General features: G+C 45.6%; 52 protein-coding genes (1 of these 52 only partly in view). 30 read left to right on the top strand and 22 right to left on the bottom strand.

Annotation, left to right across the window (positions count from 1 at the left end; translation table 11 throughout):
- The first annotated feature begins 204 nt into the window (after positions 1-204).
- From QZW47_RS14030 to QZW47_RS14015, 4 genes are all read left to right on the top strand, one after another.
- A complete protein-coding gene (locus tag QZW47_RS14030; RefSeq protein ID WP_293128055.1) occupies positions 205-1,551 on the top strand; it encodes an FGGY-family carbohydrate kinase in 1,347 nt (448 codons plus the stop codon).
- 96 nt (positions 1,552-1,647) lie between these two features.
- On the top strand, positions 1,648-2,325 hold the full coding sequence (locus tag QZW47_RS14025) for a Uma2 family endonuclease (protein ID WP_293128120.1): 678 nt from the start codon (positions 1,648-1,650) through the stop codon (positions 2,323-2,325).
- Between the two features lie 373 nt (positions 2,326-2,698).
- Positions 2,699-3,043 (top strand): hypothetical protein, encoded by a 345-nt coding sequence (locus QZW47_RS14020; protein ID WP_293128054.1) that lies wholly within the window; start codon positions 2,699-2,701, stop codon positions 3,041-3,043.
- Positions 3,040-3,240: a hypothetical protein gene (locus tag QZW47_RS14015; RefSeq protein WP_293128053.1), complete on the top strand. Its 201-nt coding sequence runs from the start codon at positions 3,040-3,042 to the stop codon at positions 3,238-3,240. Before QZW47_RS14020 ends, QZW47_RS14015 begins: the two co-directional genes overlap by 4 nt.
- A gap of 338 nt (positions 3,241-3,578) precedes the next feature.
- Here QZW47_RS14015 and QZW47_RS14010 read toward each other — a convergent pair whose 3' ends face one another.
- The 3 genes from QZW47_RS14010 to QZW47_RS14000 form a co-directional block, all read right to left on the bottom strand.
- Positions 3,579-4,184 (bottom strand): hypothetical protein, encoded by a 606-nt coding sequence (locus QZW47_RS14010; protein ID WP_293128052.1) that lies wholly within the window; start codon positions 4,182-4,184, stop codon positions 3,579-3,581.
- A gap of 399 nt (positions 4,185-4,583) precedes the next feature.
- Positions 4,584-6,950, bottom strand: a complete 2,367-nt coding sequence (gene pcrA, locus QZW47_RS14005) for a DNA helicase PcrA (RefSeq protein ID WP_293128051.1) — start codon at positions 6,948-6,950, stop codon at positions 4,584-4,586.
- Between the two features lie 624 nt (positions 6,951-7,574).
- Positions 7,575-7,958: a YkvA family protein gene (locus tag QZW47_RS14000; RefSeq protein WP_293128050.1), complete on the bottom strand. Its 384-nt coding sequence runs from the start codon at positions 7,956-7,958 to the stop codon at positions 7,575-7,577.
- A gap of 192 nt (positions 7,959-8,150) precedes the next feature.
- Here QZW47_RS14000 and QZW47_RS13995 point away from each other — a divergent pair, with 192 nt between their 5' ends.
- A complete protein-coding gene (locus QZW47_RS13995; protein ID WP_293128049.1) occupies positions 8,151-8,885 on the top strand; it encodes an SIMPL domain-containing protein in 735 nt (244 codons plus the stop codon).
- A 700-nt stretch (positions 8,886-9,585) separates the two neighbouring features.
- On the opposite strand, the gene QZW47_RS13990 is transcribed toward QZW47_RS13995, so the two are convergent.
- The 3 genes from QZW47_RS13990 to QZW47_RS13980 form a co-directional block, all read right to left on the bottom strand.
- Entirely contained in the window at positions 9,586-10,857 is a 1,272-nt protein-coding gene (locus QZW47_RS13990) for a response regulator (RefSeq protein ID WP_293128048.1), read from the bottom strand.
- A 12-nt stretch (positions 10,858-10,869) separates the two neighbouring features.
- Positions 10,870-13,662: an ATP-binding protein gene (locus tag QZW47_RS13985; protein WP_293128047.1), complete on the bottom strand. Its 2,793-nt coding sequence runs from the start codon at positions 13,660-13,662 to the stop codon at positions 10,870-10,872.
- A gap of 438 nt (positions 13,663-14,100) precedes the next feature.
- Entirely contained in the window at positions 14,101-14,454 is a 354-nt protein-coding gene (locus QZW47_RS13980; RefSeq protein WP_293128046.1) for an SH3 domain-containing protein, read from the bottom strand.
- Between the two features lie 197 nt (positions 14,455-14,651).
- Here QZW47_RS13980 and QZW47_RS13975 point away from each other — a divergent pair, with 197 nt between their 5' ends.
- Positions 14,652-14,954 (top strand): DUF1778 domain-containing protein, encoded by a 303-nt coding sequence (locus QZW47_RS13975; protein ID WP_293128045.1) that lies wholly within the window; start codon positions 14,652-14,654, stop codon positions 14,952-14,954.
- Here QZW47_RS13975 and QZW47_RS13970 read toward each other — a convergent pair.
- Both QZW47_RS13970 and QZW47_RS13965 read right to left on the bottom strand, forming a co-directional pair.
- On the bottom strand, positions 14,942-15,259 hold the full coding sequence (locus QZW47_RS13970) for a DUF433 domain-containing protein (protein WP_293128044.1): 318 nt from the start codon (positions 15,257-15,259) through the stop codon (positions 14,942-14,944). The genes QZW47_RS13975 and QZW47_RS13970 overlap by 13 nt on opposite strands.
- A gap of 86 nt (positions 15,260-15,345) precedes the next feature.
- Positions 15,346-15,687 (bottom strand): XisI protein, encoded by a 342-nt coding sequence (locus QZW47_RS13965; RefSeq protein WP_293128043.1) that lies wholly within the window; start codon positions 15,685-15,687, stop codon positions 15,346-15,348.
- Positions 15,688-16,089: 402 nt separating this feature from the next.
- Between QZW47_RS13965 and QZW47_RS13960 the strand changes: the two genes are divergently transcribed.
- From QZW47_RS13960 to proB, 7 genes are all read left to right on the top strand, one after another.
- Positions 16,090-17,271 (top strand): F420-0:Gamma-glutamyl ligase, encoded by a 1,182-nt coding sequence (locus QZW47_RS13960; RefSeq protein ID WP_293128042.1) that lies wholly within the window; start codon positions 16,090-16,092, stop codon positions 17,269-17,271.
- A 381-nt stretch (positions 17,272-17,652) separates the two neighbouring features.
- On the top strand, positions 17,653-18,972 hold the full coding sequence (locus QZW47_RS13955) for a GNAT family N-acetyltransferase (RefSeq protein ID WP_293128041.1): 1,320 nt from the start codon (positions 17,653-17,655) through the stop codon (positions 18,970-18,972).
- 618 nt (positions 18,973-19,590) lie between these two features.
- Positions 19,591-20,052 carry a Holliday junction resolvase RuvX gene (gene ruvX, locus QZW47_RS13950; protein WP_293128040.1) on the top strand — a complete coding sequence of 154 codons (462 nt, stop codon included), beginning with the start codon at positions 19,591-19,593 and terminating at the stop codon, positions 20,050-20,052.
- 305 nt (positions 20,053-20,357) lie between these two features.
- Positions 20,358-20,933 carry a DUF3727 domain-containing protein gene (locus QZW47_RS13945; RefSeq protein WP_293128119.1) on the top strand — a complete coding sequence of 192 codons (576 nt, stop codon included), beginning with the start codon at positions 20,358-20,360 and terminating at the stop codon, positions 20,931-20,933.
- Positions 20,934-21,308: 375 nt separating this feature from the next.
- A complete protein-coding gene (gene mltG / locus QZW47_RS13940) occupies positions 21,309-22,433 on the top strand; it encodes an endolytic transglycosylase MltG (RefSeq protein ID WP_293128039.1) in 1,125 nt (374 codons plus the stop codon).
- Between the two features lie 157 nt (positions 22,434-22,590).
- A complete protein-coding gene (locus tag QZW47_RS13935) occupies positions 22,591-23,112 on the top strand; it encodes a YqeG family HAD IIIA-type phosphatase (RefSeq protein ID WP_293128038.1) in 522 nt (173 codons plus the stop codon).
- Between the two features lie 381 nt (positions 23,113-23,493).
- Positions 23,494-24,603, top strand: a complete 1,110-nt coding sequence (gene proB, locus QZW47_RS13930; protein WP_293128037.1) for a glutamate 5-kinase — start codon at positions 23,494-23,496, stop codon at positions 24,601-24,603.
- Between the two features lie 95 nt (positions 24,604-24,698).
- Here proB and QZW47_RS13925 read toward each other — a convergent pair whose 3' ends face one another.
- Positions 24,699-25,454, bottom strand: a complete 756-nt coding sequence (locus QZW47_RS13925; RefSeq protein WP_293128036.1) for a hypothetical protein — start codon at positions 25,452-25,454, stop codon at positions 24,699-24,701.
- A 366-nt stretch (positions 25,455-25,820) separates the two neighbouring features.
- Between QZW47_RS13925 and ndk the strand changes: the two genes are divergently transcribed.
- Complete coding sequence (ndk, locus tag QZW47_RS13920) at positions 25,821-26,270, top strand: nucleoside-diphosphate kinase (RefSeq protein ID WP_293128035.1); 450 nt, start codon at positions 25,821-25,823, stop codon at positions 26,268-26,270.
- A gap of 260 nt (positions 26,271-26,530) precedes the next feature.
- Here ndk and QZW47_RS13915 read toward each other — a convergent pair whose 3' ends face one another.
- Both QZW47_RS13915 and QZW47_RS13910 read right to left on the bottom strand, forming a co-directional pair.
- Positions 26,531-26,947 carry a hypothetical protein gene (locus QZW47_RS13915; protein ID WP_293128034.1) on the bottom strand — a complete coding sequence of 139 codons (417 nt, stop codon included), beginning with the start codon at positions 26,945-26,947 and terminating at the stop codon, positions 26,531-26,533.
- A 479-nt stretch (positions 26,948-27,426) separates the two neighbouring features.
- A complete protein-coding gene (locus tag QZW47_RS13910) occupies positions 27,427-28,500 on the bottom strand; it encodes a radical SAM protein (RefSeq protein WP_293128033.1) in 1,074 nt (357 codons plus the stop codon).
- Positions 28,501-28,963: 463 nt separating this feature from the next.
- Between QZW47_RS13910 and QZW47_RS13905 the strand changes: the two genes are divergently transcribed.
- The 3 genes from QZW47_RS13905 to QZW47_RS13895 all read left to right on the top strand — a co-directional run bounded on the left by QZW47_RS13905 (position 28,964) and on the right by QZW47_RS13895 (position 32,004).
- Positions 28,964-29,758, top strand: coding sequence for an ABC transporter permease (locus QZW47_RS13905; RefSeq protein ID WP_366930878.1), 795 nt, complete (start codon positions 28,964-28,966; stop codon positions 29,756-29,758).
- Positions 29,759-30,126: 368 nt separating this feature from the next.
- A complete protein-coding gene (locus tag QZW47_RS13900; protein ID WP_293128032.1) occupies positions 30,127-30,990 on the top strand; it encodes an aldo/keto reductase in 864 nt (287 codons plus the stop codon).
- A gap of 333 nt (positions 30,991-31,323) precedes the next feature.
- The gene (locus tag QZW47_RS13895; protein ID WP_293128031.1) at positions 31,324-32,004 is read left to right on the top strand and encodes a GIY-YIG nuclease family protein; all 681 of its coding nucleotides are present in this window, start codon (positions 31,324-31,326) and stop codon (positions 32,002-32,004) included.
- A gap of 343 nt (positions 32,005-32,347) precedes the next feature.
- On the opposite strand, the gene QZW47_RS13890 is transcribed toward QZW47_RS13895, so the two are convergent.
- Entirely contained in the window at positions 32,348-33,202 is an 855-nt protein-coding gene (locus tag QZW47_RS13890; RefSeq protein WP_293128030.1) for a DUF3598 family protein, read from the bottom strand.
- A gap of 18 nt (positions 33,203-33,220) precedes the next feature.
- On the opposite strand from QZW47_RS13890, the gene QZW47_RS13885 reads away from it, so the two are divergent.
- Entirely contained in the window at positions 33,221-34,042 is an 822-nt protein-coding gene (locus QZW47_RS13885; RefSeq protein ID WP_293128029.1) for an SAM-dependent chlorinase/fluorinase, read from the top strand.
- Between the two features lie 293 nt (positions 34,043-34,335).
- Here QZW47_RS13885 and QZW47_RS13880 read toward each other — a convergent pair whose 3' ends face one another.
- The 4 genes from QZW47_RS13880 to aat all read right to left on the bottom strand — a co-directional run bounded on the left by QZW47_RS13880 (position 34,336) and on the right by aat (position 40,112).
- Positions 34,336-35,241 (bottom strand): alpha/beta fold hydrolase, encoded by a 906-nt coding sequence (locus QZW47_RS13880; RefSeq protein WP_293128028.1) that lies wholly within the window; start codon positions 35,239-35,241, stop codon positions 34,336-34,338.
- A gap of 440 nt (positions 35,242-35,681) precedes the next feature.
- The gene (gene leuS / locus QZW47_RS13875; protein WP_293128027.1) at positions 35,682-38,252 is read right to left on the bottom strand and encodes a leucine--tRNA ligase; all 2,571 of its coding nucleotides are present in this window, start codon (positions 38,250-38,252) and stop codon (positions 35,682-35,684) included.
- Between the two features lie 521 nt (positions 38,253-38,773).
- On the bottom strand, positions 38,774-39,433 hold the full coding sequence (locus QZW47_RS13870) for a Uma2 family endonuclease (RefSeq protein WP_293128026.1): 660 nt from the start codon (positions 39,431-39,433) through the stop codon (positions 38,774-38,776).
- Positions 39,434-39,533: 100 nt separating this feature from the next.
- On the bottom strand, positions 39,534-40,112 hold the full coding sequence (gene aat / locus QZW47_RS13865) for a leucyl/phenylalanyl-tRNA--protein transferase (RefSeq protein ID WP_293128117.1): 579 nt from the start codon (positions 40,110-40,112) through the stop codon (positions 39,534-39,536).
- A gap of 64 nt (positions 40,113-40,176) precedes the next feature.
- Here aat and QZW47_RS13860 point away from each other — a divergent pair, with 64 nt between their 5' ends.
- On the top strand, positions 40,177-40,506 hold the full coding sequence (locus QZW47_RS13860) for a hypothetical protein (RefSeq protein ID WP_293128025.1): 330 nt from the start codon (positions 40,177-40,179) through the stop codon (positions 40,504-40,506).
- 215 nt (positions 40,507-40,721) lie between these two features.
- Here the strand turns inward: QZW47_RS13860 and rpsN are convergent, their stop codons facing one another.
- The 4 genes from rpsN to rseP all read right to left on the bottom strand — a co-directional run bounded on the left by rpsN (position 40,722) and on the right by rseP (position 44,236).
- Positions 40,722-41,024, bottom strand: a complete 303-nt coding sequence (rpsN, locus tag QZW47_RS13855) for a 30S ribosomal protein S14 (protein WP_265235916.1) — start codon at positions 41,022-41,024, stop codon at positions 40,722-40,724.
- 413 nt (positions 41,025-41,437) lie between these two features.
- Complete coding sequence (nth, locus tag QZW47_RS13850; protein WP_293128024.1) at positions 41,438-42,082, bottom strand: endonuclease III; 645 nt, start codon at positions 42,080-42,082, stop codon at positions 41,438-41,440.
- Positions 42,083-42,213: 131 nt separating this feature from the next.
- Positions 42,214-43,014, bottom strand: a complete 801-nt coding sequence (locus tag QZW47_RS13845) for a Uma2 family endonuclease (protein ID WP_293128023.1) — start codon at positions 43,012-43,014, stop codon at positions 42,214-42,216.
- 121 nt (positions 43,015-43,135) lie between these two features.
- Positions 43,136-44,236 (bottom strand): RIP metalloprotease RseP, encoded by a 1,101-nt coding sequence (rseP, locus tag QZW47_RS13840; protein WP_293128022.1) that lies wholly within the window; start codon positions 44,234-44,236, stop codon positions 43,136-43,138.
- Between the two features lie 496 nt (positions 44,237-44,732).
- Here rseP and QZW47_RS13835 point away from each other — a divergent pair, with 496 nt between their 5' ends.
- Both QZW47_RS13835 and QZW47_RS13830 read left to right on the top strand, forming a co-directional pair.
- Positions 44,733-45,410, top strand: a complete 678-nt coding sequence (locus tag QZW47_RS13835; protein ID WP_293128116.1) for an ATP-dependent Zn protease — start codon at positions 44,733-44,735, stop codon at positions 45,408-45,410.
- Between the two features lie 119 nt (positions 45,411-45,529).
- The gene (locus tag QZW47_RS13830) at positions 45,530-46,081 is read left to right on the top strand and encodes a hypothetical protein (protein ID WP_293128021.1); all 552 of its coding nucleotides are present in this window, start codon (positions 45,530-45,532) and stop codon (positions 46,079-46,081) included.
- A gap of 109 nt (positions 46,082-46,190) precedes the next feature.
- Here the strand turns inward: QZW47_RS13830 and QZW47_RS13825 are convergent, their stop codons facing one another.
- Positions 46,191-46,331, bottom strand: a complete 141-nt coding sequence (locus QZW47_RS13825) for a hypothetical protein (RefSeq protein WP_293128020.1) — start codon at positions 46,329-46,331, stop codon at positions 46,191-46,193.
- Positions 46,332-46,427: 96 nt separating this feature from the next.
- On the opposite strand from QZW47_RS13825, the gene QZW47_RS13820 reads away from it, so the two are divergent.
- The 3 genes from QZW47_RS13820 to QZW47_RS13810 all read left to right on the top strand — a co-directional run bounded on the left by QZW47_RS13820 (position 46,428) and on the right by QZW47_RS13810 (position 51,239).
- Complete coding sequence (locus QZW47_RS13820) at positions 46,428-47,855, top strand: MFS transporter (RefSeq protein ID WP_293128019.1); 1,428 nt, start codon at positions 46,428-46,430, stop codon at positions 47,853-47,855.
- 523 nt (positions 47,856-48,378) lie between these two features.
- A complete protein-coding gene (locus QZW47_RS13815; protein ID WP_293128018.1) occupies positions 48,379-48,519 on the top strand; it encodes a hypothetical protein in 141 nt (46 codons plus the stop codon).
- A gap of 359 nt (positions 48,520-48,878) precedes the next feature.
- Positions 48,879-51,239 carry a tyrosine-protein kinase domain-containing protein gene (locus QZW47_RS13810; RefSeq protein WP_293128017.1) on the top strand — a complete coding sequence of 787 codons (2,361 nt, stop codon included), beginning with the start codon at positions 48,879-48,881 and terminating at the stop codon, positions 51,237-51,239.
- 273 nt (positions 51,240-51,512) lie between these two features.
- Here the strand turns inward: QZW47_RS13810 and QZW47_RS13805 are convergent, their stop codons facing one another.
- Positions 51,513-53,972, bottom strand: a complete 2,460-nt coding sequence (locus tag QZW47_RS13805; RefSeq protein ID WP_293128016.1) for a CBS domain-containing protein — start codon at positions 53,970-53,972, stop codon at positions 51,513-51,515.
- Positions 53,973-54,342: 370 nt separating this feature from the next.
- Here QZW47_RS13805 and QZW47_RS13800 point away from each other — a divergent pair, with 370 nt between their 5' ends.
- The 6 genes from QZW47_RS13800 to arsH form a co-directional block, all read left to right on the top strand.
- Entirely contained in the window at positions 54,343-55,029 is a 687-nt protein-coding gene (locus QZW47_RS13800; RefSeq protein WP_293128015.1) for a HEAT repeat domain-containing protein, read from the top strand.
- Between the two features lie 290 nt (positions 55,030-55,319).
- Positions 55,320-55,919, top strand: a complete 600-nt coding sequence (locus tag QZW47_RS13795; RefSeq protein WP_293128014.1) for a hypothetical protein — start codon at positions 55,320-55,322, stop codon at positions 55,917-55,919.
- An 84-nt stretch (positions 55,920-56,003) separates the two neighbouring features.
- Positions 56,004-56,258, top strand: coding sequence for a hypothetical protein (locus QZW47_RS13790; protein ID WP_293128013.1), 255 nt, complete (start codon positions 56,004-56,006; stop codon positions 56,256-56,258).
- A gap of 99 nt (positions 56,259-56,357) precedes the next feature.
- Entirely contained in the window at positions 56,358-56,714 is a 357-nt protein-coding gene (locus tag QZW47_RS13785; protein ID WP_293128012.1) for a metalloregulator ArsR/SmtB family transcription factor, read from the top strand.
- Between the two features lie 159 nt (positions 56,715-56,873).
- Positions 56,874-57,581 (top strand): MIP/aquaporin family protein, encoded by a 708-nt coding sequence (locus QZW47_RS13780; protein WP_293128011.1) that lies wholly within the window; start codon positions 56,874-56,876, stop codon positions 57,579-57,581.
- Positions 57,582-57,588: 7 nt separating this feature from the next.
- On the top strand, positions 57,589-57,671 hold the beginning of the coding sequence (gene arsH / locus QZW47_RS13775) for an arsenical resistance protein ArsH (RefSeq protein WP_293128010.1). It continues 586 nt past the right edge of the window; only the first 83 of its 669 coding nucleotides appear in the window; the start codon lies at positions 57,589-57,591; the stop codon falls past the right edge of the window.

Below are 57,671 nucleotides of genomic sequence, written 5' to 3'. Positions count from 1 at the left end.
TCTGAAACCCGGTTTCTTTCGAGATTTCTTGTCACTCAACGCAAAACTCGTAGAAACCGGGTTTCTAGCCCCCATGCGTAAGCCCTGAAACTGTCCGCTAAGGCCAAAGAAACCGGGTTTTTTATCTAATCTGTGGGTGACAACCAAAGATTTTCGTAAAAAAACCCGGTTTCTGAGATATAGGAAAATTCGCGGGAGTGGTAAATGACTCTTTATTTGGGAATAGATTTCGGGACTACGGGCGCTCGATCGACAATTATCGACTCTCAGGGTACAATCCATTGTGAGACAGAACATAGTTTCGCGATCGCACAACACCCGGATTTGCCCGAACTGTGGCAAAATGCACTCTGGGCTGTAATTGAGCAAATCCCCGCAACCATCCGCAATCGGGTAAGCGCGATCGCCCTTGACGGCACATCCTCCACTGTCATGTTGTGCGATACTTACGGTGTACCAGTCTGCGAACCGATTTTATACAACGATGCGCGCGGTGCAGCCGTTACAGAGACGTTACGGGCGATCGCACCACCCAACCACACAGTATTAAGCGCTACATCCAGTCTGGCAAAACTCCTGTGGTTTTGTAGGGGCGGTGCCCCCGTGCCCGCCCCATCCATTGAAGAGGGCGGGCACGGGGGCACCGCCCCTACGGTTTTCCTGCATCAAGCCGATTGGCTGGGGTTTCTGCTGCACGGAAAATTAGGAATTAGCGACTATCATAATGCTTTAAAACTCGGTTTTGATGTTGGTAATTTGTGCTATCCCAATTGGCTGATAGAGGGAATTGCCGGCACTGTAACGCCTCAATTGCCGCAAGTTGTCGCACCGGGCACGCCTGTGGGGAAAGTTAGAGTTGCATTGGGCGATCGCTTCGGGTTTCCCCCAGATTGTACAGTTTATGCTGGTACAACAGATAGCATTGCAGCATTTCTAGCCAGCGGTGTCAATTCACCAGGGGAAGCAGTAACTTCTCTCGGTTCCACATTAGCCGTGAAACTGTTAAGTCATACCCGCGTCGATGATTCGAGATACGGGATTTACAGTCACAAATTAGGTGATCTGTGGTTGGTTGGAGGCGCTTCTAATACGGGAGGTGCGGTGCTGCGACACTTTTTTACTGATGCTGAGTTAGAAGATTATAGCACACAAATCGATCCAGAGCAAGAGAGTTTGCTGGATTATTACCCATTGTTGAAAAAAGGCGATCGCTTTCCAATTAATGACCCGAATTTGCCGCCCAGACTCGAACCGCGTCCAACTGATTCTGTAGAATTTCTGCATGGTTTGTTAGAAAGTATTGCGCGGATTGAAGCGCGGGGATATCAATTATTGCAGGAGTTGGGCGCGACTCCTTTGACAAAGGTTTATACTGCGGGCGGTGGCGCTAAAAATCTGGTTTGGAGTGCGATCAGAAAGCGTTATTTGAAAGTGCCTGTTGAAACGCCTGTTCAGACTGCGGCTGCTTATGGAGTGGCGCTGTTGGCGATGCGAAGTGCGATCGGATTGACCGCAGATTTAGGGCAGATAAACACAGATGAACGCAGATAGTTTTAAGTGCGATCGGGATATAATGCTAATTATCGCGCATCATCTCAGGAAACAATCTTAATATGCGATCGACTGAAGTCTAACAAAGGAGAAATCGTGATCCAAACCCAAACCATAGGCAAAACAGTCACGTTTGACGAGTTCGTTACCTGGTATCCAGAGAACTCTACCCACCGCTATGAACTACACAATGGAGTAATTGTTGAAATGCCTTTAGGAACTGGCGATCATTCTGAAATTAAGGGCTTTATATCGTGCCAAATCAATCTTGAAATCACGCGACTGCAATTGTTTTACTCGATTCCAGGTCAGTGCTTGCTTAAAACCGTCCGCAACGAGTCAGGCTATCAGCCGGATGTAATTATTTTAGACCAGTCTGCACTCATCAACGAACCGCGCTGGGATAGGGAATCTATCATCACAATGGGTAGTTCAGTGCGACTGGCTGTAGAAGTTGTCAGTACGAACTGGCGAGATGATTATTTTCTCAAAGCTTCTGACTATGAGGAAATGGGCATCCCTGAATATTGGATTGTAGACTATCTCGGTTTAGGCGGCCGCCAATTCATTGGTAATCCTAAACAACCAACTCTCTCGGTTTATCAATTGGTAGATGGGGAGTATCAAGTGAAGCAGTTTCGCGGCGATTCACGAGTTGAATCACTGGCTTTTCCAGAGTTGAACTTGACTGCTGAACAGATTTTTCAAGATAAGACGGCGGTTGAAACCGCAAGCAACGCGAGCACACAAACAATGTCCGCCTCCGCGGACTGAAGAAAATAATGTAATATTTTCACTATCCATTCTTCAACCCGCGGAGGCGGGTTTTGTCTGTGTAGACGCGGTTTCAACCGCCGGGTATTCTGCAACTCACCGACGCCGACTGAAGAAAATAATGTAATATTTTTACTATCCATTCTTCAACCCGCGGAGGCGGGTTTTGTCTGTGTAGACGCGGTTTCAACCGCCGGGTATTCTGCAACTCGCCGACGCCGAATGAAGAAAATAATGTAATATTTTTACTATCCATTCTTCAACCTGGGGAGGCAGGTTTTGTCTGTGTAGACGCGGTTTCAACCGCCGGGTATTCTATGAGATAATCGCATTAGGCTACAATTATCGCAGGGACACACCCTAATCAAGGACAATGGCAAAGCTACCTGATGACATCCTGAACACAATTTTCACATTGCAGCGACGGCTAGTGGAAATCCTCAACGAAACAACGACCACAGAATATATTTTAATGCAGCAGTTTGGGGAGACAGAAGCAACACTCCCCGAACTAGAATCACTAGATAATGTTAAGGAAAGGTTGAGAAACCCTTACAATCGTTTGTACAGGCTTTTGCAGCAGGTGGCAGAATCTCAACCCGCTGCGACTGCGGATACGTTAAACTTTCTGTATAGAACGATAGAACAAACAGAGGCCGCTGTCGATGCCTCAGAAGCAACTATCCGAGAAATCAAAATGGATTGGAATTTGCCATGAATCAACAACCTAGAATCCCCGACGCTGAAACCAGAAAGCGACACGTTGACAAGATGCGTGAAGTCTGCCAACAGCTTGACGATTTGACTCTAAACCTGGATGAATTAATCGCTATATTTGAAGCTGACAACCGCCGCCAGCGTCGAGAACGTTTGGCGGGTAAATACAGGCGTGTGGAATCTCAGATAATCGAATAAGATATGAGATGTTGCATCATTCATTCTTAATAAGTCTTTTATGAATAGGCAAGATGCTTATTCCACAAAGAGTGAATTTTATTGTGGAACAGGTATCTTGTCTGTTAAGCGAGAAGATTTCCTATGCGATAGCCTTCGGTTGAAACCGCAGCTACACAAACGATGTCCGTCACAAGACGGCGGTTGAAACCGCAAGCAACGCGAGCACACAAACAATGTCCGCCTCCGCGGACTGAAGAAAATAACGTAATTTTTACCACATTTTCACTATCCATTCTTCAACCCGCGGAGGCGGGTTTTGTCTGTATAGACGCGGTTTCAACCGCCGGGTATTCTATCTAATTTTCGCGCATCATCCACACTAAAAATCCCAATATTTTATCTACTGGAGGTAGCGGATAGTCGGTAAGATCGATCGCAACTATTTGCCCTTCCAGCTTGAGAAACCGCCAAGCTGTACCGCTGGAAACGCAGCCGTAGATGACAGAAATCGATCGCCCTTTCGCTTCATTAAACCTCTGGGCTGCCACCATTTCCGCAATACACTGCCCTAAACCTACCTTCAAATCTCCTTTTTTAGCTTCCACCATCACAATTACCGGGGCCTCAACGTCTAATTGTTCCGGGGAACGGCTGATGATAAAATCGCAAACTCCTGTCAGTCCAACAGCCACATCAACATTAAATTCCTCACCCGAAAACACGCTGATTTGTTGGTTCAGAATCCTGCGAACTTCTAGCAAGACAGGGTTGATAATGGCTTCAGAACGGGCTTTTTCGGTGCTGGTGGCGATCGCCCAAGGCAAATTTGTCTCCAGCATCGTCTGTAAGGCTGTTGAGGGTGCGATCGGCTCGATTTCCGGCAAAAATCTGATTCCTTCAACTACTGTCAGATTGAAGGCTTCTTTAACCTTGCCGATTGTCGTAAATTGACTGTAAGACATAAGAGTTTTTTATTTAGATAAGATGGCGGTTGAAACCGCAGCTATACAAACAATGTCCGCCTCCGCGGACTCAAGAAAATAACGTAATTTTTACCACATTTTCACTATCCATTCTTCAACCCGCGGAGGCGGGTTTTGTCTGTGTAGCCGCGGTTTCAACCGCCGGGTATTCTGCAACTCGCCTCCGCGGACTGAAGATTTAACCCTCCATTCTTCAACCCGCGGAGGCGGGTTTTGTCTGTGTAGCCGCGGTTTCAACCGCCGGGTATTCTGCAACTCTCCTCCGCGGACTGAAGATTTAACCGTCCATTCTTCAACCTGCAGAGGCAGGTTTTGCCTGTGTAGACGCGGTTTCAACCGCCGGGTCTTCTTCAACCCGCTCTTCTAGGGTTTTGTCTATCACACTCGCTGCAACTTCGCCGTCCTCGGATCGATAATTTTGCGGCCCAAACCCGAAAACTTAATTGCTAGATTAGTTTGATCGCCCACTCCCAAAACATGGGTGATTTCTCCAACTCCAAAAGCATGATGAAAAACCCGTTCGCCCGTTTTCCATTCTGCTGGATAACTCCCGGAATTAGCTGTTGAGTTATTGGTTTTTCCACTGGATGCAGCCGTTTTAGTCGTCTTAGTTTTCTTCGTACTTCCAGCTAGCAAATGTGTTGGCAATTCTCCCAAGAATAGCGAAGGCGTACAGTGTTCGCGGTATCCTCCCCAGAGGCGGCGTTCGCGAGTGTGGGTGAGAAACAGCAATTCCTGGGCGCGAGTGATGCCAACGTAGCACAAACGGCGTTCTTCTTCAATAGCTTTCGGGTCGTCCAAACTGCGGAAGTTGGGAAATAAACCCTGTTCCATTCCGACTAGAAAGACTACGGGAAATTCTAACCCTTTGGCGGAGTGCAGTGTCATCAACGATACGCGCGAATCGTCTTCTTTTAAGTCGTCTAAGTCTGAGGCTAAGGATGCTTTGGCTAAAAATGATGTCAGCGTTGGTTCTTCGTTTTGTTCTTCAAATTGGATCACCGCGTTGTACAATTCTCGCACGTTTTCGATCCGGTTTTCGGCTTCCTCGGTTCCTTGGTTTTTCAAATCGTCAATATAACCAGAATCTTCGATAATTCCTTGGACAATTTGGGAAGCAGGCGTGGTTTCGAGTTTTTGTTGCCAATGACTAATCATCGCGGCAAACTTAATGATAGCTTTTGCCGTTAGCGAAGCCCTCGAAGAGGATCGCCCTACGAGAGTATTTACAGAAGACTCATCGCTGAGAATTTCCCACAACGGAATCGCCAATTGAGTTGCAGCGTCTTCTAGTTTACCAAATGTCGTATCGCCAATGCCGCGGCGCGGGGTGTTGATGATGCGTTTGAGGCTGACGCTATCGTCGGGATTGGCGATCGTCCGCAGGTATGCTAGGATATCTTTGATTTCTTTGCGATCGTAAAACTTCAGACCGCCGACTATATTGTAGGGAATATCCAAGTACATTAACGCTTCTTCAAACGATCGCGATTGAGCGTTAGTCCGGTAGAGAATCGCAAAGTTACTGCCATGTTCGTATTCCGAGTTTTGGCGCTTCAGCGTTTGAATTTGACCAGCTACAAATTGCGCTTCGTCTATTTCGTTGTCAGCGCGCCAGACAACAACCGGAGATCCGGGTTCGCGAGTCGGGCGCAGCACCTTATCGATGCGTTCGGTATTGTGTTCGATTAAGTGGTTAGCCAGTTCGAGGATGTTTTCGCGCGATCGATAATTCTCCTCTAATTTTACCATCGTCTGGGTTTTCTCGTCAGATAAGCTGTCGCCGAAATCCTCTTGAAATTCCAGCAATATGGTATAATCTGCCATCCGAAAACTGTAGATTGATTGATCGACATCGCCCACCACAAAAATTGAGCGATTTTGCCATTTATCAAACTCTTTTGGGTCAGTATTATTTGTAACTAACATCCGAATCAAATCGTATTGAGTGCGATTAGTATCTTGGTATTCATCAACCAAAATATGGCAAAACTTTCTATGCCAATAATTCAATACTTGCTCATTTTGGGATAAGAGTTTAACCGGAACGAGAATTAAATCGTCAAAATCTAAACCATTGTTTGCCGCTAAAGCATCTTGATAGCGACTATAAACATCGGCAATTACGCGCCCTCGGTAATCCGGTTCAGCGGCTAGGAATTCTTGCGGCGACAAACCTTTATTTTTAGCGTTGCTGATGGCGTAGCGGACTTTGCGCGGGTCGAATTTCTTATCGTCGAGGTTCAGGGTTTTGGTGACAATTTGTTTGATGAGACTTTGAGCATCTGACTCGTCAAAAATTGAAAAATTCTTCTTCCACTGGCGGCCGTTTTCGTCTTGGTATTTCTCTATGTCGTAGCGGAGAATTCTGCCGCACAGAGAGTGAAAAGTTCCCATCCAAATGTGTTTGGTAATTCTGTGGTAAATTTGCGATCGCAATTTCGTCTGTATTTCCGGCGCCAAATCTGCCAAAGGCTTGCTATATTCCGCTTCAGCTTGCTGAGTCGCCAGCAATTTCTCAATTCTTTCTTTCATCTCCCTAGCGGCTTTATTGGTAAATGTCACCGCTAGAATATTTTCTGGATCGACTCGGTTGGTGCGTACTAAGTTAGCTACGCGATAAGTTAGAGCTCGCGTTTTCCCGGAACCGGCGCCTGCTACTACTAACAGCGGCCCGTTGTAATGGACGACTGATTGGCGCTGGGATGGGTTGAGGTGGCTGAGGTAATCGGTAGTTTGAGTCATAGTTGGAAGGTTAGTTGTTGGATTTTTTTAAGGGATAAATAATACTTGGTATGTGATACCGGGAGTTTTTTTAACGTAGGGTGCGATCGGCATATAATATAATATCATGAATACCCGGCGGTTGAAACCGCGTCTACACAAACAATGTCCGCACTTCGACAAGCTCAGCGACCACCTCCGCGGACGAAGATAGAATAAGGTAAAACACAATTTTAACCGCATATTCTTCAACCCGCGAAGGCGCGTGAGTGTCTGTGTAGCCGCGGTTTCAACCGCCGGGAATTCTAACACAATTTTCACCGCCTATTCTTCAACCCGCGTCGGCGGGTGCGATCGGCATATAACATAATATCATCAATACCCGGCGGTTGAAACCGCGTCTACACAAACGATGTCCGCACTTCGACAAGCTCAGCGACCACCTCCGCGGACGAAGAAATAACATAATTTTCAACGCATATTCTTCAACCCGCGGAGGCGCGTGAGTGTCTGTGTAGCCGCGGTTTCAACCGCCGGGTGTTCTAACACAATTTTCACCGCCTATTCTTCAACCCCGCGGAGGCGCGTGAGTGTCTGTGTAGCCGCGGTTTCAACCGCCGGGTATTATAAATACCGTTTGAATTATTAACGCTTCAATATTTGTTTCAGCCAAATTGCTGATAATATTCCCAAACCAATCCAAATAGCAATAATCACAGCGGCTGCTGTCCGATTTATCGGTTTTCCTCGCTCTATTTCTGCGGCTGCTTTTTCCCGACATTCGGCTAAAACTTCTGGCGGAATCATCTTCAGTACCAGCCAAATGCCCAACGGTACAATGATTAAATCGTCCAAGTAGCCCAGAATTGGGATGAAATCAGGAATTAAGTCGATCGGGCTAAAAGCATAGGCAACTGTCACACCCGCTAAAATTCTCGCATACCAAGGTACTCTCTGGTCTATACTGGCTAAATAAACCGCGTAAGTCTCTTTTTTGAGTTGGCGGGCAGCTTGTTTCAAAGATTGCATATAAAAACTAATGACCAATGACAAATGACTAATGACTAATGACTAATGACTAATGACTAATGACTAATGACCAATGACAAATGACCAATGACTAAAAATTTTAGTTACTAAAAATGTAACAGGCTGACTATTTAACAATTCCCATGTGAAGGTCAAGTATAGCATCTGTTGTATGTGAGGAGCATTGAGTTTATGAATTCAAATTTGCAAGGCGGTACTAGAGTTGATTTTCGCAGTCTGCTAACAGCGTTATGTTTAACCTTAACTCTCGTAAGTTTCACGGGGTTAGATCCGGCGGTGGCTCAGGAACAGCGAATCAGAGCGCTGACTGTGACTGGGCGCGGTGTCGAAGCAATTCCGACAACTCAAACTCTCGTGCGTTTGGGGGTGGAAGTAGTGGGGACAACGGCGGCCGAGGCGCAGCAGGAAGCGGCAAAACAATCGTCCGCTGTGGTAGAATTGCTGCGATCGCGCCAAGTAGAAAAACTCGAAACCACCGGCATCAACCTCAACCCGAATTACAGCAACGAAAGCAACCAGCAGCGCATAATCGGGTATACTGCTACAAATACCGTCAGTTTTCGCATCAATACTGGCTCTGCCGGCACTTTGCTCGATGATGCGGTGAGGGCCGGAGCAACCCGAATTCAAGGTGTGAGTTTTGTAGCCGCCGAAAGTGCGATCGAACAAGCTCAAAAACAAGCACTCAAAAAAGCAACTCAAGACGCTCAATCGCAAGCAGATGCAGTCCTGAGCGCGCTCAACCTCAAGCGGGGAGAAATTCTCGGAATTCAAGTCAACGGTGCGAGTGCGCCACCTCCTATGTACGGACAGGTACAGTCTCGTAGTGCTAATTTTGCTATAACGCCCGTGGTGGGAGGGGAACAGCAGATAGATGCTTCTGTGACTTTGCAAATTAGCTATTAATTCAAGGTTCGTAGTGCGGACTTTAGTCCGCATCAAGAAGGACTAAAGTCCTCACTACGAACCTATTTAATCGTGATAGAAGGTTCGTAGTGCGGACTTTAGTCCGCATCAAGAAGGACTAAAGTCCTCACTACGAACCTATTTAATCGTGATAGAAGGTTCGTAGTGCGGACTTTAGTCCGCATCAAGAAGGACTAAAGTCCTCACTACGAACCTATTTAATCGTGATAGAAGGTTCGTAGTGCGGACTTTAGTCCGCATCAAGAAGGACTAAAGTCCTCACTACGAACCTATTTAATCGTGATAGAAGGTTCGTAGTGCGGACTTTAGTCCGCATCAAGAAGGACTAAAGTCCTCACTACGAACCTATTTAATCGTGATAGAAGGTTCGTAGTGCGGACTTTAGTCCGCATCAAGAAGGACTAAAGTCCTCACTACGAACCTATTTAATCGTGATAGAAGGTTCGTAGTGCGGACTTTAGTCCGCATCAAGAAGGACTAAAGTCCTCACTACGAACCTATTTGATCATGATAGAAGGTTCGTAGTGCGGACTTTAGTCCGCATCAAGAAGGACTAAAGTCCTCACTACGAACCTATTTGATCATGATAGAAGGTTCGTAGTGTGGACTTTAGTCCGCATAAAGAAGGACTAAAGTCCTCACTACGAACCTAATAGTTTGACCATAAATAATCTTAAAATTAAATAGGAAGTTCGATCGCAAATTCAGTACCTTTCCCCGCCATCGACTTGCAAAATAATTTACCACCGTGCTTATCTGTCACAATCTGCTTAGCAATCGACAATCCCAGCCCAGTGCCCTTACCTACAGCTTTTGTAGTAAACAGAGGTTCAAACAAATGTTGTTGAATCTCATCCGTCATTCCCAACCCATTATCGGCAATTCGGACGATCGCACTTTCGGTCACAACTTCCGTACTAATAGTAATTATCAGAGGACGTTGGTCTTTTTCCCAAGCATCCTCCACAGCATCGATCGCATTTGCTAACAAATTCATAAACACTTGGTTCATCGGGCCCGGATAGCACTTAATCGCGGGCAAATTACCGTAGTTTTGGATAACTTCAATCACCGGGCGAGATCCTTGATCCTTCAGTCGGTGTTTTAATAGCAGCAGCGTACTATCTAAAGTCTCATGCAGATCGATCGCACTAGCAGTATCTCCATCCGCACGAGCAAAGTTTCGCAGCGACAGCGAAATATCTTTAATGCGTTCAGTGCCCATTTGCATGGAATCCAAGAGATGAGAAAAATCTTCGATCACAAACTCCAAATCTATGTCTTCAATCTTCCTAGCGATATCTGATGGAGGTTCAGGATAATGTTTTTGATATAGGCTAAGAATTTCTGTAATATCAGCAAGATATTCCTTCGCAGGCGCAATGTTGCTCACCATAAAACTCAGCGGATTATTAATTTCATGGGCGACTCCCGCCACCAGTTGTCCCAGCGCAGATAGTTTTTCTTGCTGCACTACCTGGACTTGCGCTTGTTGTAAAGCACAGGTGCGTTGTGTCACCTGTTCTTCCAGATTGTCGGTTAACTGTTTAAGCTGCCAATGAATGTTAACTCTGGCAATTACTTCGTCTTGTTCAAAAGGTTTAGTGATGTAATCAACTGCGCCTAATGACAAGCCTTTGACTTTACTTTCGGCATCGGCTAAGGCAGTCATGAAAATGACTGGAATTGTCTTAGTAGTAGCGTTGGATTTAATTCTACGACAGGTTTCAAAACCGTCAATTCCCGGCATTTGCACATCTAACAATATGAGTTCCGGGAAAGGGTTTTTCGTGGAATCTATCGCACATTTTTCTAGCATCGCCATCGCCGATTCTCCGTCCACTGCTACCCGCACTTTGTAGCCTGCTGTTTTTAAAGCTTGCGACAGAACCCCCAAATTTGTGGAACTGTCATCTACTATCAAAATAAATTTTTTATTTGGTTCAAGCATGATACTTTTCCCTTACACTTTTGATATATTTTGTTCAATTAATGCTCGCAGTTCTTTGACTTGAAAACTTTCTGCCAAAACGAGTATTTTGTTCGCAAAAATTGCGTATTCTGGATTGGCTGTTTGAATGTCTTCCGCAATCTCGATTATCGCGTCTAAATCCCCAGATTGAGCTTGTTCGTTTAATAACTGCAAAATCTCGATCGCCGGCAGCAGCATTTCATTTGGCATCGCATTTTGCCCTTTTTTGCCCGCATCTACTGTGTCCCCATATACCCACTCTAGTTGCAAGTATTTTTGAAGTAAGCCCAGTAATACGTCTGCTTGCACTGGTTTAGGCAAAAAATCACTGCCGCCTGCATCCAAGCTCTTTTGGCGATCGATCTCAAATACGCTTGCAGATGACACTAGCACGATCGCATCTCGCAGTTGAGGATGAGCGCGGATTTGCTCCAAAAACTCGAATCCGTCCATCACCGGCATAGCTAAATCGGTAAGAATTAAATCCGGTGCGGTGTCTAAAGCGCGATCGAGTCCTTGCATACCATCAGCAGCTTCCATTATCTCAAAGCCGATCGGTTCCAGCAAGTTTACCAGCACCGCCCGATTTTCCCACCTATCATCAACCACGAGAATTTTGCGTTTTTCGCCTTCATAGCCCAAAACAGCCCCCTGTTCGACGATTCTCGAACTATCAGCCCAATCCTGAGCCTCCGGGAGTGCCACTTCAAAGGAAAAAATACTGCCAACTCCCGCACGGCTGTCGATCGCAATTTCACTCTGCATCAAACCCACAATCTTTTGACTGATCGAAAGTCCCAATCCAGTGCCTTCCGATTGCTTTTTCACATCACCTACTTGCTCAAAAGGTTGGAAAATTTTCTTAACTTGCGCTGGTGTCATTCCCGGGCCTGTATCTTCGATTGTGAAGCGAATTTTATATAAACTGGAAGTTGAATTATCCAACGAATTTAAATCTGGAATCTTATCATGATTGATGACATCTACCTGAAAAATCACGCCTCCTTGTTCCGTAAACTTAATCGCATTACCAAGCAAATTTAGCAGCACTTGACGCAAACGTTTCTCATCACCGCAAACCCCTGTCGGAAGTTGCGTATCTATTTTTAAATCAAAAGTAATTGCTTTTTCCTGGGCGCGAATCGTGCAGATTTCTGCAACACCTTGAATGAATGAAGGTAGGTGAAAAGCAGTCGGATGCAGTTCTAGTTTTCGGGCTTCAATTTTCGACAAATCCAACACATCATTAATCAGCGTTAGCAGGTGCGAACCGCACTGATAGATGATATCAACGCCACCGCGCCCTTTTTTGGTCATCGGTTCGCTGCGCTGGAGAATTTGCGCGTAGCCTAAAATCCCATTGAGGGGAGTTCGCAATTCGTGACTCATGTTAGCTAAAAATTCGCTTTTAGCACGGTTGGCGCTGTCTGCCATCTCTTTCGCGATTTTGAGTTCGACGGTGCGTTCTTCGACCCGCTGTTCGAGTTCGACGTTGGTGTTTTCCAGGGCTGTAAAAGAGTCGCGCAGTTGCTGCGCCATGTCATTGAAGGATTGAGTCAGCACGCCCAATTCATTCTTCCCGGAGACTTCCAGAGTGCGATCGAACTTCCCGGAGGCGATCGACTTTGATGCTATGCTCAATTGTGCGATCGGCTCAGCAATCAAACGAGAAGTGTAAAAACCCACAATCGTAGCCACAACTAAAGCGCCAATGGAAAATAGAATCGTGGTGCGAGTATTGGCATCGATTTGTCCCATAAAATCCGATTCAGGAACCACAACAACTACCAACCAATCCAATCCCCACTCGTCTTTCCAGGGTGAAACTTGCACAAACAGGTGTTCTTTGTTCTGCAAAAAATCAAGCTGTTGACTATCTTTGATATTCTTGAATTCGCCGAACTGCTTGACTAAATATTGAGATGTTGATTGAATCAGCACATCGCTACTTTCTGATGCGTTTAACCGCATAGGCTTACCATCAATTAGTTTAAATGGTTCCTCGGTGCTAGAACTAGCAACAATTAACCCGCTGCGCTCCACAATAAACGTTCTGCCCGATTTGCTGACTTTCAATTTGCGCAAAAAATCGCTAATTTGTGAAAGACGCTGATCGATACCGATGACACCAATTAGTTGATTTTTCTTGTCATAGATTGGACGATTTGCCGAAACAGCTAGATGAAATGGCGTCATTTCCCACTGGTATAAAACCCATGTCGGCTTTCGAGCTTTAACAGTGTTTGAGTACCACAGTTCTTTGTCGAACTCGTAATTTTTCAATATCTCAGCAAGCTTAGTGGGTCTGCCATAATTATCTGTATTGTAGAAGTGATAATTTCGATTGCCGCGTTGCTTTGGATTACTCGTACCAGAAACAATATTTTGATCTACTTGATATCCAGCACCTGCAAACTCACCTCCAGGAGCACCAAAGCTGATGTAGCCGATATTAAACAATTGCATTTGTTTCGAGAAGAAACGAGCCATATTATCTAAATCTTTGGGATCGATCAATCCCACGTCAAAAGCATCGGCATTCACTTGAGCAAGATGACGGGCTGTGTCGAGTTGGCTGTCTAAGTGTTGATCAATGCGGCTGCTGATTTCTGTCCGCAGTTGAGATGCCAAATCGTTAACCGCTTTCTGTCCGTTGCGAAAGGATAAGTAGCCAACAATGCCGACTGCACCGATGATTTGTAGTACGAATGGGACAATCAAAACGGTTCGCAGCGGCGCATTACCAATCAGTTTCTTAAACATTGAAGGCTGGGATGATGACATATAGCAACTCGCGATTCCAGCGAGGAAAATATTATTTTTGCTCAACTACACTTAGTCTAGATTTTTTTTAAGAGACATTTATCGTCGGGCGATCGCCTTTATTGTCAGATTACCTAATTTGTGTTTATGTATCGATATTAACCCAAAAATGATTGAAGCAAGTATTTTGTATTGTTAATTTAATAACTCGCCCCGACAGACAGCCACACTTCCATAGCAGTTGTCAATTCTATGAAATACGACAGTGCATTGTCCTTACCGATATCTCAACTGAAAACTGCTATCTCAGGGGATTCTCGTAGAGACTTTGGCAAACTGATACTCGATGATGAGCTGCTAATACTTAAGTAAATAGCTTGAGAGAGTTGTTTGGGCGATCGTCTATTTAAATCACAATCAAGGTGCGTCCAGAGTGCAGCCTCTATTTTTTTGCTTCACCTAGGGATTCGGACATTTCAGTTGCAAAAAATCTGCTTTGATCCAACCTTTGTACTCACTTGCTCTCAATCTTGTAGTCAAATACCAGACATTTCCTTCGCTATCTTTGCGACTGAGTGGAGACACGACACTACTTTTATTTTGGTCGTCATTGGCGACAATCACTAAATTTCCTACCGATACTGTGCCTACAACGCTAAAAATGCTTCCCGCACCAGACCTGATATTAACTTGTGAGCCAATATCTTCACCGACAATATCAGCGACGCAGCTTTTGTCAGTGATGGATTGAGCGCTTACACTCTGAGTGAGTTGGGAAGTGAATATTGTGATAAGGGCGATTTTTACAAGCATGAATGTGCAATCTTTTACAGGTTTCATAGGTAAGACAAAAACTTATTTTTGAAATTAAGATGAGCGAATCAGGGTAGATGGTGAGAAGGTCGATCGCACTTCGCCGCATCCCAAGTGCGATCGCCTCCTAACTTCCTCTGGTTGACATACGGCATTTTGCCGTATAAAATAAAAAGATTAGATCGATTGTATTTTCTATGACTAAAACTACTAAATCGGAAGAATCTGCCCGATTGGAAGCTCGTGTCAGTCCAGAGATTAAAGCCCTTTGGCAAAAAGCTGCTGACTTAGAAGGACGCACTTTAACAGATTTCGTCATCGCTAGCGTTCAAGCAGTCGCTTGCAAAGTTATTGAACAGCATCAACGATTGAAACTTGACATTGAGGATAGCGAAGCTTTTGTGAATACTCTCCTGAATCCAACCCCGCCAAATCAAGCGCTCAAAGCAGCAGGTTTGCGCTACAAACAAGTGCTGCGCGATCGTACTCACCGACTTTGAGCAGTTATTAATTGTTGATACAAAAGTGGACTTTTTTGTCTCAAAGACTGTTGCAATTGCTTAAATTCTGCTTCACCCTCTTTTAAGTACGCATCCACCATTTCTCGGTTGGCAAGATAAAAGACGATCGCACCATAAACTTGTTCTAGGGAAAGCAGTGGAAAATTTTGGGCAATACTTTCAGGAGTTTCTCCATTTAAGAAGGAATAAACGACTGAATCGAGAGAAATCCGAGTTCCTTCAATCCAATAGCTTTCGTTGCGTTGTTCGATATACTGCTTGATTGGGGTGATGGCTAGTGTCATAGGGCAATCGCTGCTTTTTATTTACATTTTAAACGAATTAGGTGAGATGGTTAGATGGGCGATCGCACAATCAAGCAATCAAGCAATCAAGCGATCGCAAATTCTGTATATTGCCGTAAATGCGGTGGATGAAACGCCAATACAATATCCTCCCGCGGCACGCCAGCCTGCAAAAAATCTGTCACCACCCCATCTTCTGTCCAATCCTCCTCAATCCAAATTTTGCCATCCCGCAATCGCACGTGAATAGTATTTACCTTAATCCGTTCTTGTCCCTGCCAACCCATTACTATCAATAAATAATGGTCGTGCCCTTCGTCAAAAATCAGCGCACTTTCTAGCGTTGAATCGGTAGATTTGGCGTCCAACTCATAATATTCAGTTAAAACTTTCCGAATCAAATGACGATAATACTCTAATTTATCCATCGCTCAACTGCATTCCCACAAGGCGAGGTAATTTGATATTCCAATACGGTTCACTTAAGAGATATCCCCCCTAACCAGGGCGGGCACAGGGGCACCGCCCCTACGAAGGGGGGGACAAGAATGCTCTCAAAGTCCCCCTTCTTAAGGGGGATTTAGGGGGATCTCCGGGGCATAAATAGTGTTAAGTAAACCGTATTGCTTGATATTCTACATTTTAACTCAAGGTCGATCGCACATCCCAACATCCCAAGTGCGATCGCACATCCCATCCCCACAGCCCGCCAAATTCACTCAATTGCATCGCCCCCAGCAAGCCCAGCAAATCCAATTACTGCCGGATCGGATCTCGAAGTACCCGAGATCGACTACAGTAAACACAAAATATTATTGGCGGTGATTTGAGTGATTGAGACTTTAGCAACAGGAATCGCAGCAGCCGGTTCGCTGCTAGCATTGGGCGGATTGGGCCTAGAGTTGAACTATCGCCGGAGTGGGAGTCCAAATAAACTAGAACTTACAGCCGGAGAATGGCACTTAGCCATAAACGAACCCAACCGCTATCTTTTAGTCGGTGAAATGGAATTCCGCAATCTGACACAACGGTTCGAGATTATGTTGCCAGATGTGCGCGCAGAGGTGAAACTGCTATCAGACGGAAGTTTGGATGGCGTGACTTCCCAGACAAAAGTCATTCCTTGCCACAAAGACGCAAAAGCCCGATCGGACGATTACTGGTTCGGCTATATTATTAAAGCCCAACAAACCACAAAAATCAAAGTTTCCGTAGACATTCAAGGGCAAGATTTAAACAAATTGCAGTCAGCTTGGGTGCAAATACATTTCGTCGTCTACGGCCCCGGCGGGCGCATCCCCAGAGTCCGCAACGTAGTAGTCCCGTTGCAATTTCCCAACTCCGACACCGTACCCACCGCCCGCAATGTCGGTGTTGCAGAAGTATTCCCAATTCGCACCCACATCCTCGCTGAACTCGACAATCCCGTCGAAATTGTCAAGCGTTACGTGTTACCGCGCGCCGAGAAAGGCGATATCGTCGCCCTCGCAGAAACTCCCCTAGCCTTGATGCAGGGGCGTTACCGCCATCCCAGCGAAGTCAAGCCCGGATGGGTAGCCAAGCGAGTCTGCTTGTTTTTCTTGCCGATGTCGAGTTTGGCCACAGCTTGCGGAATGCAGACATTGGTTGATGTAGTTGGGCCAGGGCGCGTAGTCGCAGCATTTGCGATCGGCGCTTTAGCTAAAATATTCGGTAAACCGGGAGTCTTTTACCAACTTGCAGGGGAACAAGCAAGGCTAATCGACGACGTTACCGGGACTTTGCCTCCCTTCGACCAATTTATCGTGCTGGGCCCGGACAATCCCCAGCAAATTGTAGAGGAAATTCAACGAGAAACCGGACTTGCCGCGGCGATCGTAGACGCTAATGACTTGAAAGCAGTTAAGATATTAGCAGCGACCTCCGATTTATCGGTAACATTTTTAGAGCAAGCCTTACGCAGCAACCCCGCTGGGAATGCTGACGAGCGAACACCAGTCGTTTTAATTCGACCTCTGCCCCAAAAATCTTGAGCTGACAACTGAAAATTAAACAGTCGAAAAAGTGATTTAAAGTTTTTAACTTTATATCCAGCAAGAAAGAGAGAAGAATTAAGAGTTATGAGTTATAAGTTTTGAATTCACAAGTCGCCAATTTTCAACTAAAAACTTGCCTAACTCTTCCTCTTTCTTCAAGAAGACATTTAATTTTCAATTGTAGTGTCCTATCCTATTTGTTTCTATCACTCTTCTCAAAATTAGTGAGGGATTTGCCAAAAACTGACAACTGACAACTGAAAAATGACAACTGACAAATGACCGCCCTTAGACTTAGCTCTGGGTAAAATTACCAATTACCAATTACCAATAACCAATTACCAATTATCAATTTATACCTCACTTGAGAATTGCTATATGACTTCATTTACCTCCCAGAACCAAAACCAGGTTGTAATTCGCCCGTTTCAGTACCGCGACATCGAGGCGATGGAACAACTGTGCGCGGAAACAGCCGACGCACCAGAAAACCGCAAGGGCGCAAGCTGCGACTTAATACTAGGTAAAAAGTTGCAGCAGATTCGTCGCTGGTACGGACTGCTAAAGCTGTTTAGCTGGTTTCCCAACCCTGGCCAGTCTCTGTTCCGCGCCCACGTTGCCGAAGAAGAAGGTGCAGTTAAGGGGATAATTCAGATTTCTCCGTTTAACCGCACCCGCAGCACTTGGCGGATCGATCGCGTCGGAGTAGACCCAGAAGCCCGCAGCAAAGGCATTGGTTCGATGCTGATGCGGTACTGCTTCGAGGCAGTCTGCGAGGCGCGCACGTGGCTGCTGGAGGTGAATGTCGGGGATAAAACTTCCCTGGCTTTGTACCGTCAGAACGGGTTTCAGCCTTTGGCGCAGATGACTTACTGGACGATCGCCCCCGAACGCCTCCAAGAAATGGCCAACTCGACGCCAGATTTGCCCAACCTGCTGCCGGTCAGCAACGCGGACGCTCAATTGCTGTACCAACTCGATACCGCATCCATGCCGCCCTTAGTGCGTCAAGTATTCGATCGGCACATTCAAGATTTCAAAACCAGTTTTTTCGGCGCTTTATTTGAAGGTGTCAGACAGTGGCTGGGAAAAACAGAAGTAGTCACCGCCTACGTGTTTGAACCGCAGCGGAAAGCTGCGATCGGCTATTTTCAGGTGCAGCTATCCCGCAACGGCCAGCAGCCGCACGTCGCCCAGCTAACCGTACACCCGGCCTACACTTGGCTGTACCCAGAACTGCTGTCCCAGATGGCGCGGCTCGTTCAAGATTTCCCAGTTCAAAGCCTGCAACTGGCTTCCGCCGACTACCAACCCGAACGGGAAGCTTATTTAGAGCAATTTGGAGCCGTGCGTCTAGAACACACCTTGCTGATGTCGCGATCGGTGTGGCACAAATTGCGCGAGTCCAAGTTAGTCTCCCTCGAAGGACTCCAGCTATCAGAAGTGTTGCAGAGCTTCCAGCCAACTCGCAAACCCGTACCCGGACGGATGTCCTGGCTCGGCCCCATGGCCCCAGAAGCCCCAGCAGGGCCCGCGTCGTCTGAGATTAAGCCGTTTTTGTTGGACTCAGGAAAAAATCAAGCCGATCGACTTAACCCTTTGAACGGCCAAAATCCCGAATCAGCAGCAACAGATGCTAGCAGCACTTTGCCTCCTTATTTGCCGGAGTTGCCGATCGACGGCGACGCCCAAGAATAAGACCTAATTCCTGATATAATGTCCGGTCAATTAACGGTTTGTAGTGAGGACTTTAGTCCGCATAAATCAGAGGACTAAAGTCCTCACTACAAACCCAAAAAACTCCACTTCTTCCCTTCTTCCTTCGCGTTTTTCGTGTCTTCGCGGTTCGTTAAAAAAATATTTTGCTAAGTAAGAAAGAAGTAAATCTAAATTTCCGCTCAATTAAAGGTTTGTAGTGAGGACTTTAGTCCTTCTTATTCTGCGGACTGAAGTCCTCACTACAAACCTTTAAAAACTCAACTTCTTCCCTTATTCCTTCGCGTTTTTCGTGTCTTCGCGGTTCGTTAAAAAAATATTTTGCTAAGTAAGAAAGAAGTAAATCTAAATTTCCGCTCAATTAAAGGTTTGTAGTGAGGACTTTAGTCCTTATGAAAGAGCGGACTGAAGTCCTCACTACAAACCTTTAAAAACTCAACTTCTTCCCTTCTTCCTTCGCGTTTTTCGCGCCTTCGCGGTTCGTTAAAAAAATATTTTGCTAAGTAAGAAAGAAGTAAATCTAAAATCTAAAAGCGCAAATCTAAAACCTAAAAGCGCAAATCTAAAATCTAAAATCTAAAATCTAAAATCGATAGATTAATGTCCAACAAATTATGGATTTCAGCCCTGGGATTAGATATCGGCAGCAAACGAGTCGGCATCGCCGGGTGTGACGGCACTGGTTTAATCGCTACAGGGATTACTACTCTGGTACGATCGTCCTTCGATCGAGATGTAGCTTATCTCAGAGAGCTCGTGCAAGAGCGGAGAGTGCAAATTTTGGTGGCAGGGTTGCCCTACTCGCTGAATGGAGAAGTCGGCGCTCAAGCCCGACAAGTCCAGAAATACGCCAGTCGCATCGCCTCCGCCTTAGAGCTGCCGCTAGAATACGCCGACGAGCGCCTGACTTCTGTGGGCGCCGAGGAATTGATCCAAGCTCAAGGGATGTCGCCCTCGCGAAATAAGGGTTTGATCGATCGCAAAGCAGCAGCCATGATTTTGCAGCAGTGGTTGGACGAGCGGAGGCAAAAGATAGCCGCAATTCCCAATCCCGATAGGTAGTAACACAGGCGTGATATCCTAGTTGTGCAAGTTTGCTACGCACGCCTGTAACCGTTGACAGAGGAGAGAAAATTCCGCTGTACCCTCGATACTGAAGAAGCACAAAATTGTGATTTTTCCTGAGTGTCGCTTGCGGACTCAACCGAGATTTAAACGCTGCACTCGTCGCAGGCGGAAAATGCCGCGAGTCTCGCGGTTTAAGCTTGTGGACTGGCGATCGCCCGATCGACCAGAATATCGCCACGAAAACTCCTAATTGTCAAGCCAACATTACTGAATTATTGACGGAAAAAAAGATACACGCGATGTCCTCATCCCCATACCGCAAAGAGAATGGCAGTTCCAATCAAGAGTCCGTCACCCTGACGGATGAACTTGGGCGATCGCTGACTTGCAATATAGAATATTCGATGAACTTAGAAGGTCAAGAATACGCTTTGCTGCTGCCGATCGACTCTCCCGTAGAAATTTTTACTTGGCACGGAGACGACGCCGACGAAGCAGCAATTCCTGTAGAAGACGAGACCGAAATAGACCAAATTTTTGATACTGCTAGAGTTGTCCTGCAAGAGCAGAATTTGACGCTCCGGCGCACGGCGGTGACGCTGACTGTGGTTGGCGAATTGCCGGAATTTCCCGACGAGGATTTGGAGCCTAATGCCGATCCTGATGAGGAGTCGGAGTTTGAGGAACTGATGTGGTTGACCAGCTTCTATCACGAAGAACAGGAATATGCCATCTATACACCTCTCGATCCGTTCTTTATTTTGGCTCGAATGAATGATGACGGCAAGCCTGAATTGCTCTCGGAAGAAGAGTTCCAAAGGCTGGAACCGATGTTGCCCATGCTGGAAGACCAGTTCTTTGATGAGCTTGATTAGATATTAATTGCAGGCACAAGGCATGAGGCAACAAGCAGAATCTTTGACTATTTTATAAGATAGTAAACTGCTAGGTCGATCGAACTTTTTCGATATGGCCCCCTCTGCCCTGTCAGCTCTGGCTGTTCAATTCTGCCGCGTGGATGGGGTTTTTTAAAGGGCTGGTATCTGTAACTTTTAGGTCATCAATCGCAGGTAAGTCGATTTTAGATTAAAGAATGAGAGATTTACTCAACAGATGAATCTGGCATCCGTAACTTTGGTCTAAGATTTGGGAATCGATGCTGACGCTCGTGTCGGGGCCCGTATCGATCGCGTGGGCCGTGATTAGTGATTAGTCGTTAGTTAATTGGCGCTTATCGAGGACAAGGGACTATGAGTAAAGAACAACTGACAAAAGGCAGCGCGCGCGAGAGCCGAAAGGGTACTCGGCAAGTTTCTAAATGGTTGTTTTATCTGGCTTTGCTGCCGGCAATTTGGGGAATTGGCGCTTGGCAAGGCTGGGCTTGGTGGAGCTGGGCTTCGGCGCCCCCTAAAGGGGTTGAAACGTCAAATTCCCCGGGAAAGGATGGTGCTGTTTCTATCCAAATCCCCCCCGGTACTTCCAGTCAAAAAATCGGGCAGGATTTAGAGGCCGCTGGCTTAATTCGATCGGCAGGGGCATGGAATATGTGGGCCCGCTGGTTGACGCTGCAAAACCGCGACGGAGGTTTTAAAGCCGGAACTTACCAACTGTCACCGACTCAGCCCCTGAGTGTGGTTGCTGGGAAAATTTGGCAGGGTGAAGTTGTACAGCAGAGTTTCACGATTCCCGAAGGGTGGTCGCTGCAACAAATGAGCGCTTATTTTGAAGCGCAAGGTTTTTTCCCGGCTAAGGATTTTATGGCGGCGGCGAGTCAAGTTCCCTACGCTGAGTACCCTTGGCTGCCGAGCGGCCTGCCTCATTTGGAAGGGTTTTTGTACCCGGATACTTATCAGTTAGACGGCGATGCCGTCAGCCCGCAAGCTGTCATCAAACAAATGCTCGGCCGTTTCGAGCGGATAGCTTTGCCGGTCTTTCAAAAAAATCAGAACAATACTAAGCTGTCATTAAAAGAGTGGGTAACGTTGGCGAGTATTGTGGAAAAAGAAGCTGTGGTTGCTTCTGAGCGGCATCGCATTGCTGGGGTGTTTACCAGCCGCTTGAATAAGGGTATGAAGCTGGGTTCCGATCCGACCGTGGAATACGCCCTCGGCATCAGGCAAACTAAGGAAAAACCTCTAACTTTTAAGCAGGTGGAAACGCCTTCTCCCTACAATACTTATATGAATGTAGGGCTGCCACCAACTCCCATTGCAGCTCCGGGAATCCCCAGTCTGGAAGCGACTCTGGCTCCTGAAAATACAGAATACCTGTATTTTATGGCTCGCTACGACGGCACTCACATTTTCAGCCGCACTCAGGCTGAACACGATGCTGCTGTGGCTCAAGTTGACCAGAAAGTGCGATCGGGTCAATAGATTGCGGTCGGAGCAATACATAAGTAAAAAGTCAAAAGTTACAAAGCCAAAGTCAGAATTATTGACTTTTGATTTTTTACTTTCTCAATGTTGAACTTTCCATGTCTTATTTCTCAATCTAAAATCTAAAATCTAAAATCTAAAATCTAAAATCATTATGACTTGGGGTAAACTACTACAGCCTGACTTAGTTTTAGGCGACTCGATCGTAAATTTAACTTCCGATATTCTGGAGAAATATCAGATCAAAGGATTAGTGTTGGATGTGGATGAAACTCTAGTTCCCATTACAGCAATGAATGCTTCTGAGGAACTCAGCCTGTGGGTGGAAGAAATTAAACCGATAGTATCGCTGTGGCTAGCGAGCAATAATTTAAGCGAAACTCGGATCGGTCGAATTGCTCAATCTTTGAATCTACCTTACATTACTGGTGCGGGTAAGCCGTCGCGCCGCAAGTTGCGAACAGCAGTGACGGCGATGAATTTGCCGGTGGAACAGGTGGCGATGGTGGGCGATCGACTTTTTACTGATGTTTTGGCAGGCAATCGTTTGGGTATGTTTACTATTTTAGTTGAGCCAATGGTGGATGCTGCCTATGCGGTACGCAAATATCCGGTGCGCTCTTTTGAAGTTTGGGTATCTGAAGCTTTAGGGGCTTCTCTTGATAGCAGAAAGTAGTCAGTTGACAGTTGACAGTTGACAGTTGGCAGTTGGCAGAAGAGCCCGCCCGCGGAGTCGAGGGGTTGACAGAAGAGCGCGCTCGCGACTTGCCCGCCCGCGAAGTCGAGGGGAGTCGAAGAGTTGACAGTTGACAGTTGACAGTTGACTCCGAAAGCAGTTGATAGTTGACAGTTGACAGTTGACAGTTGACTCCGAAAGCAGTTGGCAGTTGGTAATTGTTATTTGTTATTGTTGAAGATATCCCAATAATCAGTAACCACTGACTACCGACCACTGACAACTGACCACTAACAACTGACAACTGACCACTAACAACTGACCACTGACTACCGACCACTAACCACTGACAACTGACAACTGACAACTGACAACTGACTAATGACTCAAACTATTGTTGTTAAAATAGGAACTTCGACGCTGACTCGATCGACTACCGGAAACTTAGCTCTGTCAACTATTGCTGCATTAGTCGAAATTTTAGCGGGTTTGCGGCAGCAAGGACATCGAGTAGTGTTGGTTTCTTCCGGTGCGGTGGGTGTGGGCTGCGCGCGCTTGGGCTTGACGGAACGCCCGCGAAATATCGCTCTGAAGCAGGCTGTGGCCGCCGTGGGACAAGGGCGGCTGATGCGGGTGTACGATGACTTGTTCACAACTCTACAACAGCCGATCGCCCAAGTATTGCTCACTAGGGGCGATTTGGTGCAGCGCAACGGCTATGTTAACGCTTACAATACGTTTCAACAACTGCTGAGATTGGGCGTAATTCCGATCGTCAACGAAAACGATACTGTAGCGGTAGACGAGCTCAAATTTGGCGATAACGACACGCTTTCGGCGCTAGTAGCGAGTTTGGTAGAAGCAGATTGGTTGTTTGTGCTCACGGATGTCGATCGGCTGTATTCAGCAGATCCGCGCAGCAATCCCGACGCACAGCCGATCGCCCTCGTAGAAAGTATGGCACAACTCACAGCATTAGACGTGCAAACAGGAGATTCCCGCAGCGGTTGGGGAACCGGCGGAATGGTGACAAAAATTGAAGCGGCGAGAATCGCCACAGCATCGGGAGTGCGGACAGTCATCACCAACGGCTGTTTTCCTGGTAATATCGAGAAAATACTCAACGGAGAGTCGATAGGTACTCAATTCGAGCCGCAACCGCGCCCAGTAAACGCTAGAAAACACTGGATAGCCAACGTCTTAATTCCCGCCGGAAAACTGTATTTAGATGCGGGTGCTGTCAAGGCAATTTTCCACCGCGGAAAATCGCTGTTAGCTGCGGGAATTGATCGAGTAGAAGGAGAATTTCAAGCTGATGATTCTGTGCAGTTGTGCGACGGAGAAGGCAAGCAAATTGCGAGGGGACTTGTAAATTATAGCAGTTTAGAGTTGAGACAAATCCAGGGTTGCAAGTCGGATAAAATTGCTGAAATTTTAGGCTATGCAGGCGTAGAAACTGCCGTACATCGAGATAATTTAGTGATTGTTTAAATCCTTAAGCCATTGTGCATTATAATCCTGACAATTATGTTTATTTAAACTATTGTGGGGTGGGCAGCCCGCCCAAAATATCAATCCACAATAGCTTAACAAACGTCCAAAAAGTCGAGCGCGCGATCGAAGGCAGAAATCGAGGATACTTGCAGCACAGTCTTGCAAGAATTTGTTTGGCTGTGTCCGAAGAGTTCGTTCATCGCTTCGGTAAACAGTTCAAATACATTTTGTGCTAGTTCTAAACCTGCTTGGCGTTCCGCATCAGTAAGTTCTATCTCTGTTACAGCTTGCAACATCTCCGGTGTATCTAAAATGTAATGAGTGTCCAAACCCACATAACCTCCTCCCATATAAACATATTCTTTTTTGATAATTTCCTGTAATTCCATTACCACTTCCAGCGCCGCCTCAAAAAAAACCCTGGCGGTGGCTTCCAGGGCTTCCACTAACACGAGTTTTTGAATGGGAGAGGCATTCCAAGCGTAGCGTTCGAGCACCGAACAGAGCGATCGAGTTTTTTGAGTTTCTTGACCCCAAAGCAGCCTGAAGTCGCCGTAACTCATTAAGTTGTTGAACCCCAAGGTTTCTAGATGTTGCAAATACCGCTGCCAGTAGTAGTTTTCTTTGTAAGTATATTTGTTAATCAGTTCCTGAACCATATTGTTGCTTGAAGATTCTCGGAGGACGTACTTGTTTAAGTCGCTCAATCCCACCGCTAAAGGATCGAGTACAGGCGCAAAAATTAGTCGTTGATTAGGGTGAATATGTTTGTTTGCCATAAATTCAAATAACGGCAATTTGGCAAATTCTTGCTTTTTTTGTGCAATAAATGCTACAATCTCTCTCATAGCTTTTTCCCCTAGCCTGCTGCGCTGTTACTCATTTTTATACCTTCGTTAATTATGTATGTTTTTGAGTATTACTAATTGTGTTTGTTATCATACGTATTTGTATTTAATATCATAGGTAAAAGTGTTTGCAGTCACAGAAACTTGTGATTTGCATCATATTAAGGTAAATTAGCCGATCGAGATTTGCAGAAAAATTAGTTTGAGTCGCTGCTGCTCGCGCTCTCGGTGCGCCGAAGAGGACAATACAGATAAAGGTTGCGCGCAAGTTCCCAAATAACAATTGTGTCTTCTCAGAATTGCCTTTGGGTGCATTGTGAGCTACTCTGTCTTTTGGATCGGTTAAGAAAACAATAGGAGTTAATCTTGGAACGGACTTTTTTAGCGATTAAGCCCGACGGAGTACAGCGCGGACTCGTCGGCGAAATTATCGGTCGTTTTGAAGCCAAGGGCTTTACCCTAGTTGGGATGAAGCTAATCACGGCGAGTCGCGAACTAGCCGAACAGCATTACGCCGTGCACAAAGAAAGACCGTTTTTTGCGGGACTGGTAGACTTCATCACTTCCGGGCCGATGGTGGCGATGGTGTGGGAAGGTGACGGCGTTGTGGCCTCTGCGAGAAAAATGATTGGCGCGACAAATCCTCTAAATTCTGAACCGGGAACAATTCGCGGCGATTTAGCTGTGAATGTGGGCCGCAATATTATTCACGGTTCTGATGCTGTGGAAACTGCGAATCAGGAAATTAGTCTCTGGTTTAAACCTGAAGAATTGAGTGCTTGGACTCCTTGTTTGAGTCCTTGGATTGTGGAGTAGTTTTGATATTCTCCCGATTGTGAATCGGGAGATATTATAAGTTTTAAAATTTAGTGTTTGCACAGGTAAATCCCAGAAACCGGGTTTTTTTCGTTATTTATCGTACTCCACCGAAAATTGTCGTAGAAACCCGGTTTCTCGCCACTCAGCGAGAGAATTCGACGCACACTAATCCCAGAAACCGGGTTGATTCCTATATCTCTCGTACTCCACCCAAATTATTGGCAGAAACCCGGTTTCTCGCCACCCAACGACAGAAATTAGATCACACTAATCCCAGAAACCGGGTTGATTCCTATATCTCTGGTACTCCACCGAAAATTGTCGTAGAAACCCGGTTTCTCGCCACTCAGCGAGAGAATTCGACGCACACTAATCCCAGAAACCGGGTTGATTCCTATATCTCTCGTACTCAACCGAAAATTGTCGTAGAAACCCGGTTTCTCGCCACTCAGCGAGAGAATTCGACGCACACTAATCCCAGAAACCGGGTTGATTCCTATATCTCTCGTACTCCACCGAAAATTGTCGTAGAAACCCGGTTTCTCGCCACTCAGCGAGAGAATTCGACGCACACTAATCCCAGAAACCGGGTTGATTCCTATATCTCTCGTACTCCACCGAAAATTGTCGTAGAAACCCGGTTTCTCGCCACGCAGCGAGAGAATTCGACGCACACTAATCCCAGAAACCGGGTTTCTTCCTATATCTCTGGTACTTAACCCAAATTATGGGCAGAAACCCGGTTTCTCGCCACGCAGCGAGAGAATTCGACGCACACTAATCCCAGAAACCGGGTTTCTTCCTATATCTCTCGTACTCAACCGAAAATTGTCGTAGAAACCCGGTTTCTCGCCACGCAGCGAGAGAATTCGACGCACACTAATCCCAGAAACCGGGTTTCTTCCCTTATTTCTCGTACTCCACCCAAATTATTGGCAGAAACCCGGTTTCTCGCCACGCAGCGAGAGAAATTAGAGCACACTAATCCCAGAAACCGGGTTTCTTCCCTTATTTCTCGTACTCAACCGAAAATTGTCGTAGAAACCCGGTTTCTCGCCACCCAGCGACAAAACCCAATTCATCAAACAAAAAACCGGGTTTTTACCAAAACCCGGCACTCATGAACACAAGCAATATTAAGACTCCTCAAACCTCAATTCTTCAATAACTTCATTCCCATTTTCACCTTGTCCAAAATCGTCTTTTGCGAGACGCAAGTAATCAGACACAGCTTGCCGCAATTCAAAGTATCGCGGCGGACTTCCTGAGCTTTTTCGCCGTACCAAATCTCGCGGGCGCTGGCTTCTTTCACGTTCCCAATCACGGGATATTCGTCGCACAACTTCACATCGCCGCGCGTGTCAATCCAGTAATTACGCAGTCCAACGCGACAAGGACGAGTTGAATCAGGAGCTTTTTCTTCCTGGAAGTGCGGCATCATCAAGCGCAACACTTCATCGCTGTTCATAATTGGCGCGCCGTTTTTCTTCATCTCAATTAAGCGCTCAATTACCTGCGAAAATTCTTCTCTGTCTGCTTCTTCAACCCACAATTCCGAATATGTTTCAGGCGTCCAACGGTTGACTGGCTGGAAGTTCACCGTCGTAGCTTCAATTCCCTTCGCCCAAGTGACAATTTCTTCTAGGTGGCGGAAGTTGAGCCTGTTGATAGTCGGTTTGACGTTGATCGGAAACAGGACGTTTTGTTTTTCTTGTTCTTCGCGCAGATAACCGATTCCTTTGGAAAGTCTGTCGAACAATCCGGGTTGACCGCGCAAATAGTCGTGCAATTCTGCGTTTGGCCCGTCAACGGACATATTCACATTAAAAGGGCGCGCCGCTACAGTTTTTGCTGCATTTTCGCGAGTCATGCAGTAGCCGTTGGTGGTGACACCGGCGTGGATGCCGTTTTTGTTGGCAAATGTCAGCAAGTCTAGAAAACCTTTCTTAATATAAGGTTCGCCACCGCTAAAGTTGATGGAAAATTCGCCGACAAATTCTTTGACGCTCAAGAGGGCATTTTGCCAATCTTCGATGGTCATTTCGTCTTTATATTCTTTGAGGCGCCAATACTCGCACTGACGGCATTTTACATTGCAGTGCTCGTTAACAATCCCGTAAAAAGTGACTGGGCTGGTCATGTCTAGCCCTGTATTGATCCGCAACGATTCGGCTACTGCGCTCTTGGTGTGCTTGACGCCCAGTCTCGATAGTGTTAAAGCATCCATGTCTTATTTACCTTACGTTTTGTTGTTTAAGTCAATTTATCGAACTCAATTGTTTACGTATTATTACGTATCGCTGACCTCTGACTGATTACGTATTCTTTTGGAGTACGTATGCACCATCCTAATCGTTACTTTTGGGTATGGCTAGATGTTTTTGAATTTTTTATAATGTTAAGGCTTGTAACACATTAAAATTACTAATCAATGAGGCAAGATTTCCTGTTCAAAGAGGAGCAGAGCTTAATAATTTGCAACTATATAGAAGCTTGAGATTGAGTTAAAGCCCAAAATTATCATGGTTTATTTAAATCAAGTTACACAGCTTAATAATTATTGCAAGTAAAATTACTTAAGTAGGCTGTGTGAATAACTTAAAATTATCGTGTAATAAGCGAGCTGTACAGCATAGGGCTTCACACAAGCTTTACAATAGGAGGGAATATAAGTATTTCAACAGCAAAAAATGGCGACAAACATGGGACGATATTTGCAGGTACTGAAATTGTTCTGGGGTGCGGCGATCGCAGCCGAGCTCGAATATCGCATCAATTTTGTCCTGGCGACCCTCAGCAGCCTCGGAAATCTTGCAGGCAGCTTGTTTGGGCTGTCGCTGTTCTACCGTACAGGCTACAGGTTTTCGGGCTATTCATGGGAACAAGCTTTAGTTGTACTCGGCATTTTTACGGTTTTGCAGGGGTTTTCGTCAACCTTTCTGGCGCCCAACCTCAGCCGTATTGTCGATCGAGTGCAGCAAGGTACTCTGGATTTCGTACTCCTCAAGCCGATTAGTTCGCAATTCTGGCTATCTGCAAACACCGTTTCCCCTTGGGGAATCCCGGATTTAATCTTTGGTGCCCTATTGCTGCTGTATGCTGCCAATAAATTGGGAGTAGAAATTGGCAACTATTTTTTAACAGCAATCCCGCTGTTATTTGGAACTATTACTCTTTACAGTATCTGGTTTATGCTCGGTGCAACCAGTATTTGGTTTGTCAAGATTTACAATGTTACTGAAGTTCTGAGAGGATTGTTAGAAGCAGGTAGATTTCCGATGGCTGCTTATCCCGCAGCTTATCGATTTTTCTTTACCTTTGTGGTTCCTGTTGCTTTCTTGACGACTGTGCCGGCAGAAGCCATGCTTGGCAGAGGTGAGATTGTTTGGATCGCAGGGGCTGGTATTTTGGCGATCGGGCTGTTAATTTTCTCCCGGTATTTCTGGCAATTTGCACTCCGCTTTTACACCAGTGCTTCCAGTTAAGGTAAGTAGCGTTGGCTGATGCGCGCCCAAAGATTATCTGTGATGTTTGATGGCAAAAACGAGAGCAGCTTTGACCAGTGGGGAAAAGTCAATAAAAATATATATAGCCTTGTTCACAAAGATGGGGTACAGGAATTTTAGATTTTAGATTTTAGATTTTAGATTGAGGAATTGAGGAATTGAGGGATTGAGGGATTGAGGGATTGATTGGTAAGTCCCTCTTTTTTTTGATAAATGCTGTACAGTTTAAATGCAGTAACGACAATTTTTTTTCACCCTATCTAGTTATCTCCTCAAAAAAGCAGTAAAATTTCAAGATATCCTTGAAATCTAAACTCTCAATCAACCACCCAAACGAGGGCCAACGAATGAAAAGAAAAAGACTGGGCAACAGTAATTTCAATATATCAGCGATCGGTCTTGGATGTATGCCAATGTCCTTAAGCGGCCGGCCGCCCGAAGCGCAATCAATTGCGGTCATTCATCGCGCCCTCGATTTGGGTGTCACCCTAATTGACACCGCAGATTCCTATTGCGAAGATCAATCGGACAAACACCACAACGAACACCTCATTGCCAAAGCTTTGCATGAGTACACGGGAGATATTCGGGCAGTTACTATCGCCACGAAAGGCGGCTTAATGCGGCCTCAAGGTGCTTGGACGCGCAACGGCAATCCCCACCATTTGCGCAAGACAATTCGCGAAAGTTTTGAAGCTTTGGGTGGCAATCAGCCGATCGACCTTTGGCAATACCACTCGCCCGATCCAGCCTATACAATCGAAGCAGCCCTAGCACCCGCAAAAGAAGCAGTAGAAGCAGGAATGATTCGATTTATCGGAGTTTCCAACTTTTCTGTAGAACAGATCAAACGCGCCCGCGATACGGTAGAAGTTGTCTCGGTGCAGAATCAGTACAATCCGTGGCACAGACAGCCGGAATCCGACGGCGTACTGGAATATTGCGAAGCTGAAAAATTGACATTTTTTCCCTGGAGTCCTTTGGGGGGAAGCCGTCGGGCGACTAGCTTGCAAGATATGCCTGCGATCGCCAAATTAGCTGCTGAAAAAAACGTTTCAGTTTACTGTATAGTGTTAGCCTGGTTGATGGCAAAATCGCCTTGTGTCGTTCCGATTCCCGGCGCGACAAAATTATCGAGCATTGAAGACTCCCTAAAGGCGATCGAAGTTAAATTGACAGACGAGGAATTGCAACAAATTGCAGCAAGTTAAATACGTAAGCTGTTGGGCGTTTAAGTTGCAGGTTTGGGGTGGGGTTCAAAGCCTACCCCACAATAATTTGATTGTGGTTTGAAATACAATTAAATGCTGCAACAGCTTATAAAGCCAGAAATTTAATTAATTGTGTTACCGTCATCACAGGGGATTTAAGCCCCCACCTTTAGGTGGATTGTTTTTAGGAAGGGGCTTAAATCCCCTACCTGAAAACTTCGCACTCCGAAGTCAACCCCTCGACTTCGCGGGCGGGCTCTTCTGTCAACTGTCAACGGTCAACTGTCAACTGTCAACTGTCAACTGTTAACGCTTTTTGAGGAATTGGGCTTTATGGAAGTCAATCAAGTGAATGCCGATCGAGACGTAGCAATTGAACATCAAAACGTACCTGTCGCCCATGAAGGACTGCACAATTTTTTATACAGTTCCGACTCAGAACACAGCGCAGCAGCCGCTATTTCTGCATTAGAAAATGACGGGACGCAAGTAATGTCGATCGATACGTGGCGGACTTTAGCAACTAACGCCAAAGTCGCCGGCGTTTATGCTGTCACGGATACTTCCGGCAATACTCAGTATATCGGTTATTCGCGAAATATCCTGCTTTCAGTCAACGGTCACATTGCCCAAAATGGGGCGGAAAGTTGCGCTTTTGTGCGGGTGCAAACTTTCAAATTTCCGAAGCGGGAAGAAATGGAAAGTTTGCGGGATGCTTGGATTGCAGAACTCGGCAGCATTCCGCCTGGAAATGGTGCAGACAGCGAGATGTGGGCGAGTACGGTAGGTCAAGCAGCGCGATCGGCAATGTCGGCCGCAGAACAACAAGCCTATGAGGAAAAGAAGCTAAAATTGCGTAAAGCAATGGCAGATTCAAGTCTTACCAAAGAGTTGGAAACAGCGGCTAAAATTGATGGGGGACAACATAAGCATCTGGAAGATGTTGTTAATAATAACGATGATTGGAGTGCGGTAATTCAATCGCAAACCCAGGAAACAAAGTCTGAAAAATAATATTCGTGAGTCTACCAACTTTCGTTTATCGTAAGTACGCGCTCTAATTTCTGTCGTTGGGTGGCGAGAAACCGGGTTTCTACGAAAATTTTGGGTTGAGTACGAGAAACCTAGTCAGAAACCCGGTTTCTGAGATTAGGGTGCGCTCTAATTTCTGTCGTTGGGTGGCGAGAAACCGGGTTTCTGCGACAAATTTCGGTTGAGTACGAGAGATATAGGAAGAAACCCGGTTTCTGAGATTAGGGTGCGCTCTAATTTCTGTCGTTGGGTGGCGAGAAACCGGGTTTCTACGAAAATTTTGGATTGAGTACGAGAAACATAGGAAGAAACCCGGTTTCTGAGATTAGTGCGAGTAACCTTTTTTCCGTTCAGTAACTAAGGTCAAACTTACCCATTCACCCTTGTCATTGTAACTGCGAATCATCCGAAATCGCAAGTTAGGTTCTACCAACCAACCAGCCTCAAAAAATATAGGTTTTCTGGATTCAACTTTCACCGGACAAGTGCAAGAACCGCCGTCAGGAAGCAGCAAAACTTGCACGGGCGTTGAACCTTCGTTAAACTTAATCACAGAACCGTCAATGCTACCGCTAGAACTGATAACATTAGCATTGCTACCAAAAGTAATTTTCTGCATTAGCCGATCGCCATTTGGCAAATCCAATTGCAGTTTGGTAGAATAGCGATCGGCTGAACGCCCGTCTGGATACATTGTCACGGCCTCGCCTTCCCATTCTCCCAGCAAATCGCCAACCGTTAAAGGCGGACGTTCGGGGACGTTTTTATCAAGCTGCTTTTCCCGAATTAAGGTAAGTTGGGATAAATTACCGTCGGTAGTGTAGAGTTGAACAAAGCGCAATCGGCGATAATTGTAGATAAAACCAAACTCGGCACCAGACTCAGAATAAGGCGATAGTTGAATAGTTCCCTGACAAAAATTCCCATCCTCAAAAAATAGGATATCTCGTCCCAAACTTTGATATTCTCGAACCAGTTCGCTGACTTCCGGTTCGCCGACACCGCTAGGATTTGGAGAAAAGCGGCGCAGTTTCAACCGCACAGTTTTGTTGTCATTGAGTCCTTCAAGAGAAATAATGCTGGGAGTATCTTTAATTACCTCTCCCCGCGTTGATAGCTGAGTGAAGGAACCGTGCCATTCTCCCAAGTTTTGCAGAAAGTTTTCCCACTGCGCTACCATATTCTTACCTTTGGATATATGTCTAAAAATAGAATTATAACTCTGCTGACGGATTTTGGGTTAAGCGATGTTTATGTGGGAGTGATGAAAGGTGCGATCGCCCAAATCAACCCGCAGTTAAAAGTGATTGACATTACGCACCAAATACCCTCTCAAAATATTGCGGCGGCGAGGTTTTGTTTAATGACTGCTTTTGCTTATTTTCCGCCAGAAACAGTACATATTGCGGTCGTCGATCCGGGCGTGGGTAGCAACAGACGCGCGGTGGCGGTGAAATGTGCTAATTGCTTCCTTGTCGGGCCCGATAACGGGTTGTTTGGCGGGGTGTTGAGTCGGGAAAGTGCGATCGCATCTGTGGAACTCACCAATCCGCAATATTGGCGCACACCCGCACCCAGCAGTACGTTTCACGGTCGCGATATTTTCGCCACAGTGGGTGCTCATTTGGCGAATGGGGTGCCGCTGGAAGAGTTCGGACAGGCGATCGATCCTGCGAGTTTAGTGCAGCGACAGATACCAAATTGCGCCGTTACAGCCACAGGTGCGACTGGTTTTGTTCAATATGTCGATCGCTTCGGCAATCTAATTACTAATATCCCGAATAATTGCATTACAAACAACAATTGGTCAGTGACAATTAGCAATAGTTACGCTCCAATTCACATACCCAGCGGTAAAACATATAGCGACAGCAAGCCTGGGGATTTAATAGCAATAACTGGTTCTGACGGTTGGCTAGAAATTGCCGTTAATAGCGGCAGCGCTCAATCCGTTTTGCAGTTAGAAGTAGGAGATAAAATAGAAATAATATTATCTCCACTTCTCAAACCATCACCCTAAAATAGGTTCGTAGTGAGGACTTCAGTCCGCATTCAACAAGAAAAAATTCGCATTTCAAACGCTCAAACCATCACTATAAAATAGGTTCGTAGTGAGGACTTCAGTCCGCCTTCAATCAGAGAAAGATCGCAGGCCGAACGCTCAAACCATGACCATAAAATAGGTTCGTAGTAAGGACTTTAGTCCGCCTTCAATCAGAGAGGACTAAAGTCCTTACTACGAACCTATTTATTCATCTTAAGAGGACTTCATTCCGCCTTCAATGAGAGAGGACTAAAGTCCTTACTACGAACCTATTTATTCATCTTAATTTGAGATTTTTTCGCAAAATCAACAATTGTTTCGCGATATTTGCTGCTGTTAAAAAAAGCATCTCCATTATTATGCTTAGCATTAGGAACCAGCAAAATTTGCTTAGGTTCATCAGCAGCAGCATACAACTTATTACTCATCGCGGCGGGAATCAAAGTATCAGCAGTTCCGTGAACGAACAAAACCGGAATTTTGAGCAATTTGACTTTATTCAAAGAATCAAACTTTTGTGTCAGCAGCAGCCGCACCGGAAACAGCCGCATCAAACTTTGGCGTTCTACCATATCCAGCATCGAAGTGAAGGAACTTTGAACAATTAATCCCGCAGCTTCTGAATGTGCAACTGCTAATTCTACAGCAACAGCGCCTCCGAGTGAATGACCGTACAAAAAGATTTCGCTAGGCGACAATTGCCGCTGTTTGACTAAATAATTATAAGCTGTTTCTGCATCTTCATAAACCTGAGCTTCGCTGGGAAAATGACCTTGACTGCGCCCGTAACCCCGGTAATCTATAAGCAATACCGAAAAACCCAATTGTCGCAGGCGGTAAGATTGATTGATATTCGTACCGATGTTAAAACCCTTACCGTGCAGGTACAATAGGGTTCCTAGCGGCTGTGGATTGGCGGCTGGCAGCCACCAACCGTGAATTTTGTCTGTTTTTGCCGTTTTGGGCGATCGCCCGTTAAGTGGCAACCAGACCTCTTCGTAGGGGATGTTGAAAGCATCGGGTGTTTTGGCAATCGCACCTGTGGGACTAAAGATGAGACGAGTTTGCAGGCTAAACAACAGTATACAAGAGACGATATAGGCGATCGACCAAAATTTCACCAAAAATAATATCCATTTATGCAAATGTCTGTATTTCTTTGGTAATTTGCTCATGGCGGTACAATAAACTATCGGTGATTTAACAGCATAAAAAATAAATATTATCTCCCTTAAAGCACCAACAAAATCGGTTTGTAGTGAGGACTTCAGTCCGCGCTAAAGAAGGACTAAAGTCCTCACTACGAACCATTGACTTAGCTAAAGAAGGACTAAAGTCCTCACTACGAACCATTGACTTAGCTAAAGAAGGACTAAAGTCCTCACTATGAACCATTGACTTAGCTAAAGAAGGACTAAAGTCCTCACTATGAACCATTGACTTAGCTAAAGAAGGACTAAAGTCCTCACTATGAACCATTGACTTAGCTAAAGAAGGACTAAAGTCCTCACTACGAACCATTGACTTAGCTAAAGAAGGACTAAAATCCTCACTAGGAACCATTGACTGCAAGTATCAGAAACCCGGTTGAGTTCAAAAACCGGGTTTCTCCTATTTATCCAGCTACAACGAAATTAACCAACTTTCCAGGAACCACAATCACCTTTTTAATCTCCTTACCTTCCAGATGGCGCTTCGCCAAATCAGACTCACGGGCGTAGTTTTCCAAAGCAGCTTTATCCGCGCCAGAAGGCACTTGAATAGTGCCGCGCGTCTTACCCATAACTTGAATTACCAGCGTAATTTCATCGGTAACTAAAGCAGACGGATCGGCAACAGGCCAAGCTTGCAAGTGGACAGATTCGCTGTTACCAATCAACTGCCACAATTCATCAGAAATGTGCGGTGAAAAAGGCGCTAACAGCAAAATTAAAGTATTGATTCCTTCTGCATAAACAGGCGAATCCTTACATTTAGCATCAGCCAGCGCATTGTTCAATTTCATCATTTCGGAAACAGCAGTATTGAACTGATACTCGCCCTCCAAATCTTCTCGAACCTCCTTAATTGCAGTGTGAATCGCCCGCCGCAAATCCTTCTCAACTTTGCTCAGCGCATCTTTCTCACCCGCTTGTAGGGGCGGTGCCCCCTGGCCCGCCCTGTCTAGTGCAGCAAACTCTGTTACCAAGCGCCAAACGCGATTTAAAAAGCGAAATTGTCCTTCCACATCAGCGTCATCCCACTCTAAATCCTTCTCCGGTGGTGCCTTGAATAAAATAAACATCCGCGCCGTATCAACCCCATATTTCCCCATAACTTCCAAGGGGTCAACACCGTTGTATTTAGATTTAGACATCTTCTCATAGAAGACTTCCAAAGCTTCTCCTGTTTGCGGATCTTTAGGATTTTCGGGGTCTACATCTGATGCAGCAACGTATTTGCCAGTTACAGGATTTTTGTAAGCTTTTGCTTGTACCATGCCTTGGGTTAATAGGCGTTTAAATGGTTCATCGCAATTGATTAAACCCCGATCGCGCACAACCTTCGTAAAGAACCGCGAATACAGCAAATGCAGGATTGCGTGCTCGATTCCGCCGACATATTGGTCTACCTGCATCCAATCATTCGTCTTCGCCGTATCAAAGACTTGCTCTGAATTTTGAGCATCAGGATAGCGCAAAAAATACCACGATGAATCCATAAAAGTATCCATCGTATCAGTTTCGCGCTGCGCCGGAGTGCCGCAACTCGGACAAGGAACGTTTACCCATTCCGGCATTTTTGCCAAGGGCGAACCTTTGCCAGTAAATTGTACATTTTCCGGCAATAATACGGGTAAATCCGATTGCGGGACGGGGACTGTGCCGCATTTCGGGCAGTGAATTACCGGAATCGGAGCGCCCCAATAACGCTGACGAGAAATTAGCCAATCTCTCAAGCGATATTGTACTCGCGCTTTGCCACAACCTGAATTTTCGGCAGCTTGAATAATTGCGGCTTTACCTTTAATTGAATCCATCCCGTTGAAGCTTTGGGAATTAATCATAATTCCTGGTTCGGTGTAAGCTTCCGTCAGCGGATTTTCATCATCATCGACAATTACTACTTTAATTGGTAGTTCATATTGATTGGCAAATTTGAAATCTCGCGTGTCGTGGGCGGGTACTCCCATGACTGCGCCGGTGCCGTATTCGTACAGCACATAATCGGCAATCCAAATCGGGATTTCTTCATCGTTGAAAGGATTGATTACTGTACCACCTGTGGGGACGCCGCGCTTCGGTTTGTCATCGGCCGTGCGATCCATTTCGCTTTGCAATGCAACTTCTTTGATGAAGGTATCAACAGCAGCTTTTTGGTCGGAGGTGGTCACGAGCTGAGTTAACGGATGTTCCGGTGCTAAAACAACGTAACTCACGCCATAAATTGTATCGGGACGGGTCGTGAAAACGGCAATTTTTTCATCCATGCCGACAATCGGAAATTCTAAGTAAGCGCCGACTGATTTACCAATCCAGTTGGCTTGCATTAATTTGACTCTTTCGGGCCAATCTGGCAATTTATCTAAGTCGTTTAATAACTGTTCGGCGTAATCGGTAATTTTGAGGAACCACTGCCGCAATAATTTGCGCTCGACTTTGGCACCGGAACGCCAGGAACGACCCTCGTTGTCTACTTGTTCGTTGGCTAAGACAGTTTGGTCGATCGGATCCCAGTTAACTGCGGCTTCTTTCTGATATGCTAATCCTGCTTCTAAAAATTGCAAAAACAGCCACTGAGTCCACCGATAATAATCGGGAGAACAGGTTGTAACTTCTTTTGTCCAGTCGAAAGAAATACCCAGGCGGCGAAATAAGCCTTTCATCTGGGAAATATTTTGATAAGTCCATTGTGCGGGGGGAATTCCGCGCTCGATGGCCGCATTTTCTGCCGGCAAACCAAAAGCGTCCCATCCCATGGGATTGAGTACGCGATAGCCTTGCATCCGCTTGAGTCTGGCAATTACATCGATGATTGTGTAGTTGCGGACATGGCCCATGTGCAAGCTTCCCGACGGGTAGGGGAACATGGATAAAGCATAAAATTTAGGCTTTTCGGTATCTTCCGGCATTTGGTCTAAGTTTTGCTCAGCCCATGTCTGTTGCCATTTTTCTTCTATGGATTGGGGGTTGTATCTGGAGTCCACAGCAATTGCTCCGTGCAGAGTTTAATAAAGTTGGCTTCAGTATTTTTGCACATTCATGGGGCCGCGATTAGGATTCTTTTGCACCCCCAAGGATTTTGGCTCTAATATCTGTATTATATATTGTAGTATACGGGATTTGCGATCGGGGGCTATTTCTCGGTTAAAAGAATGAGACTTATGCACGGGTGGTCAGAAACCGGGTTTTTTCGAGAAATTTTCGTTACAGTCGGTAAAATCTCAAAAAACCCGGTTTCGAGGAGTCGGAAATGTGTGTTCAGAAACCGGGTTTTTTCGAGAAATTTTCGTTACAGTCGGTAAAATCTCAAAAAACCCGGTTTCGAGGAGTCAGAAATGCGCGCTCAGAAACCGGGTTTTTTCGAGAAAACTTCGTTACAGTCGGTAAAATCTCAAAAAACCCGGTTTCTTTGGTCTTGATGGGTAAGTCCTAAAACCAGAAAAAACCGCAATCCCCAGAAACCGGATTCATCAAAAAAACCAGGTTTCTTAGCATTGATTATGGTTTAAATGCTATCGGGATCGATGTTCAATTCGCGCAGTTTGGCGGCTAAACGTTCGGCGCGTTGAAATTCTTGTCCGGCGCGCTGTCGCTCTAATAGCCGCTGTGCATTTGTTTCGGAAGGGGAAATAAACTTTTCTCCATCAGGTTTATAAATTTCTAATCCTTCTGAGCCTAACTCAAACCGCACTCCCAGTCTCGGACTAATCCATCCCTCCATCTGTTCAATTACTTCTAAGCTTCCTTCAATTATTTGCCAACCTTCCAACTCATTTCTTTCTGGATCGTAAAGGTAATATTCTTCGACTCCATAACGATAGTAAAATGAAAGTTTTTTGTTCATTTTTGTGTTGCTATCGTTGTGGGAGCGAATCTCAAAGACGACTTGCGGGGCAATATTGTCTTCGCGAGATTGTATGTAGGAACGTCGATCGCCTTTTGGTCTGCCAAATATCACCATCGTATCCGGTGCTTGAGAAATATCTGGTCTACCTTCAACCGGATACCACAGTAAATCGGCTGCTATAAATACGTTGGGGTCATCTTGAAACAGCGATTCGCAACCTTCTTTGATTGTGACAATTAATTTGTATTGTATTGTGCTGTCTGCCATTGGTTGACCGTCGCTCGATGGATAAATAATTTCTTCGGTTGTGACTTGCATATTTGTTATCTCCGAGAAGTATCTCTGCTTGATTATACTATTGTTTGAAGTAGGGATATCGGGTGAGGATACGGCAGTGTCGTTTCCCTACCGAGAATATTCAAAATAAGGAGCAGCGACGCTTTAAAGCTTCTTGCAAAATAGTATTATACAGTTTTTCCTTGACAGTATATGCTCCGAATCTTTCCAAGTGCGGATTGTTCATTTGAGCGTCGAAAAGTAGATAAGATCGATCGCGCAATCTCTCCACCAACTTCACCATCGCCACCTTAGAACCCTCGGGAATCCGGTAAAACATCGATTCCCCAATAAACGCGCCGCCTATAGACAATCCCAAAATACCGCCCGCCAATTCGTCGCCGCACCAAGTCTCGAAGCTGTAAGCCCAACCAGCCTCATACAAACCCCAGTAAATCTGCTTGAGCTCCTTAGAAATCCACGTTGTTTCTCGATCGGCACAACCCTCAACCACCGCCCCAAAATCGCGGTTCACAGCCACAGAAAACCGATTTTGATTCAAGGCCCGGCCCAGCGATCGCGGATAGGTAAATCTCTCATCCAGCGGTATCAGCGCCCGCTGGCGGCTGGAATACCACCCCAGACTCTCCTCGCCATCATTGGCCATCAAGAAGTAGCCTTGCGCGTATCCCTGTATAATTGACGGTATATCATATTGCATAAATTTATCAGTAGTCATTTGTCGGCTAACTTTTCAAAGTCAACATTAGCAATTAGGAATAATCATGTCTGAAACCATCCAACCTATTACCTTGCCGCCCGCCCAAAACCCCGAACAAGAAAGCCAATGGCTGCAAGAAACACTCCTCGCATGGCTAGACTCCGAGTTTATCCCAGAAGCCGCGAACCAGCAAATAGCTAAAAGAGCCGCCCAAATCTACCTCCGCCAGCGCATGGAAGGCGAAAACGATTTGGGTAGCCTCGTAATTGCGATCGTCACCGAAATGCAGGCCTATGATTTTTCTAAAAGCTTTTATGGCGAATTTGCGATCGCCAATGCCGTCAGCGACTTATTACTCGAAAGTCTCGGCATCGATAAATGCTGCGGCCAATGAAGCAAGAAAGAGGCAGAAGGAAGAAGGAAGAAGGAAGAAGGAAGAAGGAATAAAGTCTGAAACAAAAATAAACCCAAATATAATCTTGCCGATTATTCATAAGTTTTTCTTCATTCCTTCTTCTTTCTTCCCTCTCTCGCAACGATAACTAAACCCTTCTTTCTTCTATCCGTTAAATCCGTTAAAAAATCCGTTGCCGAACTTCCTTCTTGTTGCTACCAGCTAGACTTCACAACACCGGGCAAGAGACCTTCGTGAGCCATTTCTCGCATCATGTTGCGAGAGAGCCCGAAATCGCGGTAGTAACCTCTGGGGCGACCAGTTGCCCAGCAGCGGTTACGCAAGCGAGTCCGCGAACTGCCACGGGGTAGCTGTTGCAGTTGGCGGTGAATCGCCATTTTGTCCATCTGATTCGCAGCTTGGTCGAACTGGTCTTTCAGGTCTTCGCGCTTGTCAGCGTACTTGTCTACGAGTCTTTGGCGCTTTTTCTCGCGCTCGACCATGCTCTTTTTAGCCATAATCTGTTGATATCCTTAGATAAATCACAATCTGTCATTTTACTATATTTTGGTGGTTTTAGATCACTTTTATTTAAATTAGTTTTTTTGTTAACAAGATTTTTGGTAACAGGCAAGATGTCATTAGTGTGAACTTAAGCTTAAAAAATTTTATATCTCTCGTTCACATCAGAGGCCATATCCCCCTAAATCCCCCTGAAGAAGGGGGACTTTGATTTATTTCTAGTTCCCCCCTTTTTAAGGGGGGTTAGGGGGGATCTAGCTCCGTTCAGAGGCCATATCCCCCTAAATCCCCCTTAAAAAGGGGGACTTTGATTTATTTCTGGTTCCCCCCTTTTTTAGCGGGGTTAGGGGGGATCTAGCTCGGAATTGTGGAACAGGCAAGATGCCTGTTCCTGAAATTAGTGCAAAATCTAACTATTAGCAGAAGGACACAAATCTGCAAGTTCGCAAATATTGCAAATCGGCTTTCTCGCATTACAAACTGCCCTACCGTGATACACCAATCGAATTGACCAATTTTCCCAATCCGGCTGTGGCAACAATAGCATCAAATCCCGCTCGATCCGAATTGGATCGGCGTGTTCGGTCAATCCCAAACGCTGACTCAAACGCTTGACGTGAGTGTCTACCGTCACGCCCTGATGAATGTCAAAAGCGTGGGCGAGGACGACATTAGCTGTTTTGCGCGCGACTCCGGGCAATTCTAGCAGCAGTTCCATTTGCTGCGGTACTTGATTGTTGAATTTGTTGACGATCGCCCAACAAGCAGCTTTAATATTTTTAGACTTATTCCGGTAGAAACCAGTCGATCGCACGAGACGCTCCAATTCATCTAAATCAGCATTTGCCAAAGCCTCCGCATCCGGGAAACGCTCAAACAACGCCGGCGTCACCAGATTGACTCGCTCATCCGTACACTGGGCCGCCAGAATCGTCGCTACCATCAACTGTACGGGAGTTTCGTAGTTGAGAGTGCAAGGGGCTTCTGGATACAGCCGTTTGAGGCGAATCAGAATTTCGAGCGATTTTTGTTTTAAACTTAACTTTTTAGTCATTGGTCATTAGTCATTTGTCAGATCAAAAACGGTTCGTAGTGCGGACTTTAGTCCGCAAAATGCTACGGACTAAAGTCCGCACTACGAACCTTACTGATTGCAGTCAATCGATCGAACTTGATCTGAGTCATTTACAATTGATTGAGATCGATTCCCATGTCTCGGAGTCTAGCTTCTAAAGCTTGCGAGCGCGATCGTTCTTGCTCCAGCATAGTTTCTGCTTGTTGAGCCCTTTGCCGTTCTTGCTCAGCCCTTTGCCGTTCTTGCTCAGCCCTTTGCCGTTCTTGCTCAGCCCTTTGCCGTTCTTGTTCAGCTCTTTGCCGTTCTTGTTCAGCCCTTAATTCTGCTTGTTCTCGAAGTTGAGCGAGTTCCACAAAACTCACAAACGGTGTTCCATCAGGCTTGAATATTTGCAGTTCAGTTTCTGATACTTGAAACCGCACTCCCATTCTTGGACTTACCCAGCCATTTACTTCTTCGACTGCTTCTAATCGATCCTCTCGCCGCTGCCATATAGTCAAATCTACAGTTGCTGGATCGTAAAGATAATATTCTTCTATCCCGTACTGTTCATAAAATCTCAGCTTTTGCAGCATCGGAGTCAGCCGATTTCCCCGCGACCAAATTTCAAACACGACTTGCGGTACAATATTTTCTTCGTTCCACTGTTGGTAGGAACCTCGATAACCTTTCGGTCTTCCAAAGGCTACCATCACATCTGGCGCTTGAGCAATTTTGTTATTTCCTTCTACTGGATACCACAGTAAGTTTCCCGCTACGAAAACATCAGCTATGCTCGCAAATAACAGTTCTAAGTTTTCTTTAATCCAAACGATCAATCGAAACTGTTCGGTATTGTCTGACATGGGTTCGCCGTTATCGTCTGGGTAGATGATTGTTGCTTTTTCGGGAGATTGCAGTTGTGTAACCATTGCTATTTCTCCAATATTACTGGTTAATTTATTATATTACTCAGCAGTCACCAGTCTTGTAATGACTAATGACTGCTCCCAACTGTCAACTGTCAACTGTCAACTGTCAATTGTTAACTGACTACTGCTGTCGGAGAGTTCGCATCAAATCAAAGCCAGCCAAATTAGCAGTATCGCGAACAATCAAGAAAATTCCCAGGCCTAACAACAGCACCAAACCAGTCTGCATCACATTTTCTTGAATGCGGTTCGGTAGAGGCTTTCCCCGCACTCCTTCTATTAACAGAAAAGCTAGCTGACCGCCATCCAAAGCAGGCAAAGGCAAGATATTAATCACAGCCAAATTGATGCTAATTAACACTGCAAACTGAAACAAATTCGCAGCATCCGATCGCGCAATCCCTGCACCAATAGCCACAATAGCGACCGGCCCGGACAACTTTTCGGCAGTCTGACTGAAATTGCTAGCTAACTGGGCAAAACCTTGAAACGTGAGCACTACAATCCGTTCAAACTCTGTCGCGGCTTGGCTAAATGCCTCTACAATTCCGACGCGCTGCCGCACCACAGTACCGTTAGAAGTTAGCTGCACGCCAATTTTACCTTTACCGTCGGCAGACAATTCGGGAGTTACTGTCACCACAAATTTTTGTTCTTCGCGTTGAATTTCTAACGCCAAGGGTTGATTGGGATGATCTTGGATGGCTGAGACTAAAGATTTGATTGATTCGCGGTTCGCACCTAATTCCTTGCCATCAACGGACAGAACAATGTCGCCCGATCGAATTCCCGCTTGGAAGGCCGCCGAACTAACTTCCGCAGCGACTTCCGGGACTTTAACTCCCGGTAGGTAGTTCATGGATGCAGCGCCAACGGTGGTCAATTGCACCACCAGCAGGAAGTAAGCAAAAATTAAGTTGGCAATTACCCCTGCACTAATCACGATCGCGCGATCGATCACAGGGCGGTTGCGGAGCAAATTCGGGTCATTCGGGGGAATAGTGCTGTCGGGATCGTCATCCGGGAAGCCGACAAAACCTCCTAGGGGAAAGGCGCGGAGGGCGTATTCAGTTTCCGGGCCTTGGTACTTCCACAGGATGGGCCCGAAACCGATGGAGAAGCGGTTGACGTGAATGTGTTGAAGTCTCGCCGCCAGGAAGTGGCCGAGTTCGTGAACGACAATCAAGATACCTAAAACTGCGATCGCTGCCAAAACTGACATGAAGGATTCCACTAACACTTTTACTTGACTTTAATTTATTTTAATATCTTTTTAAGATTGATGGCTTCCGACCTGCAAATTTCAGTCAAACTGGAAGATGGTGTTTTTTGTCGGAAGTCCCAGCGGTGCGATCGACCAGACACGGCGGCAAAGCGATCGCGCGATGTACCTGAGTTTACCTCTCAAACCAGTCCCCGATTACCAATTCCCACTTACCAAGAAGAATGGGTTTAAAGCCGACTCCTTACTTGGGGAAAATCAAACAAAATTATTCACTGTTTCAATCCTCTTGCTTTTAGCCAGAGGTAGCCCTCAACAGAAAACTGTCAACCCAAAACCCAGAAGCTGTCAACTGTCAACTGTCAACTGTCAACTGTCAACTGTCAACTGTCAACTGTCAAAGCTGTCAACTGTCAACTGTCAACTGTCAACTGTCAAAGCTGTCAACTGTCAACTGTCAACTGTCAACTGTCAACTAAATTACCAATTCGCAATTATGAAAGACACTTCTTTGAATATTATCGCTATTTCTATCTTCGCCATCACCGTTTCGATCATATTGGGCCCCCTATTCAACATACCAGAGGCCGTACCTGCGATCGCCACCTTTTGCCTCTTGGGGCTAGCCACCCTCGACAGTTTCCAGTGGCAAGGTCAAGGCGGTACAATATTAGTAGATTTGCTGGGGGGAAGTTCTCAAGAAAAGCGCGATCGTATCCTCCACCACGAAGCCGGACACTTCCTCGTAGCGCATTTGTTGGGAATTCCCATCACCAGCTACGCCCTCAACGCTCTTGAAGCATTCAAACAAGGTCAAACAGCCCAAGGAGGCGTCCGATTTGAAGACGAACAACTAGCATCTCAACTCGAAAACGGCACTCTTTCCGTCCAACTTTTAGACCAATACTGCACCGTGTGGATGGCAGGAATAGTCGCCGAAAAATTTGTTTACGGCAGCGCCAGAGGAGGAGCCGAAGACCGCACAAAAATCAGCGCAATTTTAACACAACTGCGCCGTCCAATTTCCGAAATTCAGCTCAAACAAAACTGGGGTTCCCTGCGAGCCAAAAACCTGATCGAAAGCCATCAATCAGCTTACGAAGCCCTAGTCGCAGCTATGGAAAAAAGAGCAACCGTCGCTGAATGCTGCGACATCATCCAGCAAAATTTGTAGCATACAACTTTCCCATTCCTCCTTGTTAAACCCCGTTTATTTGTAAATGTCTCACTCCACCCAGATTTTCCCTGTAAACTGGGTTTAATCGCACAAATTTAGTAACAATCAAACAAATCATGTCACAATCAAAACTTTTCGCAACAAAACTGCAAACAGCCAACCCCGAGCGAGAAAAATTGCTGTGGCTCTTCGGTTTCCGCATCGACCCCGAAACCGAAGTACCTAATCTCTATACTCTCATTGTGTATGGAGAACAAGAACCGCCTTTAGTAGCCGGCGGTCAACTTGTATTTTTTACCCGTCCACAACTAGCGATTAACGCTCTCCAATTGTGCGATATCGATGTCAGCGAACTCGGAACACCACCAACACAAATAGACGCTATTTGCGACATTGCAGAAACCCTGTACTTGCTCGATGCCGAAGATATTGACGAATCAGGGATTATGCTTAACTGTTTGAACGCGCTGTTAAATTTAGTAAAAGTCACATTAACACCAATGCCCACAGAGTACAAGCGCGTGCTTTATGCTTTTGCAGACCACCTGAATATTGATGAAGAATTTGCCAGTTTTTTAGCTGATGAGGATATCCAGCGTTCGGAGATTGTCAATGCTATTTTGTGGTGTGTGGGAGCAATTACAGCAAAATCTAGGTTGCTAACTTAGTAATTTGATGTTTGTGATTATTGATGTCATTTTAATATCAAAACTAAAAAATAAAATTCTTCAAAATCTTAGTTTCAATTAGTCGCTGGGTGAGACGGGTTTATTTCGATTATTGGCGAAAGGCGTCTCTACTATTCAATTCCCAATTCCCAATTCCCAATTCCCAATTCCCAATTCCCAATTCCCAATTCCCAATTCCCAATTCCCAATTCCCAATTCCCAATTCCCAATTCCCAATTACCCAAACCATCCCGATCGCCAAAAAAAACTCAGTATTACAGCCTAACGCGAGTTATACTCCTACTGGAAAGACTGCGACTGCCCAAAAATCCCGAAACAAAAGTTTATGAGCAACACTTCCCCCCCTGAACCAGCCGCCGACAACCCCCAAAGCAAAAAACTCAGTTTCTCCACAAAGTTAGCATACGGTGCGGGAGACCTCGGTCCCGCAATTACTGCGAATGTTCTGGTGTTTTTTCTGCTGTTTTTCTTTACCAACGTGGCGGGTTTGGCTGCGGGGACTGCTAGCAACATTTTACTGATCGGCAAGGTTTGGGATGCGGTAAATGACCCGATTGTGGGGGTTTTGAGCGATCGCACTTCTCATCCCTGGGGCCGTCGCTATCCTTGGATGGTATACGGCGCAATTCCTTTCGGCATCTTCTTCTTTTTACAGTGGATTGTGCCTAGCAAAGATCCCACGATATTGTTTTGGTACTATGTGGCGATCGGCATTTTGTTTAACACCGCCTACACCGCCGTCAACCTGCCTTACACAGCCCTCACCCCAGAATTAACCCAAGACTACAACGAACGCACTAGCCTTAACAGTTTCCGGTTTACTTTCTCGATCGGCGGCAGCATTTTGTCCTTAATTATCGCGCAAATTATCTTTGCCTTAGTTAAAGATGACATCCAAAAATACTTAATATTAGGCGGACTCTGTACAATCATTTCAGTATTGCCTTTGTACTGGTGCTTTTTCGGGACCCGCAAACACGTCCTCTCTCAACTACAAGAAAATCCAATAGAAGACAATTCCACATCCTTGCCGATAGGAGAACAGTTGCGAATTGCCTTTAACAATCGCCCTTTTTTATACGTAATTGGAATTTACCTCTGTTCTTGGCTGGGAGTGCAATTAACTGCTTCGATTTTGCCTTACTTTGTCATCAACTGGATGAAACTGCCACCAGCAACTTTTACCCAAACTGCGATCGCCGTTCAAGGCACCGCACTCGCCATGTTATCTGTTTGGAGTAGAGTTAGCCAACGTTATGGGAAAAAAGCTGTTTATTTTATGGGCATGAGTTTGTGGATTATCGCCCAAGCCGGACTGTTTTTCCTGCAACCGGGACAAGTAGTCCAGATGTACCTGTTAGCAGTTATGGCTGGTGTCGGAGTTTCCACTGCTTATCTCGTACCTTGGTCGATGATACCGGATGTGATTGAACTCGACGAACTCCAAACAGGAGAAAGACGCGAAGGCGTATTCTATTCGTTTATGGTATTGCTGCAAAAAATTGGTTTGGCAGTAGGTTTGTGGTTGGTAGGCCAAGCATTAGAAAGAGCTGGATTTCTTGCCACCGTTCAGGGACAGGCTGCACCCGTACAGCCGGATTCTGCACTGTTCGCGATTCGAGTTGCGATCGGGCCACTGCCCACAATTGCTTTAATTGGTGGCATGATTCTCACATATTTTTATCCAATTACCCGCGAAGTTCATGCAGAAATTTTGTTGAAACTTCGAGAAAAGAAAGCACAGAATCAATAAGCTACAATCAACTTAAGTGACCCAATTTACTGTCCTATTTAGAAATTTATCTGCGTTGAGGATTGATCGGGATCTGTTTCGATCTGGTATCAAAGATTTATGGAATCCAAGTCTAATCAGCCTCACCAAATAACAGCCTGTGGCGCATTTGATACTGCTGTAGCTGTAGCTTCTCCGTCGCCGTCGGATCGCGAATTGTGGCGATGGTTTTAGCAACAGTTGAAAAACCCTGAAACTCCTATTTCTCGACCCAAAAATCACATCGCCCAGCACCATCCTGAAGCCCACAGCCACCTTGAAGCCTAGATTTTTTCGAGATGTCGATCGAGTATGAACTCACAATTTATTAATTTTTATGTCACTTCCTACCGTTGAGAGTAGTTTGTGATAAAATTATCAAGGCTGCACATTATGTATAGTCGAGCAATTATTCTGCTAGTCAAAAAGTTTATAACTAAAAGCAGATACAAATTTTTCTAGCACATGAATTCGATTATTTAGGGTGAGAAAAATCGGCAGTATAATGTTAATTATTATATCTACGTGGAAAATGCAAAACTTTTTAGCTGGTCAGTTCGGGGGTAAGTTAACAGGTGCTGCTGTCGTTGGTGGCGATCGCAAAAATGGCAGAGATGACAAGGCAATACCAGCGCGATCGTTGTGACCCGGGTGTGAGGGCAAATTGTAAAAGTTTGGTAAAGTTATGGTGCGATCGGCGGCCGCGCTCAGCGATATCCGAAAACGCGGGCAGTGCCTTGCAGCAAGCCTAAATACAACCACCACACAGCAGACAGAAACTCAGTCGGATACAACACTCTCTTCAGTTAGTAAAAAAAAATTGGCAGTCGGCACAAAGGGATTTAGTTATTATTGTATGGGTGAAATGCGATCGCCAGAAGTATCAGAAGGAGGGAGAACAGACCGATAATTTCCTGTGATATCCTGAAGTCAATGGTGAAAGCATCAACCAGAAGGCTTGCAAAATAAAGCTGATTTTACCAAAAAAATATCCAAGAGGTCAACATGGAAACAGAACAGGACTCTCATATCGTACCCATTAGCAACCAGAGCCGACAGGTGCAGCAATTTTCCGTTGACGAGGGAGAAGAGTTAAGCGCGGCGCCTCAGAAAGGATTGAATCTCAAGCCGTTGTTCAGGACTTTTGGGCGACAAGCCATAGTTATTATTGGGATTATCGCTCTAGCAGGCGGTGCAGTTTATTTTCAGATCAAGCAAGGTAAGAAAACATATCAAGGCGATTTTCGGATGCTGGTGGAACCCGTGACAACGGAGGCAAGACTTGCCGACGCATCTGCCCTCGCCAATCGCGGCGAGGGGGGGGCAGTGCCTAATCGAGAATTTTTTAGTTTGGACTATGCAACTCAACTTCAAATTCTCCAGAGTCCTCAAATGCTGTCGGCTATTTCTAAACAAGTCAAAAACAAATATCCAGAAGTTACTGAGGAAGTTCTTCAAAAAGGATTGCTCGTGTTGCGCCTCGGAGACAACGAGATTACGCAAACTAAAATTTTGGAAGTTCGCTTCATGGGGCAAGATCATAAATTAGTTGAGTTCGTTTTACAAGAAGTTAAAAAGAAATATTTAAAGTACAGCCTTGACGAACGCAAGACTCGCATTGGTCAAGGTGTTAATTTTATTGAAAAGCAGCTTCCGGGACTCAACAAGCGCGTAAATGACCTGAAGTCGGAGTTACAGGTGATACAGCAGCAGCAAAAGATTACCGATCCTAAAGAACAAGGCGCGCAATTGATCGTGCAAGTTCGCACCGTAGAAACTTTAGAGTTAGAAACTCAAAGGCTGCTGCAAGAACAAAAAACGCTGTACGCTAACTTGCAAAAACAATTAGATTTCACACCAAATGAAGCTATTGCTGCTTCAGCTTTAAGCGAAGAACCTCAATACAAAGAGTTGCTGACTAAGGTTAAGGAAGTAGAAGGTCAGATTGCTGTAGAAACAGCTAGGTTTAAATCTGCTAACCCGATAGTAGAAGCTTTAGAGCGCAAGCGGGCAAATTTAGTAGCTTTGCTCAACCAGCAAACGCAGCGAATTTTGGGGCAAAATTTGGTAGGCACTGAAGCCAATTCTAAAGTTCAGAATTTTCAAAATTCGATTCGCATCGGTTTGATCAAACAATTGGTTGATACTGCTAACCAAGTTCAAGTTTTAGAAGCTCGCAGTCAGGCGATCGCCCAAACTAAAATTAATTTGACCCGACAAGCAAGAGAATTCCCCAGTATAGCCCGCCGCTACAACGAACTGCAACAGCAATTAGACATAGCCTCCCGCAGCCGCGATCAACTTTTAACTCAGCGGGAAACTCTGCGCGTCCAAGCAGCTCAAAGTCAAGTACCTTGGGAAATTATTTCTGAGCCCCGGGTACCCAAAGATATCAAAACAGGCGAACCGATTCCCGTTGCCTCGAAAAATGCCAACAAATTTTTCATGGCAATTGTTGGGGGGCTGGTGTTGGGTCTGCTAACGGCTATTATTATTGAAAAGTTACGCAATATTTTCTACTGTGCTGATGATGTTAAAGATGCGTTTGACCCGCCTTTATTGGGAGTAATTCCTCGTGACAAAAATGCTAAAAAATTTCCGCCTTCTATTGCCAATGCCTATGCTTATCTGGAAGGACAGCAGGGAAACAAAAAAATCGCTTCGGAATTTATAGAAGCTTTTGACTCTCTTTATACTAATATCCGCTTTCTTTCTTCACATCGAACGATTAAGTCTGTGGCAGTGGGTTCGGCTAGCGCTGGTGAAGGCAAATCTACCGTTGCTTTAAACTTAGCTCACGTGGCAGCGCTGGCGGGTCAGCGAGTGCTGTTGGTAGACGCCAATTTGCATTCGCCCAGCTTGCACTTGCTGTTGGATTTGCCTAATGTCAAGGGATTGAGCAATTTGCTCGAAAATAAAAGCGAACCCAGTGACATTATCCAGCGATCGCGTATAGAAGACGAGCTTTTTGTATTAACTGCCGGTCTTCCGATTCCGGGTACTGCCAGACGGCTTGCCTCATCTGGGATGCAGTATTTAATGGATGAACTGCACGCAACATTTGACTTAGTTATCTACGATACGCCGCCGCTGGCTGACAGCAAAGATGCGAATTTTTTAGCGGCGCGCACAGATGGCATATTGATGGTTGTAGCCGTTCGTCAGGCAAAGTTTTCCGCAGTCAAAAAAGTTTTCAGTCAATTAGAAAATTTTGGCATCCCCTGCTTGGGCACAGTTGCCAATTACCCCACCAAAGGCAAAAAGTATCAAGCATCTCAACCATCAATTGTGGCAGAGAAAAACGACTATTTGAATTTGGCACCAGTAGAGTCTGGCATCCGCAAACTAGCTCCTAAAAAAGAGTGAAAATAAATCAGCGTTCAAACCCCCTCTATTGCTCCAAAGGGAGACGGGGAGAGGGGGATATCGGACAAATTACCGATCGATCAAAGGGGTAGCTAACCCTAATTTGGTATCAGTAAAAAAGATGACCCAACCCGAAAATTTTAGATTCTTCTGTCAGCCGGGGAACGCGTTAGTTGAAATTCCCAGATTCACTGCGCTGTGAGTAAATCTAATATCTCAGCTCGTGCGACGATATCGACTGGCTCCGTCTCAAATCTAAAATCGACTGGCTGACTAATTTCCCTCCGGCTGGGTAGGAAATTTAACGATAAAATTAGTCCAGCCATTGCTGCTTTCTACCTCAATTTTTCCCTCCAACTGTTCGACAAGTTTTTGAACTAAAGCTAAACCCAAACCTGTACCTCCTTGTTTCCATGGGTCGGCGTTGGGAACTCGATAAAATTTCTCAAAAATTCGAGGTAATTCTTCTATTGAAATGGATGATTGATTGCTGAGTGTAAATTGAATTTCGGAAATCATCACACTTGCTGGTTGCGGATTTTTCTCTGGTGTTATATATTCCTTTTTTCGATTTTTGCACTCTACCCTGACAGAGATTTGGCCATCATTGGCAGTATATTTACAGGCATTGTTGAGCAGTTCTGCTAAAATTCTGCCCAAACTAGCGCGGTTGGAACTGATCGTGGGTAGTTGGCGTTCGCACTCTACTCGCAAATGCTGGTGGCGGTTTTGGGCGCGGCTGTAAAACGGGTCGATAATTGTAGGTAGCCAGATTTCTAAATTTACTGGTTCGAGGTCGATAGGACAAGTTGCTGCTTCGAGGCGCTGCAAATCGAGTAAAGCATTAATCAAATCTGTTTCTCTAGTACATTCTGTTTCTAAAATGTCTAAATAAATCTGGCGGCGATCTAGTGTTGGAGAAATTCTCAGCATATGAATTGCCATTTTCATATTAGCTAAAGGCGTCCGGAGTTCGTGAGAAACTGTGCTGAGAAATTCATCTTTGAGGACGTTTAAATGCTGGAGTTCCTGAATTTTTTGCTGCAATTGGGCGGTGCGTTCTTGGACTTGACATTCGAGATCGGTATTGAGATTTTGTACTTGTTGGTATAGTTGGGCTTGCTGAATGGCGATCGCGATTTGAGTTGCCAGTTGCAGCAGCAAATCCAATTCCGAAGTCTGCCAATTCCTGGAGTTTGAACACTGATGGACGCACATCATCCCCCACAAATTGCCGTCTTGCAAAATTGGTACAATTAAATAAGCTTTGATTTGTGCTTGCTGGAAACGCGCATATTTTTCGGGACTAAAACTAGCTTTGTCGATGTCGGCGACTGCATAAATCTCATTTTCTATTGCCAGCGCGTCTTCTTGCCAAATATTATCTGGCATGATTTCTCCCAAGATAGAAGACCAATTTTCGGCAACGGATTCTGCCACAAAAATGCCAAAGTTGCTCGACTCCCAACGCACGATCGCTACTCTGTCGGCGTGCAAAACTTGCCGGACTTCATCGACGCTGGCGTGCAGAATCTCTTCGAGGTTTAAGGATTGGTGAATCCGCAAGGAAATTTTAGTTAACAGCCGATCGCGCTGCACCTGTTCGTGGAGTTTGGCAGTCCGTTCGCGCACCTGCTGCTCCAATTTAGCATTGCGGCTTTGCAGCAGTTCCAATTTTTCCGATTGCAGTTGATAAACTGATTGCTGCAACTGTTTGACAACTCGGTACATTTCTGTGGGATCGAGGACTCTGAGCAAGCTGGTTTGGGTAATAATTCCCAAGAGTTCGCCGCGCCCCCCGCACACGACCAACCGCTGCACTTGTTGGTGCTGCATTTGTTTGTGCGCCGTCCACAGGGAATCGGAAGGTTGCAGAAATTGCAGGGGAGTTCTCATGACTTTTTGAGCCGGAGTTTGCTCGAAATTTAGTTCGATAAACTGTGCTTGCACGATGTCGTATTCGGTCAGGATTCCCAGGGGTTGGTGAAAGGAATATTGAAAAATGGAGGTAGAGTCATCTTTGGGTTTCTCCATTGTCAATTCTTTGTTTTTTGTAATTACTACGCAACTGACTTGATGAGCGGACATCAGTTCGGTTATTTTCAGCAGCGAGGCGGTGTGGGGCGCTGTAATTGGCGTAGTCATCAATTCAGCTACCCGCCGCAATTTGAGAATGTTTGAAGGCTGCAATACTTGGCGAATTCTTTCCCGCGTCAGCACTCCTACCAAGTGGCGAAATTGATTGACTATAGGCAAATAGCGAATTCGGTGCTGGCGAAATAACGATAAAGCGGTAAACACGTCTTGGTCGTCGGATTCTGTGAGGGAAACCGACACCGGGGACATCACTTCAGAAATTGGTATTTTGTGCAGGGCTACTTTTTGCTGGCTGTCTATTGTACCTGAAGCGATCAGCCTCACTAAGTCGGCGGGAGTTAAAATGCCGATTAACAGCCCGCGGCTGGGGTTTTCTGATAAATTTCCGGTGGTAACAATCTGCTGGTTCTGCACGACGAGCACGCAGCGGGCCCGCACCTTGTCCGGCGCGGAGGATTCCGTCACCGTCCCCCGGTCAGAGACTAAAGCTGCTTTGACTAGGGGACAACTGTTTTGTAACTGACTCATCAGGGCGATCGCCACTGCTAAGGAAGTTTCGGGCCCGGCTGTTAGGGGGTAGCGGTCGATCGCCTGTTCCAAGGCTGAGGAGTAAAACGGCGGGTGATAAAAGGGCATAGTTAATTGCAGGTTGTCGGAGGGCGGCTAATACCATTTTCGATTTTCGCAAATCGATTTTAGATTGGCAATTGCTTATTGCATAAGGGTTTGGAGTTTCCCTACAGTTGTATTATTTTCCGAAAATTGTATAACGATCGGGTAACGCCTTAGGGAATGGCCCAAACACCTCGCCTGTAGTGGAATTTTAAATAATAGACTTTGTAATTGATTATTTTCATGCAATCTGAGCTTTAGATTAATAGTCTCACTAATCCGCAATCTCACTCATCGCTAATTTTTGGGCGGTTTTTACTGCCTGCTTTTTTCCTGAGACTCCCCTATAATCAAAATAACCAGAATGTAAAGTTTTACTACAAGATATACCATAATGACAACTTTAAGCTTAGAGCAAATTGCGGCCAAGTTAGAAAGCGAAAATTCAGCCGATCGCATGGTGGCTTTGGCAAACTTGCGGAACGTACCTGCTGCGGAGGCGGTACCTTTGATTAAAAAGGTGTTGAACGACGAAAGTTTGCAAGTGCGATCGATGGCTGTGTTTGCTCTCGGAGTCAAACCGACAGCAGAATGCTATCCCATTTTAGTCAAATTGCTAGAAACTGACCCGGATTACGGGATTCGCGCTGATGCTGCGGGTGCTTTGGGCTATCTGGAAGATATCAGAGCTTTTGAGGCTTTGGTGCGAGCTTTTTACGAAGATACGCAATGGCTGGTACGCTTCAGTGCAGCGGTTTCTCTGGGAAATCTCAAAGATCCGCGGGCTCGCGATGTGCTGCTGAAAGCTCTCGACTGCGAGCAAGTGGTGATCCAGCAGGCGGCAATTTCGGCGTTGGGAGAAATTAAGGACATGGGCGCGATCGATCGCATCCTCAACTTTGCTCAATCGGAAGATTGGCTGATCCGCCAGAGGCTGGCTGAAGCTTTGGGCAATTTGCCAAGTGTCAAGAGCGTTTCGGCTTTGAAATACTTAGAAAAAGACAAAAATTCTCAAGTATCTCAAGCGGCAACAATTTCTCTCGATCGGCTTTCAAAAGCAGAATCTTCAGTTGACAGTTGACTGTTGACAGTTGACAGTTGACAGTTGACTGTTGACTGTTGACTGTTGACTGTTGACTGTTGACTGTTGACTGTTGACAGCGACTTATATCTGGAAGGAAGAGGATTAGAGTAATGAATAGTCTTCTTTTAATTTCTCGCCTTCAAGGGTTCCGGCTTTAAACCAATTCTTTCTGGTAAAATTTGGCCGGGGCGGGTTGACTAAAATATCTAATTTAAGCCGTACAATCAGAGCAACCCGCCCCGGCTGCGATGTTTGAAAAAAGTTATTGTTTTGGGAGAGGGAGTTAAATGCCCTACTGTCAATTTAGCGTCGAACAAATTAAGACAAATTTTGGCATAAGTTTTACTAGAACAGTTGGCTTGTTTTCCGGAATTCCCGAAATAGAACCCAGCAATTTTTTGCAAGAAACTTTGCGATTCAATCTACCTTTAGCACTAGAAATTAATTCAGAGAAAGCTCGCTCCGAGCTAATTGTAGCGCCGATATTAGTTGAAATCAAAAAACGGCTGCCGGAACGGATGAGTTTATTTTCAGGTAGAGAGTTCAATGTAGACCCTGCTAGGGGCTTGAGCGGTTATTGCGATTTTTTGATTAGCCGATCGCCCGAACAGCTAGTCATCGAATCCCCAGTTATCGCCTTGGTGGAAGCCAAAAATGACAACATTCTATCCGGCTTAGCACAGTGCATGGCAGAAACGATCGCAGCCCAAATATTTAACCAGCGTCAAGAAAATGACATTCAGACAATTTATGGAGTTGTGACAACTGGGAGTATCTGGAAATTTTTCAAACTTGCAGGAATTGCGATCGAAATTGACACAGACGAATATTTTATTAATAATGTTGCTAAAATCCTCGGCATCTTAATAAATTTTATAGAGTCTTGACTCAAACCAGAATTTATTATTTAAGTTCCTGCGTGCAAATCGCAAGTTAAAATAGTTGTTGACATCCTCGAAGCATAACCAGCCATGAATCAACCGCCCAATCCTTTTAACTCAAGTCCATCAAATCCCCTAGACCCCTTGCAGCAAGAACTTGACGAGCAAGGCGAAGGATTGCCGAAAGGCTATCACCCCGCTACTAAGAAGACTCTGCAAAAATTATTCCTCATTCTGATAGTTGTTGGGGTAGTTATTGGGGGAATTGTATCTGTAGGGGTGATTTCGCTGATGCAAAAAGCCGGATTGACTGATGTGCCGGCGCGGGTACAGAATCCCAAGTAATATCGACTCCGAAGAATTTCTTGATGCTAAATGCACCAATATTTTGGGATGAAGCTTGAGAAACGATGATGTTTTGTATGGATTTTTTCAAAGTAATTGATGGTTAAAAAATCTACGGTTACGCCTGATTCGATTGCGCGGCAGATTTCAGAAAAACTCGTCTCTGCTGGCTTTCACGCTCTTTCTGACCCCCTGCGGATTCAGATTTTGGAGTTGCTGCGCGAACAGGAGTTGTGTGTTTGCGATTTGTGCGATCGGCTTTGTGTACCTCAGTCTAAACTCTCTTTCCACCTCAAAACCCTAAAAGAAGCCGATTTAGTTCGCAGCCGCCAAGAAAGCCGCTGGATCTACTACAGCCTCAATTTAGCTCAGTTTGTCGCCCTGGAACAGTACCTCGCTGAGTATCGCCGTTTCAGCCAGATGCTCCCGGCGCGCCCTTGTGCTGATGCGGGTTGACTCATTAATATATCATTTCCCCTAAAGTAACCGCCACAGGTTCGTAGTGAGGACTTTAGTCCGCATCCAGCCAAGGACTAAAGTCCTCACTACGAGCCAAGAGGATTGACATATCAATTTTTTTTGATATGATGGTTGTGAACCAATGAGTTAACAGCGATGGGTGCAACAGCAGATAAGTTAGCTTCGGGCAAAAATCGAGATTGCAGCCGAGAAGCGATCGCGGAATGCCTCGGGACGTTTATGCTAGTTTTTGTCGGCACCGGCGCTGTGATGGTGAACAAAATTAGCGGTGGTTCTGTCACTCATTTGGGTGTTAGTTTGGTGTTTGGTGCAGTTGTATGTGCGATGATTTACGCGATCGGGCATATCAGCGGCGCGCACTTGAACCCAGCCGTAACCTTAGGATTTTGGGCGAGCGGGTTTTTCCCCAAATACAAAGTTTTGCCTTATATTTTGGCTCAGTGTGCAGGGGCGATCGCAGCTTCGATACTGCTGCTAATTACCTTAGGAAAAGTGGCAAATCTCGGTGCAACTATCCCTCTTAACGGCAATTGGTTGCAGTCTCTAATTTTAGAGACTGTTCTGACTTTTATCCTGATGTTTGTGATTCTGGGTTCGGGACTTGACAGGCGCGCTCATATCGGATTTGCGGGGATAGCAATTGGCTTGACTGTAGGCTTAGAAGCTGCATTTATGGGGCCGATTACGGGAGCGAGTATGAATCCGGCGCGATCGCTCGGCCCGGCCTTAATTAGTGGCATTTGGCAACACCACTGGGTTTACTGGGTTGCTCCGATTTGGGGTGCACAGTTAGCAGTCGCGGTTTACCGACAAATATCTAACGGATTTCGAGATTTTAATTAAAAGCATCATGGGAAATTTTACGCACAAACCGAGAATTTTGTTTTTATACGGCTCTTTGCGAGAGCGTTCCTACAGCCGTTTGTTGGCGGA

The organism is Microcoleus sp. bin38.metabat.b11b12b14.051 (assembly GCF_013299165.1).
GTDB lineage: Bacteria > Cyanobacteriota > Cyanobacteriia > Cyanobacteriales > Microcoleaceae > Microcoleus.
The sequence above is the reverse complement of the archived record's forward strand: the minus strand, read 5'-3'. Positions and strand labels throughout refer to the sequence as shown.

Excerpts from the sequence above, each read along its gene's own strand:
- QZW47_RS14030 (WP_293128055.1), top strand. The coding sequence starts at position 205 with ATGACTCTTTATTTGGGAATAGATTTCGGGACTACGGGCGCTCGATCG.
- QZW47_RS14020 (WP_293128054.1), top strand. The coding sequence starts at position 2,699 with ATGGCAAAGCTACCTGATGACATCCTGAACACAATTTTCACATTGCAG.
- QZW47_RS14015 (WP_293128053.1), top strand. The coding sequence starts at position 3,040 with ATGAATCAACAACCTAGAATCCCCGACGCTGAAACCAGAAAGCGACAC.
- QZW47_RS14010 (WP_293128052.1), bottom strand. The coding sequence starts at position 4,184 with ATGTCTTACAGTCAATTTACGACAATCGGCAAGGTTAAAGAAGCCTTC.
- pcrA (WP_293128051.1), bottom strand. The coding sequence starts at position 6,950 with ATGACTCAAACTACCGATTACCTCAGCCACCTCAACCCATCCCAGCGC.
- QZW47_RS14000 (WP_293128050.1), bottom strand. The coding sequence starts at position 7,958 with ATGCAATCTTTGAAACAAGCTGCCCGCCAACTCAAAAAAGAGACTTAC.
- QZW47_RS13995 (WP_293128049.1), top strand. The coding sequence starts at position 8,151 with ATGAATTCAAATTTGCAAGGCGGTACTAGAGTTGATTTTCGCAGTCTG.
- QZW47_RS13990 (WP_293128048.1), bottom strand. The coding sequence starts at position 10,857 with ATGCTTGAACCAAATAAAAAATTTATTTTGATAGTAGATGACAGTTCC.
- QZW47_RS13985 (WP_293128047.1), bottom strand. The coding sequence starts at position 13,662 with ATGTCATCATCCCAGCCTTCAATGTTTAAGAAACTGATTGGTAATGCG.
- QZW47_RS13980 (WP_293128046.1), bottom strand. The coding sequence starts at position 14,454 with ATGCTTGTAAAAATCGCCCTTATCACAATATTCACTTCCCAACTCACT.
- QZW47_RS13975 (WP_293128045.1), top strand. The coding sequence starts at position 14,652 with ATGACTAAAACTACTAAATCGGAAGAATCTGCCCGATTGGAAGCTCGT.
- QZW47_RS13970 (WP_293128044.1), bottom strand. The coding sequence starts at position 15,259 with ATGACACTAGCCATCACCCCAATCAAGCAGTATATCGAACAACGCAAC.
- QZW47_RS13965 (WP_293128043.1), bottom strand. The coding sequence starts at position 15,687 with ATGGATAAATTAGAGTATTATCGTCATTTGATTCGGAAAGTTTTAACT.
- QZW47_RS13955 (WP_293128041.1), top strand. The coding sequence starts at position 17,653 with ATGACTTCATTTACCTCCCAGAACCAAAACCAGGTTGTAATTCGCCCG.
- ruvX (WP_293128040.1), top strand. The coding sequence starts at position 19,591 with ATGTCCAACAAATTATGGATTTCAGCCCTGGGATTAGATATCGGCAGC.
- QZW47_RS13945 (WP_293128119.1), top strand. The coding sequence starts at position 20,358 with ATGTCCTCATCCCCATACCGCAAAGAGAATGGCAGTTCCAATCAAGAG.
- mltG (WP_293128039.1), top strand. The coding sequence starts at position 21,309 with ATGAGTAAAGAACAACTGACAAAAGGCAGCGCGCGCGAGAGCCGAAAG.
- QZW47_RS13935 (WP_293128038.1), top strand. The coding sequence starts at position 22,591 with ATGACTTGGGGTAAACTACTACAGCCTGACTTAGTTTTAGGCGACTCG.
- proB (WP_293128037.1), top strand. The coding sequence starts at position 23,494 with ATGACTCAAACTATTGTTGTTAAAATAGGAACTTCGACGCTGACTCGA.
- QZW47_RS13925 (WP_293128036.1), bottom strand. The coding sequence starts at position 25,454 with ATGAGAGAGATTGTAGCATTTATTGCACAAAAAAAGCAAGAATTTGCC.
- QZW47_RS13910 (WP_293128033.1), bottom strand. The coding sequence starts at position 28,500 with ATGGATGCTTTAACACTATCGAGACTGGGCGTCAAGCACACCAAGAGC.
- QZW47_RS13905 (WP_366930878.1), top strand. The coding sequence starts at position 28,964 with ATGGCGACAAACATGGGACGATATTTGCAGGTACTGAAATTGTTCTGG.
- QZW47_RS13900 (WP_293128032.1), top strand. The coding sequence starts at position 30,127 with ATGAAAAGAAAAAGACTGGGCAACAGTAATTTCAATATATCAGCGATC.
- QZW47_RS13895 (WP_293128031.1), top strand. The coding sequence starts at position 31,324 with ATGGAAGTCAATCAAGTGAATGCCGATCGAGACGTAGCAATTGAACAT.
- QZW47_RS13890 (WP_293128030.1), bottom strand. The coding sequence starts at position 33,202 with ATGGTAGCGCAGTGGGAAAACTTTCTGCAAAACTTGGGAGAATGGCAC.
- QZW47_RS13885 (WP_293128029.1), top strand. The coding sequence starts at position 33,221 with ATGTCTAAAAATAGAATTATAACTCTGCTGACGGATTTTGGGTTAAGC.
- QZW47_RS13880 (WP_293128028.1), bottom strand. The coding sequence starts at position 35,241 with ATGAGCAAATTACCAAAGAAATACAGACATTTGCATAAATGGATATTA.
- QZW47_RS13870 (WP_293128026.1), bottom strand. The coding sequence starts at position 39,433 with ATGCAAGTCACAACCGAAGAAATTATTTATCCATCGAGCGACGGTCAA.
- aat (WP_293128117.1), bottom strand. The coding sequence starts at position 40,112 with ATGCAATATGATATACCGTCAATTATACAGGGATACGCGCAAGGCTAC.
- QZW47_RS13860 (WP_293128025.1), top strand. The coding sequence starts at position 40,177 with ATGTCTGAAACCATCCAACCTATTACCTTGCCGCCCGCCCAAAACCCC.
- rpsN (WP_265235916.1), bottom strand. The coding sequence starts at position 41,024 with ATGGCTAAAAAGAGCATGGTCGAGCGCGAGAAAAAGCGCCAAAGACTC.
- nth (WP_293128024.1), bottom strand. The coding sequence starts at position 42,082 with ATGACTAAAAAGTTAAGTTTAAAACAAAAATCGCTCGAAATTCTGATT.
- QZW47_RS13845 (WP_293128023.1), bottom strand. The coding sequence starts at position 43,014 with ATGGTTACACAACTGCAATCTCCCGAAAAAGCAACAATCATCTACCCA.
- rseP (WP_293128022.1), bottom strand. The coding sequence starts at position 44,236 with ATGTCAGTTTTGGCAGCGATCGCAGTTTTAGGTATCTTGATTGTCGTT.
- QZW47_RS13835 (WP_293128116.1), top strand. The coding sequence starts at position 44,733 with ATGAAAGACACTTCTTTGAATATTATCGCTATTTCTATCTTCGCCATC.
- QZW47_RS13830 (WP_293128021.1), top strand. The coding sequence starts at position 45,530 with ATGTCACAATCAAAACTTTTCGCAACAAAACTGCAAACAGCCAACCCC.
- QZW47_RS13825 (WP_293128020.1), bottom strand. The coding sequence starts at position 46,331 with ATGGTTTGGGTAATTGGGAATTGGGAATTGGGAATTGGGAATTGGGAA.
- QZW47_RS13820 (WP_293128019.1), top strand. The coding sequence starts at position 46,428 with ATGAGCAACACTTCCCCCCCTGAACCAGCCGCCGACAACCCCCAAAGC.
- QZW47_RS13815 (WP_293128018.1), top strand. The coding sequence starts at position 48,379 with ATGTTAATTATTATATCTACGTGGAAAATGCAAAACTTTTTAGCTGGT.
- QZW47_RS13810 (WP_293128017.1), top strand. The coding sequence starts at position 48,879 with ATGGAAACAGAACAGGACTCTCATATCGTACCCATTAGCAACCAGAGC.
- QZW47_RS13805 (WP_293128016.1), bottom strand. The coding sequence starts at position 53,972 with ATGCCCTTTTATCACCCGCCGTTTTACTCCTCAGCCTTGGAACAGGCG.
- QZW47_RS13800 (WP_293128015.1), top strand. The coding sequence starts at position 54,343 with ATGACAACTTTAAGCTTAGAGCAAATTGCGGCCAAGTTAGAAAGCGAA.
- QZW47_RS13795 (WP_293128014.1), top strand. The coding sequence starts at position 55,320 with ATGCCCTACTGTCAATTTAGCGTCGAACAAATTAAGACAAATTTTGGC.
- QZW47_RS13790 (WP_293128013.1), top strand. The coding sequence starts at position 56,004 with ATGAATCAACCGCCCAATCCTTTTAACTCAAGTCCATCAAATCCCCTA.
- QZW47_RS13785 (WP_293128012.1), top strand. The coding sequence starts at position 56,358 with ATGGTTAAAAAATCTACGGTTACGCCTGATTCGATTGCGCGGCAGATT.
- QZW47_RS13780 (WP_293128011.1), top strand. The coding sequence starts at position 56,874 with ATGGGTGCAACAGCAGATAAGTTAGCTTCGGGCAAAAATCGAGATTGC.